Source organism: Bradyrhizobium nanningense (genome assembly GCF_004114535.1).
GTDB classification, from domain to species: Bacteria; Pseudomonadota; Alphaproteobacteria; order Rhizobiales; family Xanthobacteraceae; genus Bradyrhizobium; species Bradyrhizobium nanningense.
This window is the reverse complement of record NZ_LBJC01000026.1, coordinates 1-57,671: the sequence shown is the minus strand read 5'-3', so window position 1 is coordinate 57,671 and position 57,671 is coordinate 1. Positions and strand designations below refer to the sequence as shown.

The 57,671-nt window shown below is 61.6% G+C and carries 50 protein-coding genes and 2 pseudogenes (1 of these 52 running past the window's edge); 31 read left to right on the top strand and 21 right to left on the bottom strand.

The window, feature by feature from the left end:
* Together XH84_RS21870 and XH84_RS21865 are read right to left on the bottom strand one after the other, a co-directional pair.
* Positions 1-169 carry the 5' end (the start) of a carbohydrate ABC transporter permease gene (locus XH84_RS21870; RefSeq protein WP_128918119.1) on the bottom strand. Its footprint begins 767 nt before the window's first position, so only the first 169 of its 936 coding nucleotides appear in the window; it begins with the start codon at positions 167-169; its stop codon lies off the left edge, out of view.
* A 65-nt stretch (positions 170-234) separates the two neighbouring features.
* Positions 235-1,551, bottom strand: a complete 1,317-nt coding sequence (locus XH84_RS21865) for an ABC transporter substrate-binding protein (protein ID WP_128918118.1) — start codon at positions 1,549-1,551, stop codon at positions 235-237.
* Between the two features lie 1,028 nt (positions 1,552-2,579).
* Between XH84_RS21865 and XH84_RS21860 the strand changes: the two genes are divergently transcribed.
* Positions 2,580-3,767: a recombinase family protein gene (locus tag XH84_RS21860; RefSeq protein WP_128918117.1), complete on the top strand. Its 1,188-nt coding sequence runs from the start codon at positions 2,580-2,582 to the stop codon at positions 3,765-3,767.
* Here XH84_RS21860 and XH84_RS21855 read toward each other — a convergent pair.
* From XH84_RS21855 to XH84_RS21835, 4 genes are all read right to left on the bottom strand, one after another.
* On the bottom strand, positions 3,759-3,983 hold the full coding sequence (locus XH84_RS21855) for a hypothetical protein (protein ID WP_128918116.1): 225 nt from the start codon (positions 3,981-3,983) through the stop codon (positions 3,759-3,761). The genes XH84_RS21860 and XH84_RS21855 overlap by 9 nt on opposite strands.
* Before the next feature lie 528 nt (positions 3,984-4,511).
* Entirely contained in the window at positions 4,512-4,940 is a 429-nt protein-coding gene (locus XH84_RS21845; protein WP_128918115.1) for a GlcG/HbpS family heme-binding protein, read from the bottom strand.
* A complete protein-coding gene (locus XH84_RS21840; RefSeq protein ID WP_128918114.1) occupies positions 4,933-7,908 on the bottom strand; it encodes an FAD-binding and (Fe-S)-binding domain-containing protein in 2,976 nt (991 codons plus the stop codon). Before XH84_RS21840 ends, XH84_RS21845 begins: the two co-directional genes overlap by 8 nt.
* A 103-nt stretch (positions 7,909-8,011) precedes the next feature.
* Positions 8,012-8,749, bottom strand: a complete 738-nt coding sequence (locus XH84_RS21835; protein ID WP_164936082.1) for a GntR family transcriptional regulator — start codon at positions 8,747-8,749, stop codon at positions 8,012-8,014.
* 134 nt (positions 8,750-8,883) lie between these two features.
* On the opposite strand from XH84_RS21835, the gene XH84_RS21830 reads away from it, so the two are divergent.
* The 7 genes from XH84_RS21830 to XH84_RS21800 all read left to right on the top strand — a co-directional run bounded on the left by XH84_RS21830 (position 8,884) and on the right by XH84_RS21800 (position 16,590).
* Positions 8,884-10,086, top strand: a complete 1,203-nt coding sequence (locus tag XH84_RS21830) for a pyridoxal-phosphate-dependent aminotransferase family protein (RefSeq protein WP_206734106.1) — start codon at positions 8,884-8,886, stop codon at positions 10,084-10,086.
* Between the two features lie 139 nt (positions 10,087-10,225).
* On the top strand, positions 10,226-11,425 hold the full coding sequence (locus tag XH84_RS21825; protein WP_128918111.1) for a pyridoxal-phosphate-dependent aminotransferase family protein: 1,200 nt from the start codon (positions 10,226-10,228) through the stop codon (positions 11,423-11,425).
* Between the two features lie 24 nt (positions 11,426-11,449).
* On the top strand, positions 11,450-12,244 hold the full coding sequence (locus XH84_RS21820; protein WP_128918110.1) for an enoyl-CoA hydratase/isomerase family protein: 795 nt from the start codon (positions 11,450-11,452) through the stop codon (positions 12,242-12,244).
* A 143-nt stretch (positions 12,245-12,387) separates the two neighbouring features.
* Positions 12,388-13,374: a Bug family tripartite tricarboxylate transporter substrate binding protein gene (locus XH84_RS21815; protein WP_128918109.1), complete on the top strand. Its 987-nt coding sequence runs from the start codon at positions 12,388-12,390 to the stop codon at positions 13,372-13,374.
* Between the two features lie 174 nt (positions 13,375-13,548).
* Positions 13,549-14,091, top strand: a complete 543-nt coding sequence (locus tag XH84_RS21810; RefSeq protein ID WP_128918108.1) for a tripartite tricarboxylate transporter TctB family protein — start codon at positions 13,549-13,551, stop codon at positions 14,089-14,091.
* Between the two features lie 11 nt (positions 14,092-14,102).
* A complete protein-coding gene (locus XH84_RS21805) occupies positions 14,103-15,623 on the top strand; it encodes a tripartite tricarboxylate transporter permease (protein WP_128918107.1) in 1,521 nt (506 codons plus the stop codon).
* A 151-nt stretch (positions 15,624-15,774) separates the two neighbouring features.
* The gene (locus tag XH84_RS21800) at positions 15,775-16,590 is read left to right on the top strand and encodes an outer membrane protein (protein ID WP_128918106.1); all 816 of its coding nucleotides are present in this window, start codon (positions 15,775-15,777) and stop codon (positions 16,588-16,590) included.
* Positions 16,591-16,669: 79 nt separating this feature from the next.
* Here XH84_RS21800 and XH84_RS21795 read toward each other — a convergent pair.
* Positions 16,670-16,804 (bottom strand): annotated as a pseudogene (locus tag XH84_RS21795) (CoA transferase); the annotation flags it as partial.
* A gap of 17 nt (positions 16,805-16,821) precedes the next feature.
* Positions 16,822-20,250: an autotransporter outer membrane beta-barrel domain-containing protein gene (locus XH84_RS21790; RefSeq protein ID WP_128918105.1), complete on the bottom strand. Its 3,429-nt coding sequence runs from the start codon at positions 20,248-20,250 to the stop codon at positions 16,822-16,824.
* Positions 20,251-20,508: 258 nt separating this feature from the next.
* On the opposite strand from XH84_RS21790, the gene XH84_RS21785 reads away from it, so the two are divergent.
* Together XH84_RS21785 and XH84_RS21780 are read left to right on the top strand one after the other, a co-directional pair.
* Complete coding sequence (locus XH84_RS21785) at positions 20,509-20,913, top strand: Bug family tripartite tricarboxylate transporter substrate binding protein (protein WP_128948499.1); 405 nt, start codon at positions 20,509-20,511, stop codon at positions 20,911-20,913.
* A 2-nt stretch (positions 20,914-20,915) separates the two neighbouring features.
* Positions 20,916-21,583, top strand: a pseudogene (locus tag XH84_RS21780) (O-methyltransferase).
* A gap of 78 nt (positions 21,584-21,661) precedes the next feature.
* Here the strand turns inward: XH84_RS21780 and XH84_RS21775 are convergent.
* Positions 21,662-23,641 (bottom strand): alkaline phosphatase family protein, encoded by a 1,980-nt coding sequence (locus tag XH84_RS21775; protein WP_164936081.1) that lies wholly within the window; start codon positions 23,639-23,641, stop codon positions 21,662-21,664.
* Positions 23,642-23,991: 350 nt separating this feature from the next.
* Here XH84_RS21775 and XH84_RS21770 point away from each other — a divergent pair, with 350 nt between their 5' ends.
* A complete protein-coding gene (locus tag XH84_RS21770; protein ID WP_128918102.1) occupies positions 23,992-24,990 on the top strand; it encodes an IS110 family RNA-guided transposase in 999 nt (332 codons plus the stop codon).
* A 378-nt stretch (positions 24,991-25,368) separates the two neighbouring features.
* Here the strand turns inward: XH84_RS21770 and XH84_RS21765 are convergent, their stop codons facing one another.
* Complete coding sequence (locus tag XH84_RS21765) at positions 25,369-25,665, bottom strand: hypothetical protein (protein ID WP_128948498.1); 297 nt, start codon at positions 25,663-25,665, stop codon at positions 25,369-25,371.
* 927 nt (positions 25,666-26,592) lie between these two features.
* Complete coding sequence (locus tag XH84_RS21760; RefSeq protein WP_128948497.1) at positions 26,593-28,050, bottom strand: hypothetical protein; 1,458 nt, start codon at positions 28,048-28,050, stop codon at positions 26,593-26,595.
* A 519-nt stretch (positions 28,051-28,569) separates the two neighbouring features.
* Between XH84_RS21760 and XH84_RS21755 the strand changes: the two genes are divergently transcribed.
* Positions 28,570-29,637, top strand: coding sequence for a glycosyltransferase family 2 protein (locus tag XH84_RS21755; RefSeq protein WP_245471799.1), 1,068 nt, complete (start codon positions 28,570-28,572; stop codon positions 29,635-29,637).
* 13 nt (positions 29,638-29,650) lie between these two features.
* Here XH84_RS21755 and XH84_RS21750 read toward each other — a convergent pair whose 3' ends face one another.
* The 3 genes from XH84_RS21750 to XH84_RS21740 are packed head-to-tail and all read right to left on the bottom strand — an operon-like array spanning position 29,651 to position 32,284.
* Positions 29,651-30,574, bottom strand: coding sequence for a transketolase family protein (locus XH84_RS21750; protein WP_128917955.1), 924 nt, complete (start codon positions 30,572-30,574; stop codon positions 29,651-29,653).
* Positions 30,571-31,389 carry a transketolase gene (locus tag XH84_RS21745; RefSeq protein ID WP_128917956.1) on the bottom strand — a complete coding sequence of 273 codons (819 nt, stop codon included), beginning with the start codon at positions 31,387-31,389 and terminating at the stop codon, positions 30,571-30,573. Before XH84_RS21745 ends, XH84_RS21750 begins: the two co-directional genes overlap by 4 nt.
* Positions 31,367-32,284 carry an NAD-dependent epimerase/dehydratase family protein gene (locus tag XH84_RS21740; protein ID WP_128917957.1) on the bottom strand — a complete coding sequence of 306 codons (918 nt, stop codon included), beginning with the start codon at positions 32,282-32,284 and terminating at the stop codon, positions 31,367-31,369. Before XH84_RS21740 ends, XH84_RS21745 begins: the two co-directional genes overlap by 23 nt.
* A gap of 155 nt (positions 32,285-32,439) precedes the next feature.
* On the opposite strand from XH84_RS21740, the gene XH84_RS21735 reads away from it, so the two are divergent.
* Both XH84_RS21735 and XH84_RS21730 read left to right on the top strand, forming a co-directional pair.
* Positions 32,440-33,393 (top strand): sulfotransferase, encoded by a 954-nt coding sequence (locus tag XH84_RS21735; RefSeq protein WP_128917958.1) that lies wholly within the window; start codon positions 32,440-32,442, stop codon positions 33,391-33,393.
* Positions 33,383-34,273, top strand: coding sequence for an aminoglycoside phosphotransferase family protein (locus XH84_RS21730; protein WP_128917959.1), 891 nt, complete (start codon positions 33,383-33,385; stop codon positions 34,271-34,273). The genes XH84_RS21735 and XH84_RS21730 overlap by 11 nt, the downstream gene beginning before the upstream one ends.
* Here XH84_RS21730 and rfbG read toward each other — a convergent pair whose 3' ends face one another.
* The 4 genes from rfbG to XH84_RS21710 all read right to left on the bottom strand — a co-directional run bounded on the left by rfbG (position 34,274) and on the right by XH84_RS21710 (position 37,896).
* On the bottom strand, positions 34,274-35,338 hold the full coding sequence (gene rfbG / locus XH84_RS21725) for a CDP-glucose 4,6-dehydratase (RefSeq protein ID WP_128917960.1): 1,065 nt from the start codon (positions 35,336-35,338) through the stop codon (positions 34,274-34,276).
* The gene (gene rfbF / locus XH84_RS21720) at positions 35,335-36,105 is read right to left on the bottom strand and encodes a glucose-1-phosphate cytidylyltransferase (RefSeq protein ID WP_128917961.1); all 771 of its coding nucleotides are present in this window, start codon (positions 36,103-36,105) and stop codon (positions 35,335-35,337) included. Before rfbF ends, rfbG begins: the two co-directional genes overlap by 4 nt.
* A gap of 176 nt (positions 36,106-36,281) precedes the next feature.
* Positions 36,282-37,475, bottom strand: coding sequence for a CaiB/BaiF CoA transferase family protein (locus XH84_RS21715; protein WP_164936064.1), 1,194 nt, complete (start codon positions 37,473-37,475; stop codon positions 36,282-36,284).
* 118 nt (positions 37,476-37,593) lie between these two features.
* Positions 37,594-37,896 (bottom strand): hypothetical protein, encoded by a 303-nt coding sequence (locus tag XH84_RS21710; protein ID WP_128917963.1) that lies wholly within the window; start codon positions 37,894-37,896, stop codon positions 37,594-37,596.
* A gap of 199 nt (positions 37,897-38,095) precedes the next feature.
* Here XH84_RS21710 and XH84_RS21705 point away from each other — a divergent pair, with 199 nt between their 5' ends.
* Positions 38,096-40,465 carry an FG-GAP-like repeat-containing protein gene (locus tag XH84_RS21705; protein ID WP_128917964.1) on the top strand — a complete coding sequence of 790 codons (2,370 nt, stop codon included), beginning with the start codon at positions 38,096-38,098 and terminating at the stop codon, positions 40,463-40,465.
* Positions 40,466-40,691: 226 nt separating this feature from the next.
* A complete protein-coding gene (locus XH84_RS40870; protein WP_245471798.1) occupies positions 40,692-42,269 on the top strand; it encodes a lipopolysaccharide biosynthesis protein in 1,578 nt (525 codons plus the stop codon).
* A gap of 312 nt (positions 42,270-42,581) precedes the next feature.
* Here the strand turns inward: XH84_RS40870 and XH84_RS40865 are convergent, their stop codons facing one another.
* The 3 genes from XH84_RS40865 to XH84_RS21685 all read right to left on the bottom strand — a co-directional run bounded on the left by XH84_RS40865 (position 42,582) and on the right by XH84_RS21685 (position 43,952).
* The gene (locus XH84_RS40865) at positions 42,582-42,779 is read right to left on the bottom strand and encodes a hypothetical protein (protein ID WP_245471797.1); all 198 of its coding nucleotides are present in this window, start codon (positions 42,777-42,779) and stop codon (positions 42,582-42,584) included.
* Positions 42,780-42,817: 38 nt separating this feature from the next.
* Positions 42,818-43,477 (bottom strand): hypothetical protein, encoded by a 660-nt coding sequence (locus tag XH84_RS40860; protein ID WP_245471796.1) that lies wholly within the window; start codon positions 43,475-43,477, stop codon positions 42,818-42,820.
* A 142-nt stretch (positions 43,478-43,619) separates the two neighbouring features.
* The gene (locus XH84_RS21685) at positions 43,620-43,952 is read right to left on the bottom strand and encodes a hypothetical protein (protein WP_128917967.1); all 333 of its coding nucleotides are present in this window, start codon (positions 43,950-43,952) and stop codon (positions 43,620-43,622) included.
* A gap of 660 nt (positions 43,953-44,612) precedes the next feature.
* Here XH84_RS21685 and XH84_RS21680 point away from each other — a divergent pair.
* The 15 genes from XH84_RS21680 to XH84_RS21610 form a co-directional block, all read left to right on the top strand.
* A complete protein-coding gene (locus tag XH84_RS21680) occupies positions 44,613-45,023 on the top strand; it encodes a sugar 3,4-ketoisomerase (protein WP_128917968.1) in 411 nt (136 codons plus the stop codon).
* Positions 45,020-45,682, top strand: a complete 663-nt coding sequence (locus XH84_RS21675; protein ID WP_128917969.1) for an acetyltransferase — start codon at positions 45,020-45,022, stop codon at positions 45,680-45,682. The genes XH84_RS21680 and XH84_RS21675 overlap by 4 nt, the downstream gene beginning before the upstream one ends.
* Before the next feature lie 9 nt (positions 45,683-45,691).
* Positions 45,692-46,627 (top strand): glycoside hydrolase family protein, encoded by a 936-nt coding sequence (locus XH84_RS21670; RefSeq protein WP_128917970.1) that lies wholly within the window; start codon positions 45,692-45,694, stop codon positions 46,625-46,627.
* A 12-nt stretch (positions 46,628-46,639) separates the two neighbouring features.
* Entirely contained in the window at positions 46,640-47,575 is a 936-nt protein-coding gene (locus tag XH84_RS21665) for a GNAT family N-acetyltransferase (protein ID WP_128917971.1), read from the top strand.
* A gap of 41 nt (positions 47,576-47,616) precedes the next feature.
* The gene (locus XH84_RS21660; RefSeq protein ID WP_245471795.1) at positions 47,617-48,675 is read left to right on the top strand and encodes a DegT/DnrJ/EryC1/StrS family aminotransferase; all 1,059 of its coding nucleotides are present in this window, start codon (positions 47,617-47,619) and stop codon (positions 48,673-48,675) included.
* Between the two features lie 112 nt (positions 48,676-48,787).
* Positions 48,788-49,747, top strand: coding sequence for a glycosyltransferase family 2 protein (locus tag XH84_RS21655; RefSeq protein WP_245471794.1), 960 nt, complete (start codon positions 48,788-48,790; stop codon positions 49,745-49,747).
* Positions 49,744-50,880: a hypothetical protein gene (locus tag XH84_RS21650; RefSeq protein WP_128917973.1), complete on the top strand. Its 1,137-nt coding sequence runs from the start codon at positions 49,744-49,746 to the stop codon at positions 50,878-50,880. Before XH84_RS21655 ends, XH84_RS21650 begins: the two co-directional genes overlap by 4 nt.
* Complete coding sequence (locus tag XH84_RS21645; RefSeq protein ID WP_128917974.1) at positions 50,880-51,764, top strand: GumC domain-containing protein; 885 nt, start codon at positions 50,880-50,882, stop codon at positions 51,762-51,764. Before XH84_RS21650 ends, XH84_RS21645 begins: the two co-directional genes overlap by 1 nt.
* 172 nt (positions 51,765-51,936) lie before the next feature.
* Positions 51,937-52,857 carry a glycosyltransferase gene (locus XH84_RS21640; protein ID WP_245471793.1) on the top strand — a complete coding sequence of 307 codons (921 nt, stop codon included), beginning with the start codon at positions 51,937-51,939 and terminating at the stop codon, positions 52,855-52,857.
* A 48-nt stretch (positions 52,858-52,905) separates the two neighbouring features.
* Positions 52,906-53,460, top strand: coding sequence for a dTDP-4-dehydrorhamnose 3,5-epimerase (gene rfbC / locus XH84_RS21635; RefSeq protein WP_128917976.1), 555 nt, complete (start codon positions 52,906-52,908; stop codon positions 53,458-53,460).
* A 14-nt stretch (positions 53,461-53,474) separates the two neighbouring features.
* Positions 53,475-54,533 carry a dTDP-glucose 4,6-dehydratase gene (gene rfbB, locus XH84_RS21630; protein ID WP_128917981.1) on the top strand — a complete coding sequence of 353 codons (1,059 nt, stop codon included), beginning with the start codon at positions 53,475-53,477 and terminating at the stop codon, positions 54,531-54,533.
* Positions 54,530-55,432 (top strand): dTDP-4-dehydrorhamnose reductase, encoded by a 903-nt coding sequence (rfbD, locus tag XH84_RS21625; protein ID WP_128917977.1) that lies wholly within the window; start codon positions 54,530-54,532, stop codon positions 55,430-55,432. Before rfbB ends, rfbD begins: the two co-directional genes overlap by 4 nt.
* Complete coding sequence (rfbA, locus tag XH84_RS21620; RefSeq protein ID WP_128917978.1) at positions 55,429-56,295, top strand: glucose-1-phosphate thymidylyltransferase RfbA; 867 nt, start codon at positions 55,429-55,431, stop codon at positions 56,293-56,295. Before rfbD ends, rfbA begins: the two co-directional genes overlap by 4 nt.
* Before the next feature lie 633 nt (positions 56,296-56,928).
* Positions 56,929-57,204: a hypothetical protein gene (locus tag XH84_RS21615; protein ID WP_245471792.1), complete on the top strand. Its 276-nt coding sequence runs from the start codon at positions 56,929-56,931 to the stop codon at positions 57,202-57,204.
* A partial coding sequence (locus XH84_RS21610; protein ID WP_488226097.1) for an MraY family glycosyltransferase occupies positions 57,201-57,671 on the top strand: 471 nt, incomplete at its 3' end. The genes XH84_RS21615 and XH84_RS21610, both read left to right, overlap by 4 nt.

Here is a 57,671-nt window from a genome sequence, read left to right as displayed (position 1 = left end):
CCGACAGCAATATCCCTCGCATGAAGGGATAGGCGATGAACATGCCGAGCAGTACGATGGTCGGCACCAGCAGCACGAACGCCAGCCAGCGCTCGTCCTCGAGCAAACGCTGTCGCCGGGGAGGGGGCGCCTCGCGGAGCGTGGTGTCGGAAACCGCGCTTATCGCCATGTTCGATCCTCGTCGGCCGGAAGATTCCGCCGCCCCTCGAAAAATGGGAGGGGGGCGGCTTATCCTCAGACGTAGACCTTCTTGAGCTCAGCCTCTGCCCATTTCACGGCATCCTCGGGGGGCATGCCTTGGACAGCCTTTGCGTACATATCAACGATGACGTACTTGGTCACGACTTCGGCTGCCTTGCGCGTAGAGGGTCCCTCGTAGCCAGCGAAGCGCCCTGTGCGCGCGGCTTGCTTGTAGGGCAGCATGATCGGGTCGTCGCCCCACAGCTTGTGCTTTTCCCAATCCGTGGTCGGGCCGACCGAGAAGCCCTTCTGGGAGACGAACCACTTGTCGTAGACGTCCTTGGAGTGAATCCAGCCAAGGAATTTCTTCGCCGCATCCTGGTTCTTCGAATAACCCATCAGGAGGTTCGAGAACGGGACGTGATAGCTGAACTGTCCGCCGGGGCCCTTGGGCAGCGCGGCATGCAGGATGTCGTCCTTCAGCGGGCCGCCGGCCTCCGTCTTGTAGGTATCCGGCTTGCGCAGGGCCTCGATGTAGATCGAGGCGCCATTGAGCGTGGCGCTGCATGTCCCGGACAGAAAAGCGCGGTTGTTGTTGGAATCGTCCCACGCGAGTCCGCCTTCATCGTGGGCGTCCTTCCAGAAGGCCACCATGAATTTTACCGCCTCGACCGTTGCCGGGCTATTCAGCGCAACCGTCTTGCCGTCTGCCTCGACCTCCTTGCCGCCCCAGGACCACAGGTAGGGGTAAGCGAAGGCGGGCGCATCGCCGAAGGTGTGGCCCAGCGTTTGGCCGATGGGCCTTCCCTTTGCCTTCAGCTTCTTGCCGGCCTCGCGATACTCTTCCCACGTCTGGGGAAATTTTCCATCGGTGTAGCCGATCTCGGCAAACCAGGACTTTCGGTACGCGATCTGCAGGCCGACGATGCACCACGGCACTGCAATCCATTTCTTGCCGTCATTGGCGACAGCGCGGGACGTTTCGTAGAAGCCGCCCTGGCCCTTGCCGAGTTCCTCAGCGATGTTGCTGACGTCTATGACGCTCTCGCCGTAAAGTTGCCCCCAATTGTTGAGGACGCAGACGACGTCGGGGCCTGACCCCGACTGGATCGCCGAGGTGACGCGGGCCTGGATATCGTTGGCGTTGATGGTCTCGATATTGAGCTTTATGCCGAGCGCCTTCTCGCCCTCCTTGGCGATTTCGTTGCGCAGAAGCTGATCTGACGCCGGAACGAAGTCGGTCCAGCGCAGCCAGTGCACCGTCGTGCCCTGTGCAAAAGCGGGCGCGCGGCCGGTGGCCAGAATGCCGGCCATGCCGCCCGCGAGCGCGGCACCGCTCTTGAGGACGTTACGTCGGGTCACTGTTGTCATGGATTCCTCCCTCGGTGTGTCTGAGCTGATGCCCTTCGGCCAGTCTTACGCCGGCTCCGAGTCCCTTTCAGTCTATCGCGCCTCCGTGGTTCGACGCATGCGACGCGCCGTCGCCTGCGCAATACGTTGGCTCGACAATTATTTGTTGATGTTCCGCTTGCAGCGCCGTGGTGGCGAGTTCGCCGCGAAACTGGGGAATTCTTCGCAGGGCAGCGGCGCGATTACATCGTTGCCAATCGCAACGGAGATGCGACCGGCGGCCTGGATCGTGTCGCCGCCAGAGCCAGCGCTTGAACCCTACCGTCATAACGGTCCCTCCCGAGCAGCGACGGTATTGCCGTGGCCAAGCGGGTTTTCCCCGTCTTATATGAAGTTCGGTACCGGAAGCTAACGCGACGCCATTGTCACCCGTCGCAGTAGGAAATCAAGTGCTAGCTTTGACGCGGCGGCCATGGTCTCACCTCGTGAACTGGCTGGCCACCAAAAGTATCGAAGCTGTTACGTAAGACGCTTGATCTGAGGCGACTACAGAATTGCCCATAGGTCGCTTTGCGGGTTCGTGGCCAATGGACGAGCCTTCTCTTGGGCAATCGCGCGGGGTCGCCGGTGAGGCCTAACGGCTTCGCGCCGTTCATTTCTTTATTCTGGGGTTCTGGTCCTTCATCAAGAGCCGGCGGAAGGAGCCTGCTGGCGCAGCTGTCGCGCCGAAGGCAATCGAGACGATGGGGCCTCGAGCGGAGGCCACGACTTCCGATGCTCAAGGCCTGGGCCGACGGAGGACCGCCGAAGGCTACGCTATACCATTGCCCGAATCCGAATCCCTACAACCACCAGATCTTCTCGATCGCCGCGCAGCTGGTGCCGCCCAAGATAGCAGTGCAGATCGATTCCCAAGAGCCTCATAACCCAGATGACAGTCCCGTCTCGCCTGGGCTACCTGTGCCGAAAGATGATGCAAGCGCGCGGGAATAGCTGTCCATTACTGCGAGGAAGAGTTCAAAAACGACGGCAGCCTGGCTTCCGTGATCATGAAGAATCTGAGCCGAGCTGAAGCGGCCGATTTCAGCCGCAGGTTATCAAAAAGGGTTTTCATCGCTGCAAGCTACGGCGTGAGCTTGGGCTTTTGGCAGCGGTCGTCGGCAGGATACGGATTGCGACGATCAACCGTTGACGAGTACGGCAATCGACGCGTTGACCTTGGTCCGGGAGAGCAGAAGCACTACAAAACGGATCGCGTCATTCTCGTCCCCGGACCACAGTCGGAGCTCGACGTTGTCCGACGCATCTTTACCGAGTTCGCAACCAGGAAGAAGACCCGAACGGAAATTGCCAACGATCTCAACAGAGAGGGCATCTTCAACTCTCAAGGGAGACCTTGGCAAATGCAGACGGTCAACATCCTCTTGAAGAACGAGAAGTATCTCGGCCAGATCGTCTACAACCGCCGATCCTACAAGCTTCAAAAGCCGCCGATAGATAACCCACACGAAATGTGGATACGGCACGAGAATGCCTTCACCCCTCTCGTTTCACCAGAACTCTTCGCCAAGGCTCAGAAGGTCCTGAGCGAAGTAGAATGTGGACGCAGAAGATCCGACGAAGAGTTGCTTTCACAGCTCAAAGCCCTTTGGCGGAGGAAAGGGCATCTATCCCGGGACATTATCCAGGCCGACAAAAAGATGTTCAGCTGCACCGCGTACGCTCGACGCTTTGGCTCAATAATGAATGCGTACGATCGCATCGGCTTCGATCCTGGCCCTCGCTTTCACTTCTATGGTACCGGAGAAAAGGCAAATGCGGTCATACAATCAACGGCCAACGAGCTTATCGCCGAATTGCAGCGGTGGGGTGAAAAGGCGACATTTCTTCCGGAACTGAATCTTCTGACGATCGATGGAGCGCTTACGGTTGTGATCGCGACCGCATGGTCGGTAGCAGATGGTACGCTTGACGGCCGCCGTCACCGACGATGGCATGTTCGCAAGCTCAAGTTCCCTAGGGCGGACCAAGCTCTCATCATCCGAATGCAGGAAGCCAACGCAAGCATCATGGACTACTTCTTGCTAGGCACGAAGAATTTGCCCTTCACGAAAGACCGGAAGCTCCGAGTGTCAGAGCTCAAATTTGCTGACTACCGGCACGGCCGGCTCAGTTCTGTATTGCGTGCCATTTACGATAGGCTCCGGCAAAGTCGCGACATTCAGTCCTCACGTTGAGAATAACCAGAGCAGCAGCTGTTTCTGCAGCCAAGTCACTCCCGCCGCAACTCCCGCCGCAAGTAAACCGCCCCAAACCCATGAGCGGCCGCGTGCCGCGCTGATCGACCTCAGATAAAGGAACGCGCCCAATAGCGCACCGTAATTTCTCCTGAAGTCTCCATTGAGCTTTGCAATCTTTGACAGCTCCGAAGATGCCTCGATTTCCTCCGCCATTTGCGCTGATCCTCATCGTTGAGCCAGCGCCCTATGAACCCTTGTTTTGCCCGACGGAGCAAGTAGAATTTCGGTATTTCAAAAACATTTTCGAAGACTCAGCTGGTCCTTGACCAAGCTTTGGGCACGGTGCCGCGGGGCATCTCTAGGGCTAGCGGCTTGCCACCTTCCCCATTCGCCGGAATCTATCCGGTATGGGCACGAAGTCGCGAGAAGTCATCTGGGGCGGTCGGATCATGGGGCGAAGATCCGCGCTCAGGGAGCCCGCGAGCGTGCCGAGCAGGCCATTCGGGAGGCTGACCGGGCGGAGGCCGAAGCCTGGTCGGTCCGCATGGAGGGCTACGGCGGCCCTGCCCAGCCGTCCCCGACGATCGGCCAATGCCTCAACGGCGGGCTTGCTTGGCTGGAAGTCGAATGCCCTCGGTGTAAGACGCGCGCTAGCCTTCCGCTGGATGCAGTCCGCCGGAGTGAGACCGAGACTCGTACTCCAGAGCGCTGCGGCTCCTGTCGTCGACCGGCGAATCGGTCCTAGCCTGCATTCGCCTTCAGCCCCGCCGACTGGATGCCCGCCACCGCGCAGGCCTCGTCATTGTCGGAGGTGTCACCGGAAACGCCGACCGCACCGAGCAGGGTCGTGCCGTCCATGATCAGCACGCCGCCGGGCACCGGCACCAGCGCGCCCTTGGCAATCGTGTTCACGGCGTCGATGAAATAGGCCTGCTCCTGCGCCCGCTGGAATAGCGCGCGCGAGCCCATGCCCATGGCCAGCGCGCCATAGGCCTTGCCGTGCGCGATCTCGGCGCGCATCAGGCTGGTGCCGTCCTGCGCCGCGGCGACCTTGAGCACGCCGCGCGCGTCGAGGATGGTGACGACCAGCGGCTTCAGCTTCAACTCGGTAGATTTTGCGAAGGCGGCGTCGAGGATCTTGCGGGCAATGTCGAGCGTGAGATCAGCCATGGCTGGGTTCCTTTGCAGCAGTGGAAGTGGAATGGGTCTCAGTCCGATCGAGGCTCAGTGCCAGCACGCGTGCGACGTGAAGCGCCTCGCGCCCCGCGCCGTCGTGAATCTGGTGGCGGCAGGAAGTGCCGTCGGCGACGACCAACGTGGTCTGGTCGGCGCGCCGCACGGCTGGCAGCAGCGACAGCTCGGCCATCTCGATCGAGGCATCATAGGTATCCGCGCCATAGCCGAAGGCGCCCGCCATGCCGCAACAGCTCGATTCGATGGTCTCGACCTTGAGCCCGGGGACGAGGCGCAGCACCTGCTCGACCGGCTTGAAGGCGCCGAAGGATTTTTGATGGCAATGGCCATGCACCATTGCCTTGTCCGCGACGCTGCCGAGCGGCAGCTGCAGCCGGCCGGCCTCGGCCTCGCGCACCAGAAATTCTTCGAAGGTCAGGGCATGGGCGCCGACCGTTTTGGCGTCATCGTCCTTGCGCAGCGAAGCGAGCTCGTCGCGCAGCGTCAGCAGGCAGCTCGGCTCCAGGCCGACGATCGGCACGCCGCGCGCAGCGAAGGGCGCAAAGGCACTGACGAGACGATCGAGTTCGGTTCTGGCTTCATCGACGAGACCAGCGGACAAGAAGGTGCGGCCGCAGCATAACGGGCGGCTGCCGCTTGCAGGCTTCGGCAGATGCACGCGATAGCCGCCGGCTACGAGCACGCGCAGCGCGGCGTCGAGATTCTCGCGCTCATAGATGCGATTGAAGGTGTCGGCAAACAGTACGACCTCGCGGCCGCCCGCGGGTCCAACCGCTTCTGCCGGCGGCACGAACACGTCGCTGCGAAAGGCGGGGAGAGCGCGGCGCGCGCTGATGCCGGCAAAGCGCTCGAACAGCTTTCGCAGCAGCGGGCTGCGATTGCGCAAATTGGCCAGCGGCGCGAAGCGTGATGCGAGCCCGGCATAGCGCGGCAGATACCCGACCAGGCGGTCGCGCAGCGTCAGGCCGTGGTTCGCTGCACGTGCCGCCAGCACCTCGATCTTCATTTTGGCCATGTCGACACCAACAGGGCATTCATGGCGGCAGGCCTTGCAGGAGACGCAGAGTTTCAGCGTCTCCATCATCTCGTCGGAGCTGAGCGCATCAGCGCCGAGCTGACCGGAGATCGCGAGCCGCAGCGTGTTGGCGCGTCCGCGGGTGACGTCCTTTTCATTGCGCGTGGCGCGGTAGGACGGGCACATCACGCCGCCCTCGAGCTTGCGGCAGGCGCCGTTGTTGTTGCACATCTCGACCGCGCCCTGGAAGCCGCCGCCGGCGCCGGGATAAGCCGACCAGTCTAGCCTGGTCTTCAGCTCGCCGACGCGATAGTCGGGTTTGAAGCGAAACAGCGAGCGGTCGTCCATCTTGGGGGCATCGACGATCTTGCCGGGGTTGAGCACGCCGTCGGGATCGAAGCGTTGCTTCACCGCCCTGAAGTCGGCGACGAGACGTTCGCCGAACATGGTCTCGTGGAATTCCGAGCGCACCAGGCCGTCGCCATGCTCGCCGGAATGCGAGCCCTTGTACTCGCGCACCAGCGCGAAGGCCTCCTCGGCGATGGCGCGCATCGCCTTCACGTCCTTCTCCAGCTTCAAATTCAGGACCGGGCGCACATGCAGGCAGCCCTCGGAGGCGTGCGCATACATCGTGCCGCTGGTGCCGTGCTTGGCGAATACCTCGTTCAGCCGCTGGGTATAGTCGGCAAGGTGCGGCAGCGGCACCGCGCAATCCTCGACGAAGGAGACCGGCTTGCCTTCCTGCTTCATCGACATCATGACATTGAGGCCGGCGGCGCGGAAATCGGCGATGCCGCTCTGCAGGGCAGGCTCGGTGATCTCGACCACGCCGCCCCATTTGCGCGGTTCGTTGGTCCAGCCGAAGCCGAGGTCGCCCATCAGCTCGCCGAGCTGCTTCAGGCGTACAAGGTTATCGGCCTGGTCCTCCTCGGCGAACTCGACGACCAGCACGGCATCCGGATCGCCCTTGATGGCCGCGGAGATGATCGGCCTGAACATGGCGATGTCGCGGCCGAGCGCGATCATGGTGCGGTCGACCAGTTCGACCGCGATCGGCTTGAGCTTGACGAGATGCTGGGCCGCATTCATCGCCTCGTAGAAACTGCCGAAATGGCAGACGCCAAGCGCCTTGTTGCGGATCACCGGCCACAGTTTCAGCTCGACCTTGGTGGTGAAGGCCAGGGTGCCTTCCGAGCCGACCAGGAGGTGCGCCATGTTGTTCGGCGCGTTGCGGGGCACCAGCGCATCGAGATTGTAGCCGCCGACGCGGCGCTGCACCTTGGGAAACCGCGCCGCGATCTCCTCGGTTTCGCGCATCCCGAGGTCGAGCATGTCGCGGAACAGGGCGCGGGTGCTGTCGGGCACTTCGACGTCGGAGAGATCGCACGAGACCTCTCCGAAGCGGCTCAGTGTGCCGTCGGCGAGGGACGCCTCCATCGACAGCGTGTTGTCGCGCATCGTGCCGTAGCGCAGGCTGCGGCCGCCGCAGGAATTGTTGCCGGCCATGCCGCCGATGGTGGCGCGCGACGCCGTGGAGACATCGACCGGAAACCACAGGCCGTGCTTTTTCAGTTGCCGGTTGAGGTCGTCGAGCACGATGCCAGGCTCGACCACGCAGGTGCGGCCCTCGACGTCGAGCGACAGGATCCGGTTCAGGTGCTTGGAGAGATCGACCACGAGCCCGTCATTGACGGTCTGGCCGCATTGCGAGGTGCCGCCGCCGCGCGGGGTGACCTTCAGCCCTTCGTCGCGGGCAATCGCCAGCGCTCGCAAGGCCTCGTCCACGGTCCTGGGCACCACCACGCCAGCCGGCACGATCTGGTAAAACGAGGCGTCGGTGGCGTAACGGCCGCGGCTGAAGGGGTCGAACAGGACGTCGCCGGTCAGTTCCGACCGCAGGCGCCGTTCGAACGAGGAGGCGTTTGTCATCCCTGATCCCGGACTGATCCAGTAAGGCTCAGCCTTGCTGAGTTATTCATTATTCTTCCTGAGCGATTATATTATGAATTCAAAATGAGCAAGCAGGCTGCCCTCAGGGCGAGGCCAGCGAATCCTCTTGGGGTTCGGTCAGGTGCTCGATCGCGGCCGTCCGCTTGTTTCGCAGGTGCTGGAACAGGATGTCGCTGAGCTCGCTCGTAGCGCGGCGGCGCAGCGCATCGAGGATGGCCTCGTGCTCGCGCATCGCCTCCGCCCAGCGCTGTCGCTTGCGGGCGAAATTGGCGGAGTAGCGGACGCGGCGAATTCTCCCCGCGAAATTGGCGTAGGCGGTCTTCAGCGTCTCGTTGCGCGCGGCTGCGACAATGCTTTCGTGGATGCGCTGGTTGGTCTGGAAATAGCCGTGCATGTCGCGGTGCAGATAGTGGCCGTACATCTCGTAATGCAATTGCTCGATCGCGGCGATTTCCGCATCGGTAATGGCCTCACAAGCGAGTCGTCCGGCGAGGCTCTCCAGTCCTGCCATGACGTCGAACAGCTCCTCGAGGTCGCGCTGGCTGAGCTGGCGCACCCGTGCGCCGCGGTTGGGCAAGAGCTCGATCAGGCCCTCAGCGGCGAGCACTTTCAGGGCTTCGCGCAGCGGCGTGCGGGAGATGCCGAGCATCTCGCAGAGTTGCCGCTCGGGAACGCGGGCTCCGTCCGGGATGTTGCCCTCGACCACGTAGTCGCGCAGCCGCAGCAGGATCTCGCCGTGCAGCGAGGCCTCCTGGCGGTCGCCGCCATTGCCGGCGGGCGGGATGATCGGAACCCCCGTGTCGGGAATCGTGGATTTCATTTGCCGCACAGTAGTTTGCCCGTTCGATCGCGTCGATGTCCACAATCGCATACCAAAATTCGATTGAAGTGACAAAAAATGAATGCAAAATGGCCGGCAAGGTCTTACCAGGACCCGCCGCTACGGAGGTCTTTATGCATCAGGGACGTCATTTCCTCCAGATTCCGGGCCCGAGCCCGGTCCCCGAGCGCGTCCTGCGCGCCATGGACATGCCGGTCATCGACCACCGCAGCGCGGAGTTCGGCGAGCTCGGCCGCACCGTACTCGAAGGCAGCCAGCAGATTTTCAAGACCAAGGGTCCGGTCGTGATCTTCCCCTCCTCGGGGACGGGGGCCTGGGAGGCTGCGATCGTCAACACGCTGTCGCCGGGTGACAAGGTGCTGATGGTCGAGACCGGCCATTTCGCGACGCTGTGGCGTCAGATGGCGGGCCGCTTCGGCATCGAGGTCGACTTCGTTCCCGGCGACTGGCGCCGCGGTGCCGATCCGGCTGTGGTCGAGGCAAGACTTGCCGAAGACAAGGCGCACGCCATCAAGGCCGTCATGGTCGTGCACAACGAGACCTCGACCGGCGCGACCAGCCGCATCGCCGAGATCCGTGCCGCGATCGACCGCACAGGCCATCCGGCGCTGCTGATGGTCGACACCATCTCCTCGCTCGGCTCGGTCGATTATCGCCACGACGAGTGGAAGGTCGACGTTAGCGTCAGCTGCTCGCAGAAGGGTTTTATGCTGCCGCCCGGCCTCGGCTTCAATGCGATCTCGGAGAAGGCGCTTGCTGCGGCGAAGAGCAACAAGATGCCGCGCTCCTATTTCGACTGGGAGGAGATGCTCAAGCCGAACGCAAAAGGCTTCTTCCCGTACACGCCGGCGACCAATCTGCTCTACGGCCTGCGCGAGGCGATCGCGATGCTGCTCGAAGAGGGGCTCGACAACGTCTTCGCTAGGCATCAGCGGCTTGCCGGGGCAACGCGCGCCGCCGTCAATCATTGGGGCCTCGAGATCCTTTGCCAGGAGCCGGCCGAGTACTCGCCGGTGCTCACCGCGGTGCTGATGCCGCCGGGGCATGACGCCGACCAGTTCCGGAAAGTCGTGCTGGACAATTACAACATGTCGCTCGGCTCGGGCCTGTCGAAGGTCGCCGGAAAAGTCTTCCGCATCGGCCATCTCGGCGAATGCAACGCGCTGACGCTGCTCGGTGCGCTCACCGGCGTCGAAATGGGTCTCTCGGTCGCCGGCGTGCCGCACCGCGCCGGCGGCGTCGACGTCGCGATGAAGCTGCTGGAGCAGCGCCCGCAGGGCAATGCCTCGCCACATCTGAAGGTGGTTGGCACGTAGAGGCGGCGCGATGGAAGGGAAGGCAGGCCAGGGCGGTCCGGTCCGCCATGGACGGACAGACCCTTTCGAGAGAGGACAAGCCGGTCAAATGGTGCTATTCGGCGCCCACCAAATCAAGGCTAGACCGGGAAGGACGCCGATGACCGTGCATACTGGAAGGCATTTCCTACAGATTCCAGGACCGACCAACGTGCCCGACCGCGTGCTGCGGGCGATGGACATGCCGACGCTGGACCATCGCGGTCCGGAGTTCGCCGAGCACGGTTTCTCGGTTCTCGCCGCGATGCAGCGGGTGTTCCGCACCAAGCAGCCCGTGATCATCTTCCCCTCGTCCGGCACCGGCGCCTGGGAAGCGGCGATGGTCAACGTGTTCTCGCCCGGCGACAAGGTGCTGATGTGCGAGACCGGCCAGTTCGCCGTGCTGTGGCGCGGCATCGCCGACAAGTTCAAGCTCGACGTCGATTTCATTCCGAGCGACTGGCGCCATGGCGCCGATCTTGCCGAGATCGAGAAGCGCCTTGCCGCCGACACGCAGCATGCGATCAAGGCGGTCTGCGTCGTGCACAACGAGACCTCGACCGGCTGCGTTACACCGCCGCTGGAGGTGCGCAAGCTGCTCGATCGGGTCAAGCATTCGGCTCTCTTGATGGTCGACACCATCTCCGGCCTCGGCTCGATGGAATATGAGCACGATGCCTGGGGCATCGACGTCTCGGTCGCCGGCTCTCAGAAAGGCCTGATGCTGCCGCCCGGCCTCGGCTTCAACGCCGTCTCGGAAAAGGCGCTCGCTGTCGCCAAGGCCAATCCCGGCATGCGCTCTTACTGGGACTGGCAGGAAGTCATCAGCTTCAACAAGCTCGGCACCTTCCCCTATACGCCCGCCACCAATCTGCTCTACGGCCTGCGCGAAGCGGTCAAGATGCTGGAAGAGGAGGGGCTGGAGAACGTCTGGACCCGCCACAAGCGTCACAGCGCGGCCACGCGTGCCGCGGTCAAGGTCTGGGGCCTGGAGACGCAGTGCTCCGACCCGGCTGCGCACTCGCCGGCGCTGACCGGCGTGCGCGTGCCTGAGGGTCACGACGCCGATGCGTTCCGCAAGGTGGTGCTGGAAAACTTCGACATGTCGCTCGGCACCGGCCTGAACAAGGTCAAAGGCAAGGTGTTTCGCATCGGCCATATCGGCCATTTCAACGATCTGATGCTGATGGGCACGCTCGCCGGCGTCGAGATGGGCCTCGATCTTGCAAAGATTCCGCACCGGAGCGGCGGTGTGTTGGCGGCCATGGACGTCCTGAAGGGGCGCGACGCGGTGCAGATGGCCAGAGCTCAGGTGGCCTGAACTAACTTGGAAAGTGAAAGCGCGATGAACGCACCGACTGCTAACGAAGACCTGCTCTACTCCATCACGGACGGCATCGCGCGGATCACCTTCAACCGCCCCCAGGCGCGCAACGCAATGACCTTCGCCATGTATGACCGCATGGCGGAGATCTGCCTGGAGATCAACGCCGACCGTTCGATCAAGGCGTTGATTCTGACCGGCGCAGGCGACAAGGCGTTCGCCTCGGGCACCGACATTTCCCAGTTCCGTGCGTTCAAGACCGCGCAGGACGCACTCGACTACGAGGCGCGCATCGACCGCGTGCTCGGCACGCTCGAGCAGTGCCGCGTGCCCGTGATCGCGGCGATCGCGGGGGCCTGTACCGGCGGTGGCGCCGGCATTGCCGCCTGCTGCGATCTGCGCATCGGCACCGAGACCACGCGGATGGGCTTTCCGATCGCGCGCACGCTCGGCAACTGCCTGTCGATGTCCAACATCAGCCGCGTCGTCGCGCTGGTCGGACCCGCCCGCACCAAGGATTTGATCTTCAAGGCGCGCCTCGTCGAGGCGCAGGAAGCGCTGGCGCTGGGTCTGCTCAACGAAGTCGTGCCCGACGTCGAGACGCTGCAGCGTCGCGCCGACGAGACCGCAAAGCTCGTTGCCAGCCACGCGCCGCTGACGCTGGAGGCGACCAAGGAAGCCGTGCGCCGCATCCGTCGCACGCTGTCGCGCGAAGAGGGTGAGGACCTGATCCTGAAGGCCTATATGAGCGAAGATTTCCGCGAGGGCATGGATGCCTTCCTCAACAAGCGCTCGCCCGTCTGGAAGGGCAGGTAAGTTTCGAAAGTTTTCGGCTTCGTCAGTCGAAAGTCATATGCGCTGAACTGCCCCTCTTCTTGAACTCGTCAGTAATAGTCCGCACTATGCAGGGATAGAATTTTCCGCACTACACCTCAAAAAAACATCAGGGGACGAAACTCGTGCGAATTCCAGTGAAAGCCGTCGGCGCTGCGACGGCGCTGTTGTTGAGCACGCCGGCCTTCGCCGGCTGGGAGCCGGCCAAGCCGGTCGAGATCGTGGTGGCGGCAGGCGCGGGCGGTGCCTCCGACCAGATGGCGCGGATGATGCAGGCCGCGATCCAGAAGAACAATCTGATGAAGCAGCCGATCGTCGTCTCGCTGAAGGGCGGCGCCTCGGGCGCGGAAGCGCTGATGTACATGAAGTCCAGCGAGGGCGATCCGAACAAGGTGCTGATCGCCTATTCGCTGATCTATATGCTGCCGCTGTCGGCGAAGATCCCGTTCAACTGGCGTGAGCTGACCCCGGTTTCGGTGGTCGCGCTCGACCAGTTCGTGCTGTGGGACAACAGCGCGGGCCCCAAGACGGTGAAGGAGTTCGTCGCGGCCGCCAAGGCCGCGAGCGCGCCGTTCAAGATGGGCGGCACCGGCTCCAAGCGCGAGGACCACGTGCTGACCGTCTTCCTCGAGCAGAAGACCGGCGCGAAGTTCTCCTATCTGCCCTACAAGTCCGGCGGCGAGGCCGCGACCCAGTTGGTCGGCAACCACACCGAAGCCAACGTCAACAACCCATCCGAAAATCTCGAAGTCTGGCGTGCCGGCCAGGTGCGTCCGCTCTGCGTGTTCGACAAGGAGCGCATTTCCTACACCAGCAAGGTGACGGACACCCAGTCCTGGGCCGACATCCCCACCTGCAAGGAGGAGGGCGTCGACGTGCAATATCTGATGCTGCGCGCGATGTTCCTGCCCGGCAAGGTGACGGCCGAGCAGCAGGCGTTCTATGTCGATCTCTTCCACAAGGTGACGCAGACCGCCGAGTACAAGGATTACATGGAGAAGCAGGCCTTGAAGCCGATCTTCCTCACCGGCAAGGACATGGTGCAGTTCCTCGAGGAGGATGACGCGCTGAACAAGTCGCTGATGACCGAAGCCGGTTTCGTCGCGAAGTAGTCGTCTGCCTCTTCTCCCTCGCCCCGTTTTTGCGGGGAAAGGGTTGGGGTGAGGGCTCTCTTCCCGAAGATAGTGACAGATGGACTCGCGGAGAGTCCCCTCACCCGGCGCTTCGCGCCGGCCTCTCCCACAAGCGGGAGAGGTGATGTAACGCAGGCTTTCGCAAATCAGCTCATGTCGCAAACCGATCTCGAAATCGTCGTCGACGATCCGACCGCGCCCGAAGACGACTCGCCCTCCGTCGTGTCCTCCGGCACGATCGAGATATTCGTCTGCCTCCTGCTGCTCGCGCTCGCCGTCACGCTCGGCTACGACAATTGGCGTACCGGCGCGTCCTGGGACGCGACCGGGCCCGAGCCCGGCTATTTTCCGTTCTATCTCTCGGTCATCCTCGGCGGCGGCAGCCTCTATGGCTTGGTCGTGGCGCTGATCGCGCACCGCAAGGCGGCCGAGACCTTCGTCACGCACGCGCAGGCGCGCCGCGTGATGGCGGTGTTCGTGCCGACGCTGCTGTTCTGCCTGGTGACGCAGTTCCTCGGCCTCTATGTCGCGAGCTTCTTCCTGATCGCGGGCTTCATGCGCTTCGTCGGCAAGATCGCGCTGTGGAAGTCGCTGCTCACGGCCTTGCTGTTCACGACTGTCATGTTCGTCACCTTCGACATCGCCTTCGACGTCATCATGCCGAAAGGGCCGCTCGAAGCGGCCTTCGGCCACTAGGCGGGCCTGCAATGGAAGCTTTCGGTCTCCTGCTTCACGGCTTTGCCGTCCTGCTGACGTGGAAGACGCTCGTCCTGATGATGGTCGGGCTGGTGCTCGGTATCTTCGTCGGCGTGCTGCCGGGCCTCGGCGGTCCCAACGGCGTCGCGATCCTGTTGCCGCTCACCTTCACGATGGATCCGACCTCGGCGATCGTGATGCTGTCCTGCATCTATTGGGGCGCGCTGTTCGGCGGTGCGATCACCTCGATCCTGTTCAACATTCCCGGCGAAGCCTGGTCCGTCGCGACCACCTTCGACGGCTATCCGATGGCGCAGAAGGGCCGGGCGGCGGAGGCGCTGACCGCGGCGTTCACCTCCTCCTTCATCGGCTCGCTGGTCGCGGTGCTGCTGATCACCTTCCTTGCGCCGATGATCTCGTCCTTCGCGCTGAAATTTGGTCCGCCCGAGTTCTTCGCGGTGTATCTGCTCACCTTCTGCTCCTTCGTCGGATTGGGACGCGAGGCCAAGCACAAGACGGTGATCTCGATGTCGCTGGGGCTGCTGTTGGCCGGTATCGGCATGGATACCGTGTCGGGCAATTTGCGCATGACCTTCGGCTCGCCGGAGTTGCTGCGCGGCATCAACTTCCTGGTCGCCGTCATCGGCCTGTTCGGCATCAGCGAGATCCTGCTGACGATGGAGGAGCGGCTGGCGCTGCGGGGACATGCGGCGAGCATTTCGCTGCGCGTCGTGCTCAGCGTCTGGAAGGATCTGCCGAAATACTGGGTGACGCTGCTGCGCTCCTCCTTCATCGGCTGCTGGCTCGGCATCACCCCGGGCGGCGCGATCGCGGCCTCCTTCATGGGCTACAACCTTGCCAAGCGCTTCGCCAAGGAGCCTGAGAGTTTCGGCAAGGGCCGCATCGAGGGCGTGTTCGCGCCCGAGACGGCCGCGCATGCCTCCGGTACCTCGGCGCTGCTGCCGATGCTGGCGCTCGGCATTCCCGGCTCGGGCACCGCGGCGATCCTGCTTGGCGGCTTGATGGTGTGGGGGCTCAATCCGGGGCCGCTGCTGTTCGTCGAGCACAAGGACTTCGTCTGGGGCCTGATCGCCTCGATGTATCTCGGCAATGTCGTCGGCCTCGTGCTGGTGCTGACGACGGTGCCGATCTTCGCCTCGATCCTGCGTGTGCCGTTCGCTGCGGTGGCGCCGATGATCGTGGTGTCCTGCGCGATCGGCGCCTACGCGATCCAGAACGCGATGTTCGACATCTGGCTGATGCTCGGCTTTGGTGTCGTCGGCTACGTCTTCAAGAAGATCGGCATTCCCTTGGCCCCGTTTACCCTCGCGCTCGTGCTCGGCAACCGCGCCGAGGACGCCTTCCGCCTGTCGATGATCGGCTCCGGCGGCACCCTGAAGGTGTTCTGGTCGAACGGTTTGGTCGGCTCGATCACGACGCTGGCGATCGTGCTGCTGTTCTGGCCCGTGATCGACGGCTTGCTCGGCCGTGTCGGTTGGCGGCAGCGGGATAAACTGGCAATAAAAGATTGAGTTAGATCAAAGTCTTAATTCTATCATGTCGCCGTAGTCCGGTTGCTGGCGCCTAGCGGTTGTTTCCCGATGTTGCTGTGGCGCGACAGCCGGGGCCGGCCTTGGCGCTTATGCTCCCCGTAGATTTTCTTGTTTTTCACGGGGCATTGCAATGAAGCAGGTTGTGATGGGAATTGTGGCGGCATCGCTGGTCGCGACCAGCACACTGGCCGCTGATCTGGCATCGAAACCCTACGTGAAGGCCCCCGCCATGGTCGATCCGATCTGGAGCTGGACCGGCTTCTACGCCGGCGCCAATGGTGGCTATAGCTGGGGCCGGTCGAATGCCTCGGTCCTGCCGACCTCACCGCTTGGGGTGAACATCCGACAGAACGTTGATGGAGGACTTGGCGGCGTTCAGGTCGGCTACAACTGGCAGGTCGATCCAAAATGGGTTTTGGGTGTTGAGGCCGATATTCAGGGCACCGGCGAGCGTGGACGTTCGATTGATCCGCTTCTGGCGGTCAGGATCGGTTCGGTTGGATTTTCCGGCTCGACCAACAGCAGCACAGATTTCCCGTGGTTTGCGACCTTCCGCGGTCGAGCCGGACTTTTGGCTGATCCGAGCCTGCTGCTCTATGCGACGGGTGGTTTGGCTGTTGGTGAGGTCAAGTTCGGCACTCAGGCGACGCTGACCGCACAGCTATTCGATGGAAACAGCAACACGCCCATCGGTGCGCCCATCACGGTCGTCGGTCCGGCGGTTTCAGAGAGCAAGACTCGCTGGGGTTGGACCGCAGGGGCCGGTGTCGAGAAGAAGTTTAACCGCAACTGGTCAGCCAAGCTCGAATATCTCTACATAGACTTGGGATCGTCCACCTATTTTGGCGGGACCGTCAATTCGACCAGCGTCTCGTTCCACGATCATGTCTTGCGAGCTGGATTCAACTACGCTTTCAGCCCGACTCCGGTGGTCGCGAAGTACTGAAATCCAGAAGGCGTCAACAAGAAGCAAAGCCCGGCTCGCGCCGGGCTTTGTCGTCGGAGAGCGGGTGCGTGACGGTCACAGCATAGTCGGGATGGGCATAGAGCTCAGGTGCGCCGATCGCCTGCGCGCAGCGTTCCCAGATCCGCCCACCGGTCGTGGCGATGTTGATGTAGCCGTCCAAGGTCTTGAACACGCCGGTCGGGACCGCGCCCGGGCCGCGGCTGCGTCAGCTCACCAGGCGTACTTGAACACGCCCTTGCCGGAATAGCTGGTGACGTTGCCTGAGAACTCGCCGTCGAAGGTGGCGGCGATCGAGAAGCCGCTCAGCCATTTCATCTCGGCGCTGCCGCTCACGAGCGCGGACTCGGCATCGACCTTGGCGCTGTTGACGACGAAGCTGGTGCCCGGCAAAGTCTGGAACAGCGCGGTGACGGCGCGGCTCGGATTGTAGTCGTGCGCCCAGGCGGCGCGGCCACGCAGCGTCAGCACGCCGTTCTGCATGGCGTAGGACTTGTCGGTGCGCAGGCCGAGCTCGGAGCGAGCATTGGTCAGCGATTGTGAAGCGTAGTTCAGGGCGAACAGTCCGCCGCCGTTGAGGCTGACTTCGGAGTAATTGGGAAGATTGAAATTCGTCACCTGCGCCGCAGCGTAGGGCGTGATGCCGATCAGCGGCGTCGTGAAGCGATAGCCGCCCTCGAAGCGCGCCGAGAACGTGTCGGCCTTGAAACGGCCCTGGAGCTGGTCGAAGCCGCCGGGCGTCACGGTGCGGTTGGTCGTGACGTCGTGCCAGCCATAGGCGAGCGCAGCCGAGACGTAGGCCGGTCCGAAATTGTGTCGGCCATAGACACCGGCCTGGAACAGGTCGGCCGAGCCCGAACCCATCGCATTGGCGAGCGAGTAATTCAGTCCGCCGCCGCCGAGCGCAAAGCCGACCAGCGTGTCCACCGAGATCCTGTAGTCCGCGCCGGCCGCACCGCCCCAGGCCCGCGCCGTCAGATCCTGCGAGCCGACCAGTGCGTTGCCGCCGACCTCGGCCGAACCGCCATAGCCGGCTGCCCAGACGCTCCAGCGGCTGCTTGGCTGCGAGGAAAAAAGCGGCGCCTTGGTCGCCATCGCGTAAGCCTCGCGCTCGCGCGCGGTGGCCGGCCGCATCGCGGCGTAGGCGGCTGCCTCATCGCTTTCGGCGAACTGTGCGACGCTGCCCGCCTTGGCGAAGCCACCGCTGCGTCCGACGACGGTCGGGTCGAGCATCAGGTTGAGGAACTGGCCGTCGGCATTGATCGCCGACTGGATGATACCGGTGCCGAGCTCGCCCGAGGCGGTGGTCAGCCCCGCTGGCGACAGTGTCGCGAAGGCCGAGGGAATACCGCCGGTGGTGTTGAAGAAGTTGGTCAGTGTGTTCGCGACGTTCTGTTGGTTGATGTTGAGCCCGCCACCTTGCGCGAAATTGACGTTGACGTTGAGGAACACGTTATTGAGGTCGTAGCTCAGCGTCGCGTTGAGCGTCGGCGTGTTGGAGGCGACGTTCGGGTTGAAGGTGCTGCCGGCCAGGGTGCCGGCCGCGGTCAGGATCGTATACTGTTTTTTGATCGTACCCGATGTGAAGTTGACGCTCACCGCCGCGCCGCCGAGACCGGCTGCGCCCGTGACCCGAGTGAGGCTCGCATTGGTCGAGGAGATCTGCACCAGATAGGTCGAGGCGGCGGTAAAGGTCAGCGATCCGCCGATCGTCATCGGGCCGAACGGGTTCGTCGTGCTGCCGGGCGCCAGCGTACCGCCGTTGACCGCGACGCCCGCGATCGTGCCGCTGCCGGCGAGCGTGCCGCCGGCATTGACGGTGGTCGGGCTGTTCAGGATCGAGCCGTCCACCACCAGCGTGCCGCCATTCACATTGGTGGCGCCCGTATAGGTGTTGGCGCCCGTGAGCCTCTGCGTGCCGCCCGTCAGTGTAAGGCCGCCCCCCGCGCCGGCATCATCGATCACACCCGCGAAGGTGCCGTTGCCGTTCGTGATCGTCAGCGTGTTGGCGCCGAGATTGACGTTGCCCGAACCCGACAGCGATTTGATCGAGGTGCCAATGCTCAAGCCCGTGATGTCCAAGATGCCGTTGGCAATGACATTGCTCGAGGTCGCGATGCTGCCGTCGGTCCCGCCCGAGTTGACGAGGTCCAGCTCCCCAAGGGCTTGGATGGTGGTCGCTCCGGTATAGGTGTTGACGCCCCCGAGCGCCTGAACGGCACCGGCCGAGATGACAATGCCGCCGCCGCTACCACCGGCAATGCCGCCGTCCCGGATCACGCCGCCGAAGACGCTGCCGGACGTGATCGTCAGCGTCTTCGATCCCAGCGCGACGATGCCGCTGCCAGCGGGCGAACCAAGGCCGCGGACGGATGTGCCGGAGGTGGTCTGCGATACGTCGAGCGTGGCGTTCGCCGCGCTGAACGAGACGAACGCCGAATTCGCGATCGAGCCGGCGCCTTTCAGCGCCAAAGTGGCTCCGGCATCGATCTGCGTGGCATTCGAATAAGTATTCACGCCGGAGAGCGTCTGTGTGCCGCCGAACACCTCGATCCCGCCAGTGCCCTGGATCACGCTGGCAAACTCGGTCGAGCCATTGGTGATCACTAGCCCGTTGCCACCCATGTTGACGACGCCAGAAGCGCTGCCGGCCAGCGTCGTGATTGCGTTGAACGGAACGGCGGACGCCGAGATGTCGAACGTCGCGTCTACCGTGACGACGCTGGATGACGAAATACTGCCAAAGCCCGAGATTGCCAGTGTTCCGGCCGAGATCGTCGTCGCGCCCGTGTAGGTGTTGGTGCCGGCCAGCGTCAGCGTACCCGTGCCGACCTTGGTCAGGCCGCCGGTGCCGGAGATGATGCCGTCGACCTGGGTCGAGGTGTTGAGACTGCCGGTGCTGAGTGTGTTGGCGCCGAGAACATAATTGCCGGCGCCTTCGATCGATCCGGCCGTCATTCCGTCGATAGTCAGGCCTGAGATATCGACGGTGCCGCCGGCATTGGCGATGAATCTGGCGCTGCCGCCGGTGGCCGCGCCGGTGAAGTTCGTCGTTGCGCCGTTGTTGGTGGTGATCGTCGCGCTGCCGGCAGAGGCCGAATTCCCGAACGTGACGACGCCGTTGTTGATGAGCCTTGCCGTTCCGGCCGTGCCGGTCTGGATGAAATTGACGTTGCCGCCGACGTCGTTCGTGATGATCACGATTCCGGCGCCGCCGCTCGCGGTGCTGCTGTTCTGGAACACCAGATTGTTGCCGGAGGTGACCTCGAAGTTCTGGGTGTTGACCGTGTCGTTGTTGATGATGCCCGTTCCGTTGACGATGAACGGATTGCCGATCGTGAACGTATAGGCCTGCGAGGTGTTCGCGAACCGGATCGTGCCGATGCTGACGGCGCCGTTGTTGTTGTCGACCGCCGTGCTGCCGGCGTTGGCGAAGGTCGCGGTCCCGTTGGGCACGCTCGGGTTGGACGACCAGTTGGTCGGATTGGTCCAGTCCGAAGAGCCGCCGGTCCAGGTGCCGTCCACGGCATGCGCGGTGACAACGCCGAGCGCGGTGGTGGCGAGGAATGTCGCCAGGGAATGACGCACGATGGATCTCAGCCCGTACCCGATCCGCCCACCTGCCTTTGTCGGTCCGGCCATCTCAATCTTCTCAAATTAGCAAAGAAATCATCGCGAATATGCAACCGGGGCGCGTACTGTCGCCCCGACACCCACGCCATGTTCCCATGGCGCCGCAACGTCCTGCAATGAATGGCGATCCATCTGCGCCGGGTTCTCGCCTGTCCCGCCGTGCATTTTCAGCCATCGTGGCTATCCGGCAACATGTCCAATGGTTCGCTCGTCCCGCGTCCCACGTAGGCACGCAGTCCACGTCCCATATAAAGGCGAGTCACGGTCATGCAGGACGTGATCGGTGGCCACATCGCCGCCTGCATCAGCACCATCGGCACGTTGTTGCCCAGTATTCAAAGCAACGACCTGCGAGCGCTTGTCACCAGCGCCCCCAGCCGCAGCTCTGTGCTTCCTAATGTGCCTACGTTTAGGGAAGCCGGTTATCCCGCCCTGGAGAGTCTCGAACGATTTGGTCTCATCGTTCCGGCGGGCACCCCGGTCGATACAGTCGACCAGCTTTACAAGTCGGTTCGCGAAGCACTCGCAGCAGAATCCGTCAGAGTTGGGATGCTGGGGTTATGCCTTGAACCGGTGCAAGCCTCGCCAGCTGAGTTTTCTCGCCTGATTGCTTCCGAGACGCAGCACTGGGCTGAGGTCGTCAAAGCATCTGGCTTTCAGCCGATGGAGTAACGATGGCTGACAAATTCACCCATATGGACACCCGCCTTTACTGCTATCTGCTGGCCCATCAGCCGCCCGAGCACGACGAATTGAAAATGTTGCGGTTGCGGACACAGACCATGCCGGATGGCCGGATGCAGATTAGCCCCGAGCAAGGCCATTTGCTTGCATTGTTAGTGGCGGCAATGGCCGCTCGCCGCATCCTGGAGGTCGGCACGTTTACCGGCTACAGTACGCTCGCGATTGCCCAAGCGCTGCCGCCTGAAGGGCGCATCATCGCCTGTGACATCAACGACGAGTGGACGGCGATTGCGTGTGAACACTGGAAGAGGGCCGGCGTCGCGGACAGGATCGATGTTCGGATTGCTCCAGCCGTCGAGACGCTGGGGCTGCTGGAGGCTGAAGGCCGTACAAGCCATTTCGACCTTGCTTTCATCGACGCGGATAAAACTAGCTACGACACCTATTATGAGGGAGCGTTGCGGCTCGTTCGGCCGGGCGGGTTGATTATCCTGACAACATGCTTCGGCGCGGCCGCGTGGCCCATCCAAATGAAAACGATCCCGACACAGTCGCTTTACGAAAACTCAATTCGAAGATTGCAGCCGACGAGCGCGTTGATCGTGTCCTTCTGCCGATTGCCAGCGGTATGACTCTGGCAAGGCGCCGCGACCTGTAGGAAACGTCAGCTGTTGGCCCAAAGCGGCGGTCTCGGATTGTTCGCTCTCGCGCCGCTGTTAGGGGTGAAGCAGACATCCTACTCCCGGATCGATGTCGCGTAGTCGAAATAGGTATAGCTATTGCCGCCGCGGCTCAGCACCTTGGTGTGTAACTCGACCGCATATGTGCTGAGTCTCGGATCAATGCCGCGGCCGTCTAGATCGGTCGGCAGCTTTATGGTCAGGCCGGTCCGGGTCGAAGAGCGGTGTGTCTTGCGCAGCACGCTGAAATCGGTGACCGGTGGGCCGTCCTTCAGTGCCTCCTCGAGCACGCGACCCTGCAAGTCCGGCATGCTGAGCTTGAGGATGTGTGCAACGGTCGGGGCGATATCAACGTTGGCCGTGGGCAGCGTGTCGTAGAGGCCGACCTTGAAATTGGGACCGCGCGCCAGCAGCGAGATACGCGTGTCGGTCGGTGAGAAGCTACCGTGGTCGCCGCGGCGGTTGACCGAGCTTGCGTAGCTGATGCCCGGCTTGCCGGCCACTGCGATGGTCCCGTCATAATTGAAGCTGACGATGACGTCCGGCGCTCGTCCGGCCACTTTTGATTCCGTGTTGATGAGGCTCATCGGCAGCGTGCCCGCGATCTCGTCGTAGCGGTCGCTCACGAAGATTGCGCCGAATTGCTGCCGGCTCTGCAGGCTGGCGACAGCGGCCTTCACCACGCCGAGGTTACCGTCCGGAACGAACAGGTAGTCGCTGCCGGCGTTGGCGGCCACGACGACCGCGCCCGCCGGGACTGGCTTCGGAACAACAAAGGCCGCGGAGGTAAGCTTCTGGGGCTTGCCGCAAATGCTTCCGTCGTTGTCATCCCGCAGCGGCTGCAGGTGCGTGCCGTCGGGCAGGATGCCCGACAGGATCGGGATAGCGCGGCAGCCAACACCGTCGTAGGCCTTGAGCCCGTCGCGTGACAGTAGCTCGGCTGTGCGTACGAAGCCCGACACCGAGTAACCATGTGGATCGACGGCGCCGGCGCCGCCGTCGGCGATGTCGCGCAACGGGAAGTGCCCGACGTCGCCGGAAACCGTGCTGTGATTGTGGTCCTGGGTGATGATAATGTCGGTCGATTGCTCCCAGCCAAGCTCGTGAAGCTTGTCCATGACGCGGCCCAGAATCTCATCATTCATCCGGGTGGCGTCGATTGAATTGTAGGTCCCCGGTCCATAGGCGTGGTTGGTGGCGTCCGGCTCCTTTGACCAGAACACGGTCAGGTCCGGTTGCTTGACCGGTAAGATGTAGTTGACGAAAACATCGGTCAGGTACCGAAAGCCGCGCCGCGACAGCGCCCCCGTACGATCGAGTGGGTTGGCGGTCTGCCCGTCCTTCAGCCGCTGGATCGGGATCGGCGCAGTGGGATCGCCGTTGTCCTTGGCGAGATTCAATTCGCGAGCCGGATGGGCGTTAACGCTGTTGCGCGGCAGCGCGTAGCCCGCGTTCTGCAATTCCTTGGCGAAGGCGAGCGGTATCGCCGCGTCCTCGTCGAGAATGATGCCGCCCCGTAGATAGTCCTGAATGAAGGCGGCGCCGAACTTGCCCACGGCTGCGGTGGTCAGGCCGTTGGCCTGTGCTGCCTGCAGCAGTGTCGGAACCAGCGTCAACCTGCCCTGGTAGGCTTCGCGCACCGCCTCGACCACGCCGAAATCCTCGATGAAGGCCGGCGCCGAAAAGTCGATCTCGGCGCCTTTGGCGTTCTTTCCGCTCGCGCGCGGGGCGTACACCACGTTGCCGTAGAATCCATGCGTGCCCGGATAGGTGCCGGTCGCGATGGAGGCGGAGTTCATCATCGTAAACGTTGGATACACCGCGTGATGGTCGGCGAAGACGACACCAGTTCGCGCGAGCGCGAAGTAGTTCGGCGTGATTTCCGGTGTCAGGTCGTCAGCGCGCAGCCCGTCCCAGACGAAGACGATCGCCCGCCGCTTGGCGGACGCGTCCGCCAGTTGCGCGAACACGTCGCTGGCGAGCGGGGGCAGCATAATGAAGAGGGCACTGAGGAGAGCAAGCGATCTCGCTTTCATGATTCGCCTCCAGTTCCGGCACGGCTGTGACCATCTGGATCTGAGCAGCGGAGGACCGGCCGCCCGCATCCGCCGGGTGCGTCTCGCGAGAGGCTAGGACTAAAGCTGCGGGGCCGTCCAACACCTAATTGTAGTATTTTTATGCAATCTGGAGGCCGCGTCAATTAGCGGCGATGTCGCCTGTTGGCCCATCGCGACATATTGCTCCGCGCACGAACTTGGTCGCTACAGAGGCAAAGCAGACGTCACCTTCGTCGCGTCATCGGCCGGTTCATGATGGGGTGGACGCCCCGCCGACGGCATCGATGTGCCAAAGTGGAGGTGTTTAGCACCACTTAAGGGAGGCGTCCGTGTTGCACGTTAGCACAATCGGTCTGGATATCGCTAAGCATGTTTTCCACGTTCATGGAGCGGACGGGAAAGGACGGGCTGTATTCAGCAAACGGATCAGCCGAGGAAAGCGCTTGGATTTCTTCGCAGCCCAGCCGAGTTGCACGGTAGCTTTAGAGGCATGTGGCGGAGCCCATCACTGGGCCCGACAGCTCACGCAGCTTGGCCATGAGGTTCGGCTGATCCCGCCCGCTTATGTAAAGCCGTTCGTAAAGCGGCAAAAGAACGACGCGATCGATGCCGAGGCGATCTGCGAAGCTGCGCAGCGGCCGAGCATGCGGTTCGTTGCCGTGAAGAGTGAAGAGCAACAGGCTGCGGGTCTTGTGTTTCGAACCCGGGACCTGTTGGTGCGGCAGCGAACCCAGCTCATCAACGCGATCCGAGGACACCTCACGGAATATGGTTGGATAGCGCCCAAGGGGCCATCGCATGTGGCAACGCTTGCCGACCTGATCGAGGAAGAAGCGATGGCCAGCTCCCTTCCCGAAGCGGCCCGTCCCATGTTCCAAGTGATGCTAGACCTTCTCGCCGAGTTGAATGGCAAGATCGCGGATCTCGACAAGGAGATCGCGCGACGCGCTCGCGAGGACGAGGTATCGCGCAGGCTGATGACCATTCCTGGCATTGGCCCGATCTCCGCCACCGCGATCGCCGCCCTGGCACCGCCGATCGAGACTTTCACCAAGGGCCGCGACTTTGCCGCCTGGTTGGGCCTCACGCCTCTTCAAAAATCGACGGGTGGCAAACAGAAGCTGGGCGCGACGTCCAAGATGGGGGAGCGAACGCTCAGGCGCCTCCTCATCATCGGCAGCAGCGCTGTTGTGCAACAGGCAAGCAAACGCGGTGCGCCGAGGGGTTCTTGGCTCGAACAGATGCTGGCTCGCAAACCGCGCATGCTGGTAACGGTAGCGCTCGCCAACAAGATCGCGCGGATCGTCTGGGCGCTACTTGTTAAGTAGGAGAATTACAGGGCTCCGGTCGCAGCCAAGGCGTGATCCTGGCGGACCTGAGGTCGTCGGAGATGTAGTCGGTCGAAGGAGGGTATGGCTCAACAGTCGGCGAGACGAGGCCGGAAGAACCAGGCGTACTCATCGTGCCTAGAGCACGCATTTATGATTTGGTTCCGGTCTGCGAACTCCCATACGGGCCCGCAGCTTCATCGCTGCACCATCAGAGGCCGGACAGATGGCAGCATCCGACTAAGTGCCGATCTTCTTCAAAAATCGCTTGCATCTCACGGGGCGTCCACAGATGGGTACACGACCTGGTTTGGTATCGCAGAACCAAGATTGTGGGGCGCTTGGATTTATTCCTCGCGGCCGTAACCACCCGGCCGTCTACATCTCGCGAGTTTCTCGGTAACCTGTAGCTTCATCAACGAGGGACGTCGCGTCTGAGCGTTGGAGGCGCTCGGCGATAATTCCGGCGCGGTGAGCAATGTTACGCTGAGTGACCTTTAAGACTCCGGCCCGTTGGGCGCGCGCAAAGACGGCGCAAACCTCCGGGAGGAAATTCGCCGCGTAGCCGACCGCCTTCACGCCCTGATCGGTGCGGAATTCCATTTGATTAGCCAGCACGACCAAACCTTCATCGATAAAAGGCTCGAGATTTTGCATTGTCAAGAAAGGGGGCAAATTGCCGCTCTTGCGATACCGTCGCCCTTTGGGGGGGGCGAAAGCGACCCAGGCCCAACATGAAGCCATTCTGAGTAATCACACGCTGGCCGTTGTCGAGGACGGCCACCTCGATCTCGATGTCGCCAAGTCGAAGGACGCCTTGATGCGTCGCCTGCGGCAGGTGTCGCGCCCAGCGAGCCTTGGCGGCCTTCCGAGCAATCTCCCGTCGCTCGTCACCTGAGAGCGCAGCTGCCCTTGCGGCTCCTCCCGCGGCTCGGGCGGGAACTCCCCACTGCACTTTCCACCGCGTTCTCGGCCGCTGGTGGTCGTCTTTCTACGCGTATTCATACTTCAGGAATATGGCCGGGTCAGAAGAAAGCAAGTACGGCGTACAGGCGAAGACGGACTATGTTAAGCGATCGTCCGCGCCAATGTCACGCCGTCAGTAAAGCCGGATCATGCAAGACGGTCTTGACGCGTGCGGGTGAGGGGCAGTGCCAGACTGCAGTGCAGAAGGCTTTGAGCATCGCATCCCTACATCGAATTTGAGGAACCGGCCGAAAGGTTGCCAAAATCGCTTGAGCAACGCTGAGTGCCCGGTAGACATCCCGTTCCTGATAGAGCTTGGGACCAAACAGGCTTCCGAGCAATCCGCCCCAAAAGCTGTGCTTGTGAGAGCGTATTAAGACTCCCTTTTTGCCAACGGAGATCCAACACGCGTCTCCACTGTCCAGGATGATCGTCGCATCGTGGCCAAATTTCTCGTTGATGTAGAGGACGCGCGGCATCGATTTACAAATTGAGCAATTTTACTTCAGTCGAAATGCAGCATTAGAGGACTTTGGCTGATCAGCTATCGATAACTAGTCAACATCGTAGCCAAGATACTTCGTGAAAGAAAGATTACTCGCAGAAGTGACGCGATTTAATTGGACCTATATTGGTCTACGCGTCCTTGGTGTATATTGCAATCTTTAGTACGTAAGCGGCGCAGAGAACTATCGGAAGCTGCGCAAGGTAAGCCGGCCAGCCCATCCAGGGGCCGTAGTGAAGGAAGAACATCTGCTTCGGGAAGTCCGTGAGGTCGGCGTAGTCGTTGCCTTCCCACGGGGCGATATTGAACCTGAGCCAAAATTGAGAGTTCAGAATCGTCAGTGCGCCAAATAGATATCCGAAGAGCTTCGATGTGCCCGATCGGTCCAATGCGCGAGCCAGCCCCAAGACCAGGCAGGGCCACGCTCCGAGTATGAAGCGCGATTCAGTCACCAACACTAGGGGCACGGTCGCGGCGACGATACCGACCGGTCCGAGCCCGATCTTCCGCAACTCGGTGCTCACGTCGGTCCAACAGAGCATGATGAGCAAGACGGCCGGCCCCCAAAGCAGCGTCGCCGCGAGGAATGCCATCAGAAACTTCCCTTTGCCAGCCAAGGGAAAGACGATCCAGTTCAGCACATACAAGACGCCGCTCGGGTTTGGGACCTCCGGGTTCGACAAAGCGGTGAATGCAATTTGAGGGAGGAGCAGTGCTGTGCCCGCAAGAAGAAAGAAGCGCAAGGGCGCGGCCGTCAGAACGGCAAGTAGAGATCTGCTCAGCAGGATGGGGCCGATCAGAATCCAAAGGGCGAGGACAACGACCAGCAGGGACGGAGCCCCGGTAACAAAGATCGCAAGTTCTCGAACCAGCGAGCCATTCTTGATTGCTCCTGGAAGTTGCGACAGCACAAGGATTGAAATCGTCAGCGCCGCCGCTGCGGCAAAGAGCCGGAAGGCGCGCATTTGGCCATCATTTCGTTTCCAGTCGGAAGCAGCCGTAGGCAGTTGCACGCTTTCGGCGCCTGGAAGTTTCAGGTGTAGTGAGAGGAGCAATATGGCTCCGTAGAGGCCGGTCAGCTGCCATACGAAAGAGCCGGCTATCGTTGCGGCGGCGAGCGCAAGCGGCCGTCTTTCCAGAAAAAGCCATAGCAGGAGCAGGCTTACCAGCAGCGCGACACCATCGGTCGTGACCGGGGCATAGCTGAGATGCTTGGTTGCAAAGTAATTCAGGAAGAGGCTCGCAAATCCGATCCACACACCGCTCGACCCGAGCGAAAGCAGGTCCGCCATTCGTTTCCAAATGATGGTGCCCAAAACCAACGCTAAAAGATTGATGAGCTGGAAGCCACGAATGATGTTCTGGTCGGAAAGTTGGGCTCCGCAGACCGCTAGCATCGTCTTTACGATCAGCGAGGGAAGAAGCCGCTGTGAATAGTATCGGCTGAGCTGGCCGTCGGTGATCATAAAGCCAAGTCGGCGCACCATCTCGGCATAGGTGAGGCCGTCCCACCCTAATCCGCCGCCGGCAGGAACAATCTCGCCAAACACCAGATTGCAAGTGCCGAGGAGGAGAACGAGGGTGACCATGCAGAGCAGTGTCGTCGACGCGCGCGATTTCGGTAAGTACCTGTGCATTTCGCGTTCTTTCGGAGCTTTTCGGGCTATCGCTAATAGCGTTCGAAGGCCTTTCGGAGCGTTTCTCACATTCGTGAACCCGTCACAAGCACTCCTAAACAAGCGCAGGCAAATGAATCTCAGTATGGCAGACGACTTGGACCAGATTCTGCTGTCTTTCAGAGGCTGATTGCATTCTGGCTGCTTGAGATCTCATTCCAAAGTCATAAGCGTGGCGGTGCCGGGCCGCAGTCTGTGTACACGCAGGGCAATCGCGGCGGAACGCGTTCGGTATCGCGCTAGCCGTCACTCGTCAGTTTCGGCCAGAAGCTCGACTGGTTCACCTTCCACGGTCCGCTCGGCGTCGCCGTGACGCAAGGCGCTTGACCGATAGGAGTGGATCTCGGAACCAACAAGCGGTTTGGCAGCGCCGCAATCATCCGGGAAATGGTGCAGCTCGCTTGATTGATAGCAAAGCGCGGCAAGCGGCGCTTGCACAATGCCTTTCGGGGTGGTCTAGTCGATTCATATTCCATGCGTGGTCAAAGCCGTGGTTTGGCAGGACCGCGGCCTGACCCGCGGTCCAGGATCCGGGCAGTGAAAACAGTAAGCATCGTTACGCCGTGCTACAACGAGGACCTCAATATTCGAGATTGCTATGAGGCAATCCGCGGAATATTCGATGATCATCTGCCGGGCTATCGGCGCGAGCACCTCTTCTGCGACAATGCGTCCGACGACCGCACCATGGAGATTCTGCGCGAGATCGCCGCGCAAGACCCCGCGGTTAAGATTATCGTCAATGCGCGCAATTTCGGACCCCTTCGCAACACCTATAACGGGGTGATGGCAAGCAGCGGCGACGCTGTCCTGCTCTTTATGCCGGCCGACCTCCAGGACCCGCCGGAACTGCTTCCACAATTCGTCAAACTGTGGGAGGCCGGCTACGAGATCGTCTACGGTATCCGCGCGGTGCGCGAAGAAGGCAGACTGATGCGCGGCATCCGCAACGCTTATTACCGCCTGCTGACCCGGTTCTCCGAGGTGAACGTTCCGCCCGGCGTTGGCGACTTCCAACTCGTCGACCGGCGGGTGGTCGAGGCCATGAGACACGTCCGCGACACCTATCCGTTCATGCGGATGATGACGTTCGAATGCGGCGGCCGCGCCGTCGGCGTGCCCTATACCTGGCGCCAGCGCAAGAAGGGATTTTCCAAGAACCGCGCCGGCGCGCTGATCGACCAGGGTCTTAACGGGTTGGTGTCCTTCACCACGGCACCGGTCCGCTTCGGGCTGTTCGCTGGCTTCCTGATCTCGGCCGTGAGCATCGGCTACGCCCTGGTCAACTTGGTGATCGGCCTCGTCCTGTACCGGCAGCTCGCCGAACCTGGCATCATCACACTGATCGTCGCCATGTTCTTCTTCGGCGGCGTGCAGCTGTTCTTCATGGGCATGATCGGCGAGTATGTCCTCGCGATCTACGGACAGGTTCGCGATAAACCCGTGGTGTTCGAGCGCGAGCGCGTCAATTTTGATGCCGCTCCGCCGTCCGGCGTCTGATGCGCAAGCGGCGTTAGCGTCTTGCCAGCGATTGCTCGATCCGCGCGACGATCGCCTGAGCCGAGAGACCCGCAGCATCGAGCAGCGCGTCGCGCGATCCCGCCAGCGAGGTCTTTCCGCCCTGCTCAGGAATGCCAATGCCGGTAATCGGCGGCCGGACCGCGTCGCCGGCAAACGCCCCCGCCACCAGGCTGAACAGGCCGGCGCGCAGAATGTGCTCTTCGAGCGTCACGATGAGCGAGGCGTCGCGCACAACCCCGCGGATCGCCATCTCGTCGAGCGGCTTCAGACAGGAGACGCTGACCACACCGACGTCTCGCCCGCGCCCCGCGAGCTCGCCGGCGGCCTCTAGCGCGCGGGACGCGATCGGTCCACAAGCGAGGATGACGATCTCCCGCCCCTCACGCAGGATGCGCGGCTTGCGCAGATCGGTCGCGATCGTCGCGAGGTTCGGCTCGCCTGCCCGGCTGAGCCGCAGATAGGACGGTTTGCCGCTTGTTGCGATCAGACGCGTCGCGGCGCGCACTTCCATGGGATCGCAAGGCACGAACACCTCCATGCCCGGCAGCATCGACATGATTCCTGCGTCCTCCAAAGCATGGTGGGTGTAGCCCTGGCTGCCATAGGCGTAGCCGGCTCCCACGGCCACGACCTTGACGTCGGCACCGTGGTAGCAGACGTCATTGCGGAGTTGCTCGAGGCAACGCAACGTCGGGAAATTGCCGATCGAGTAAATGAAGACCGTTTTGCCCGACAGCGCGATGCCGGCGGCGACCCCGGCCATGTTCTGCTCGGCCACGCCGACATTGACATAGCGATCGGGAAACTTCGCCGCGAACGGCTCCAGCACGGAGTAGCCGAGATCGCCGCAGAGCAGCCAGATGTCGGGATTCTCGCTTGCGGCCTGCGACAGGCTCTCGATGAACGTCGTTCTCATGCGCCGATCTCGGTTAGCGCCTGCGCCAGCAATTCATCCGAAGGCGAGCGGTAGTGCCATTCGAGGTTGTTCTCCATAAAGCTCACGCCCTTGCCCTTCACCGTGTGGGCGATCACGACTGTCGGCCAGCCCGATGCTGCCGGCACGCCGCTTAGCGCGCGCTCGAGCGCAATGAGGTCGTGACCGTCGATCTCCTCCACCTGCCAGCCGAACGCTTTCCATTTTTCGGCGAACGGATCGAGGTTCAACACCTCGGCGACCGAGCCAAAACTCTGGATCTTGTTGAAGTCGACGATGACGCAGAGATTGCCCAGCTTGTGGTGAGGCGCGAACAGGATGCCCTCCCAGTTTGAGCCTTCGTCGCATTCGCCGTCGCTGAGCAGGCAGAACACCCGGCTGCCCGCGCCTTCCATCCGTGCGGCCAGCGCCATGCCGATGGCAATTGGCAGGCCATGGCCGAGCGAACCTGTCGAGACCTCGATGCCCGGCACGGCATGGCTGATATGTCCGGTGAAGATCGATCCGTCGCGACAATAGGTGTCGAGCTCAGCCGGGGAAAAGAAACCGCATTCGGCGAGCGTGGCGTACATGATCGCTGCGGCGTGGCCCTTGCTGAGCACGAAGCGATCGCGGCTTGCTGCTTGCGGATCGGCAGGATCGACACGCAGGATCCGCGCGTACAGCACCGCCAGGATGTCCGCCATTGAGAGACAACCACCGATATGGGAAGCATTCGCGGCGTGCACCATGCGCAAGGCGTGCGCACGAATCCGTCGCGCGAATTCTTTCGCTTCAGGAAGATTTGGTCGCGTCATGCCAGTCCACCGTCTCGCGTAGTCCCTCATCCAACTGCACTTCGGGCTTCCAGCCCAGGGCGAGCATGCGCGAAACGTCCGCAGCCAGCACCATAACCTGATCGGACCGATACGCCAACTCGCCGAAGCCGAGAGCGGCGTCGGGGCGAACGAGATCGCGCAAGCGCGTTACCGTCTCGCGCAGGGGCGGCGCGTCCGCACTGCCGACATTGAAGAGGCCGCTTGCCCCGTCATGCGTAATCGCGAGCCGGAAAGCGCTGGCAGCGTCGCGCGCGTGCAGAAATCCCCAACGCTGCTCGCACGCCGTTAGCGCCATGTGCTGTCCGGAGCGCAATTTCCGAATCATGCTGGGGATCAACCAGTGCTCGGCATCCTTTGGGCCGTAGGTCGAAAAGATCCTGAGCCACGCTGCACGCAGCCCGCGCTCCTCGCACAGGCTTATCGCCATCGATCCGGCCGCGAGCTTGGCCATGCCGTACAACGTCGTCGGCCGGGGCACGTCGTCCTCCCGGATCGCGCGATCATAGGGGCCGTACTCCGCCTGTGATCCGGCTCCGACGAAGATCCTGGCGCCGGCCTCGGCCGCGAGTTCGGCAAGGCCCACCGTGTCGACGACGTTGGCGGCTTGAACCGGGCTGTTACGGTCGTTGCCTGCGACCCCGCGCCAGGCCATGTGCACAACCGCGTCCGGCACGAATGCCTCGAGCGGCCCGCGCAGCCCGTCCGGCTGCTCCAGAGCGCCGGGAATGACGTGCAGACGATCATGCACCTCCCTGAGGCGCCACACGGCGCCTGCCGGCCGCAACAGGACAGCTACCTCGTGCCCCCGCGCCACGAGGTCCGTAACGAGATGGGAGCCCAGGAAACCGCTCGCGCCGGTCACGAAAATACGCATGCGCCCCGGGTAGATCAGCCGCCGGGGTCCGTCAATGTCGGGATGAGGGCTAGAATCCGGGCTCCGGGCCCATGGGAACGATCCGAACTTGATTATCCGGCCCACGCAGCTAAACGGAAGCCAGGACCGATGTTCGACGACAAAGGGGTAGATGCATGAGCGATTTCAGGCTGGCCATGGTTTCCGCGGGCTTTGAGCACGGCGGAAACGTTACTCATCGTCACTTCGACGGCCATCCTGATCTGCTCGTCTACCCCTTCGAGTCGCAGCTCGGCAACCGCAACTTCAATGACTTCCTGGCCTCGGTCGAGCGCGTTCAGTACCGCTACCCCGAATTCCCGGAGGGGCTGACGGCGACCGAGCTCTACGAGCAAATGATAGACGAGGAGTTGAAAACCTTCCTGCGCAAGCGCAACGGCTCGAAGTTCCGCGATGCGGACTGCGTGATGGACGAGAAGAAGCGAGTCGCCGAGTTTGCCCGAATCGTCGGCCAGCCACCGATCTTCCGCCGTCAGGTGATCGAGGCATTCTTCCGGGCGACTTTCGTCGCGTGGGAGAACTATTACACCAAGGCGCGGCCGGACATGGTCCATGTCGGCTACTCCCCCGCCATCGGAATCGATGCCGATCGCATGGTGCGTGACTTTCCCGAAATCCGTATGTTGCACATCGTGCGCAATCCGTTCTCGGCGTACCGCGACACCAAGCGCCGCCCGTTCCCGCAGCCGCTGACCAAATACCTGATCACCTGGAACATCTACCACTCGACGGTCGAAATGTTTGCCAGGATGTACCCGGAGAACGTGCGGATATTCCGCTACGAAGATCTCGTGGACGACAAGCGCAAGTTCATGACCGAGGCAGCCGAATTCATTGGTGTGCCCTTCGCCGAAACCATGCTCTATCCGAGCTGGAACGGCGTTGAGATCAAGGAATCCATCGCGCCCTGGGGAACCGTGCTCAAGAGCACAAAGGACTACAACCAGGCCGTGATCCAGGAACTCTCGGACGAAGAGCGCAGGCAGATCGCGCAAGGTACAGCGGCCCTCGCCCGTCATTTTGGCTATGATCGGATCGGCTATCTTAGCCCGCTCTATCGTGCTGAGTAAGATCACATTCTTCGAAACCGACGACCGCCCCGACATTGCTGCCGATCGGGCGCACCTCCTACGCGCGCTGCAGCAACAACTGCAATCCTTCGACTACAACGCGACAGTCACGCCGGCGCCGGGCGGCACGCTTGGTGCCTGCTACGATGCGAATGTTTCCGGCGAGAAGCGCTTTCTGAAGACACATCTGCCGGGCGTGAGCGCACGCGCCAGCCTTGCCAAAGAAGCCGACATCCTCGCGCAGCTCTACGGCAACAGGATCGTGCTCGACCGTTTCGACATCCCGCTCGGAGACGGAACGGCGCGGCTCTGCCTCATGATGCCGGTGCTCGTGCCGCTGACCGCCCCGATAGAGCCCGCTGCTGCTGCCGCATTGGCACACGCATGCAGTGAGCGGCTCAAGGGCTGGCGGCCGGAGGGACTTGCCTCGTTCGAACCCTATCTCGCGTCCGCCGCAAAGGCAGTGGATACGCTGTCCAACCGTAGTCTACTCGGCCAGACCAGTGCCGCCGAGGTGCGTAGGCTGATCGCGCTGCTCGCCGAACGTCTTCCGCATTTGCCAGAGGCGCTCTGTCACGGCGATTTCGGACCGAAGAACATCATGTTCCAGGGTAGCGCGCCGCGCGTCATCGACTGGGAAGACGCATTCCGCGGCGTCGCCGGCTATGACTATCTCTATTGGCTGACTTTCATGGAGAACCGGCCGTTCCTGCAAAGGGACGCCTTCGGCCGAACCGGCCTTCCGCAGGACGTCGAGCGCGCCATCCTCGCGCTCGTCGTGCTGCTCAAGTCCTATCTGGCGGTCTTATCGGGCGAACATCTGAAGCACGCGGTATCGGTCCGGGCCCGCATCGCCGGGATCCTCAATCTGCCGGGCTGATCAAGCCCGCACGGTGCCAACGACCTGGTCGAGCTGATCGAGCGAGAACCTGCGCAGGTCCCGGCCCTCACGGAGCGCCTTGTACCACTCAACGGTCAGGCGAAGGCCTTGCGCCAGATCGAGCCGCGGCGTCCAGCCGAGTTCGCTCCGCGCCTTCGTGCAATCGAGCCTCAGATAGACGGCTTCGTGCGGATGCAAACCGTCGTCGGCTGTCCACCGCGCCCGGTCCCCCCACAGCCCGATCAGACGATCGACCACAGTCCCGACCGGCACCTCGCTTGCGGTGTCTGGTCCGAAGTTCCAGGCGCCGACGAATCGTTCATCGCTCGCCAATCGCTCGACAAGCGCGAGATAACCAAGCACCGGATCGAGCGCATGCTGCCAGGGCCGCACCGAATTGGGATTGCGGATGCGGAGCGCCTCGCCTGCGAGGAACGCCTGCATCGCATCCGGCACTAGGCGGTCGCGCGCCCAGTCGCCGCCGCCGAACACGTTGCCGGCGCGCGCAGTCGCGACGCGCGCCGCGCCACTCGTATTGAAGAAGCTGTGGCGGTAAGAGTGCGTGACGAGTTCGGCGCAGGCTTTGCTGTTGCTGTAGGGATCGTCGCCGCCGAGCCGGTCGCCCTCGCCGAAGGGGCCGCTTATGCCTTTATTCTCGTAGCACTTGTCGCTGGTGACGTTCAGGATCACTCGCACCGAGCGCAGATGCCGTGCCGCCTCCAGCACGTGCACGGTACCCATCACGTTAGCTGCGAAGGTCTCGACCGGCTCTTCATAGGACGGGCGCACCAACGCTTGCGCCGCCATGTGGATGACGATGTCGGGCTTGGCCTCCGCCATTGCGGCGCGTAGGGTGGCAAGATCGCGGATGTCGGCCAGGCGGTGCTCGATGTCGTCGGCGACGCGCGCCGTGACGAACAGCGCGGATTGGTGTGTCGGCGGCAGCGCATAGCCGTAGACGTCAGCTCCGAGACGGCGCAGCAGCAGCGAGGCCCACGCGCCCTTGAAGCCGGTATGGCCGGTGAGAAAGACCTTCTTGCCGCGCCAGAATGCTGGATCCTTCACCAGATTCTCCACTTGGCACGGTTAACCGACCACTCACCCTCAAGGAAATTGCGGTCGCGCAGCGAATCCATCGGATGCCAGAAGCCGGGATGCACATAGGCGCGCAGATCGTCGCCGCGCGCGAGCTGCTCCATCGGCTCGCGCTCCCAGATCGTATGGTCGCCTGCGATTAGGTCGCCTACCGAGGGCGACAGCAGGAAGAAGCCGCCATTGATCCAGCCCCCATCGTCATTTGGCTTCTCCTCGAAATTAACGACCCGGTCGCCCTCGATCGCGACGGCACCGAAGCGCTTGGCCGGGCGCACCACCGAGACGGTGGCGCGGCGCCCATGCGCCCTGTGGAAGGCGATTTCCGCGGCGAGGTCGATGTCGGCGACGCCATCGCCATAGGTTAGCGCAAAAAACGGTTCATCCTTGACGTAAGGAAGCACGCGCTTCAGCCGGCCGCCGGTCTGGGTGTCCTCGCCGGTATCCACCAGCGTGACCCGCCATGGTTCGGCGGTTTCGCGATGTACTTCCATCCGGTTCTCGGCGAGATGAAAGGTCACGTCGGACATGTGTAGGAAGTAGTTCGCGAAATACTCCTTGATCATGTAACCCTTGTACCCGAGACAGATCACAAAGTCGTTGAAGCCGTAATGGCTGTAGATCTTCATGATGTGCCAAAGAATGGGGCGCCCGCCGATCTCCACCATCGGCTTCGGCCGCGTGCTGGTTTCCTCCGCGATTCGGGTGCCCAAGCCTCCCGCTAGAATTACGACCTTCATCGGAACGGTATGAGCCCTCCCTTGGATAACGGACAACTTCTATACGAAGCCTTGTGGCTGGGAAACCCTGCGGGGCGAAGCTGCGGCCAGCGTCACGTGCATATTCGTTCACCAACGCGGCGGAGGTTGCCTCTGTAGGGTGCAGTGAAGCCCGTCAAACAATAAGGCAGACGGCATCATACAACCTTTTCTTTCCGGAGCCTCGCAATCTCGTCCGCACTGAGGCCGAATTCCTTCAAGACCTCGTCGGTCTGTTCGCCGAATTCCGGTGGCCGCGCCACCATCCTGCTCGGCGTGCGTGACAGCGTCACGGGCTGGCCGACCAGGCGGATATGGCGGCCCTCCTCGTTCGGCACGTCCTGCGCGATGCCGAGATGCTTGACCTGGGCGTCCTCGAACATCTGGTCGATGGCATAGATCGGCCCGCAGGGCACGCCGGCCTCGTTGAGTTCGCGGACCCAGGTCTCGGTCGACTTCGTTACCGTGCGCTTCTCGATCTCAGCGTTGAGCGCGTCGCGGTTCTTGGAGCGGGCAGGGGCCGTCGCATAGTCGGGATGGGCATAGAGCTCAGGTGCGCCGATCGCCTGCGCGCAGCGTTCCCAGATCCGCCCACCGGTCGTGGCGATGTTGATGTAGCCGTCCGAGGTCTTGAACACGCCGGTCGGGATGCTGGTCGGATGGTTGTTGCCGGCCTGCTTGGCGACCTCCTTCTCCATCAGCCAGCGCGCGGCCTGGAAGTCGAGCATGAATATCTGTGCCTGGAGCAGCGACGTCTGCACCCACTGGCCCTTGCCCGACACCTCGCGCTCGAGCAGGGCGGTGAGGATGCCCATGGCGCAGAACAGGCCGGCCGTCAGGTCGGCGACGGGAATGCCGACCCGCATCGGGCCTTCGCCCGGCGCTCCGGTGATCGACATCAGCCCGCCCATGCCTTGCGCGATCTGATCGAAGCCGGGCCGCTTGTGATAGGGGCCATCCTGGCCGAAGCCGGAGATGCTGCCGTAGACGATGCGCGGATTGATCTTGGCGAGGCTGTCATAGTCGATGCCGAGCTTCTTCTTCACGTCGGGCCGGAAATTCTCGACCACGACGTCGGCCTTGGCGGCGAGGCGCTTGAACACGGCGAGCCCGCGCTCGTCCTTCAGGTTCAGCGTCATGGCCCGCTTGTTGCGGTGCAGATTCTGGAAGTCGGAACCTCGCCGGGGCCCACCCGGCTGCTCGCCGCCGGCGTCCTCGGTCAGTGCGTCGATCTTGACGACATTCGCTCCCCAGTCCGCCAGTTGCCGCACGCAGGTCGGCCCGGAGCGGACCCGGGTCAGATCGAGTACCGTGAAGCGCGACAGGGCTTCCGAGGCATGCGGAAAGGGCATCGTGAAAGGCTCCGGGACAGATTGCGAGCCTACCATAGGGCCGAAAGATCGCGCGACAAGCCGGCCCGACGCCGATCCCGCCTGCCGAAATGCCATGCCTGATGCGGTGCCTGCGAGATCAGCGCGACAGGCGCTTCAACTCGGCACGCGCCTGCTCGGCCAAGGGATCATCGCCGTGGCGCGCAATGAAGAGCTCAAGGGCCTCCCGCGTTCCCTTCCGGCGGGCGGCTTCGTATTCCTCCGCCACCGCAGCGGCAGGATCGCGGGCCATCGGCATGGAGGGCGCGCGCGGCGCCTTACCGCTGTCGTCGGCCTTGGCTTTCTCCACCATGACAGGCAGTCCTCCGAGGGGGTGATGGGGCAATCCGGCGAGAGCGATCAGGGCGCCAAACAGACCGACCGGAAGTGAACGTCGTTTCATGAAGCCCTGCAAATCACGGGTGTTCCGGGAACGAAACCCTTACTCGCGTCCCGTATGACTACGGAACTAATGGCTAACAGCGCATTATAGCTGGAGGCCTGGTGGTCTCGCCCCATTTAAACCAAACGTTCAGCTCTCAAGCTACAATCATGTGTTAACGCCTCGAATAAGACGGGGCTCGCTGATTCGGAGTTCCCCTTTGGCTACCGCTGTTAATGTCAGTGCCACCAACAACGCCGAGATCGACGGCCTGCTGTCCGGTTACAAATGGACCGGCGCGATCACCTATAGCTTTCCCGATGCATCCAGCGACTATTCCTATCCCTATTCCGGCGGCTACGGCGAGCCGACCACGTCGGGCTTCGCCTCGGCGCCGACCCAGATGCAGGCCGCGATCAACTACGCCATCGGTTTGATCGACGGTTACACCAACGCCAACATCCAGTACGCAGGCACGAACGGCGCCGACATCATGATCGCGCAGTCGCCGGCGGCCAACCCGACCTCCTACGCCTATTATCCCGGCAACTATGCGTCCGGCGGCGATATCTGGTTCGGGACTCAGTACAATTATTCGCAGGCCAAACTCGGCAATTATTACTTCGCGACTGCGCTGCACGAGCTTGGCCATGCCGTCGGCCTTAAGCACAGCCAGGAAACCGGTGGCCCGGCCAACGTCGCGGTGCCGACTGCGCACGACGACAGCGAATACACCGTCATGAGCTATCGCAGCTATGTCGGCGCTTCGACCACGTCCGGTTACACCAACGAAGCGTACGGATATCCGCAGACCTACATGGCCAACGATATCCTCGCGCTGCAGACGATGTACGGGGCGAACTTCAATACCCAGAGCGGCAGCACCGTCTATACCTGGAATCCGACCACCGGGCAGGAGTTCATCAACGGGGCCCCTCAACTCGCGCCGGGCGGCGGGGTCGGCGGCTCGGCCAACCGCATCTACGAGACGGTCTGGGATGGCGGTGGCGTTGATACCTATGATCTGTCGAACTACACGACCAACCTCAGCATCAACCTCAATCCCGGTGCCTCGTCGGTGTTCTCCTCGACGCAGCTGGCCTATCTCGGCGACGGCCATTACGCGTCGGGCAACATCTACAACGCCTATCTCTACAACGGCGATGCGCGCTCCTACATCGACAACGCCATCGGCGGATCCGGCAACGACACCATCGTCGGCAACGCCATCGCCAATTCGCTGAACGGCGGCGGCGGCAACGACACGATCACGGGCGGGGCGGGCAACGACACCATCATCGGCGGCACCGGCACCGATACGGCGGTATACTTGGGTGGTAGCGCTAGCTACGCGATCTCGTACGATTCTGCGACGCAGACCTTCACGATCGCCGATCAGCGTTCCGGCTCGCCAGATGGCACCGACACACTGACGGGAATTGAATACTTTCAGTTCACCGATGGCTTCATCGCAAGCTCTGCGTTTACGAACGGAGGCGTGGTCACACCTGCTGTCGGTCACGTCGCAACCGATTCTCCAGACTTCAACGGCGACGGCAATACCGACCTGCTGCTTCTGAATGATGGCATTTCGGGCGTAGCAGTCTGGGAGTTGAGCGGCACCCAAGTGCTGGCTAACCCGCAGGTCGGGACCATGGCTGCAGGATTTCATTTCGCCAAAGAGGGCGATTTCAACGGCGACGGCAAGACCGACCTGCTCATGCTCAACGACAGCACGCATGATGCCCAGGTCTGGCTCATGAACGGTACGCAGATCAGCGCGGCCGGAACGGTCGGCACGATCAGCGCCTTTGGGGGGTGGGGCTATGCCGACGTCGGCGATTTCAACGGCGATGGGAAGTCCGATCTGCTGCTCCTCAATAGTGTGAACAATGGGGTTGCAGTCTGGGAGCTCAACGGGACCAGTGTCCTTGCCAACCCGCAGGTCGGCACCATGGCCTCGGGATTTCATTTTGCCTCAACCGGCGATTTCAATGGCGACGGCAAGACCGATCTCCTAATGCTCAACGACACGACGCATGCTCTCCAGGTCTGGCTGATGGACGGCACCCAAGTCACCAGCGAGACAACGATTGGCACAATTAGCGCCTCCGCTGGCTGGCGCTTTTCCAACGTCGGCGACTTCAATGGCGATGGCAAGTCGGACCTGCTATTGCTCAACGATGCTACGCATGGCGTCGCGGTTTGGCTCATGGATGGCACGCAGGTGACCGCGAACCCGCAGATCGGCACGATTAGTGCCTTCGCCGGCTGGCGCTTTGCCGACACTGGCGACTTCAATGCAGATGGCAAGTCCGATCTGATGCTGTTCAATGACAACACTCACGGCGTCGCTGTCTGGGAATTGAACGGCACCCAGATCATCGCCGGTCCGCAAGTGGGGATTGCGGCTTCGGGTGACAGCTATGCCCGGCTGGAGGATATCAACGGCGACCATAAGTCGGACATCCTTTTTCAGAACAATACGACCCATGTCCTCACGGCCTGGGAAATGAACGGCACCCAGATCGCGCTGAGTGGACAAATTGGAGCCATCAACGCCAATGGCGGCTGGCATCTCGTCACCTAGGCGCCCCCTACAACGGAAGCATCTGATCAGCCCCTTCGAAGTTGAAGCCGGGCATTGCATCGGATACAAACCCCGATCTTGATCGCCGGAAAAGGCTCATTGCCGGAACAAGCGCAACGGGCTGATCGGACATTTGAGCTTACGGCGAACCCAGCATGACGTCGCGACAGCATCGACATTCGGCCCGCGGACTAGCTCATTCTGCGCGACCTCCAGAGGGCCGATCTTGAACGACGCGCCGTTCCGGCAGGAGACGATGGCGGACGCAGCTGTGCCGGACGGTCCGACTCGCTTGCGGCGGCTCATTCAGGGCTGGTCGGCAAATCTGGTACAGATCCTGCTCGGTCTAACTCAGCAGCTCGTCCTCATTCCGGCCTTCCTGCATATCTGGACGGCCGATGTCCTGGCGGCCTGGCTCGCCGTCTATGCGGCCGGAAGCCTTGTCGTCGTGGCCGACGCCGGACTGCAGTTGCGCGCCGTGAACCGCTTTCTTGCCTTCAAGACCTGCGCTGATTGCGATGGGCGTACGGCGCGCTTTTACGCCGACATGCTGAGAATCTACGTCTCTGTCGTTGTCGTGCTGGGGGTCTTGCTTGTTGGGGCCGCGCAGCTCTGGCGCCCCTCCGCGGTACTCGGATTTCACTCGACGGCCGACTTTGACGCCGCGATGCTCGTGATGATGCTGGGTATGCTTCTGACGATACCCGCCAACCTGAGCTCGGGCCTATATCGAGTGCGCGGTCACTATGGTCGCGTGGTCTGGTTACAGAACATGGCACTCTTGGTCAGCCAGGTCGCCCAAGTGGTTGCGCTTGTTGTGTTCAGCAATCTGCTCCCGGTGGCGGTCGCCTTTGTCTCTGCGCAGATTGTCTTCGCCGCTTTTCTTATCGCGTTCGATGCGCCGCGTCTGTTTCCGTTTCTGCGTCGCGGCGGCGCCACGCCGCGCCGGGGCCGGTCTTGGCGATGGGGCCTCGGTCAGCTCGGCCTCGCGCTGCCTTTCGCTGCCGGCAGCTTCACGGAACTGGCACTCGTCAATCTGCCCGTCCTGCTGGTGAGCGCGCTCGTCGTCGATCGCATCGCAGTCGCTCAATGGGGCCTGACGCGGGTGATTGCGACACTTCTGCGAGGACTCTGTCAACAGGTGAGCATGCCGCTCGCCTCAGAGCTGGGGCACGACTACGCTGTCGGGGACAGGGAGCGGCTGCGTCGGCTGTATGCACGGGGATCGGTCTTTGTGACGACGATCGCCAGCCTGATCGTCGGAGGTCTGCTGCCGTTCTGGGTGGACTTTTTCGCGCTATGGACGCACGGCACAATTCCTTATGACGGACCGCTCGCGATCACACTGCTGTTCGGATCCGTCGCGGTCGCGCCCTCGCTGCTCGCACTGGTGTTCGCCTATCACAGCAATCGTGGGCCGCTGCTGGCCCGTACCAAGCTGCTGCAGCTGGCCGCCTTCCTGGTGCTGTCGTTCGTGTTGATTCCGAAGCTCGGGCCGCTCGGCGCCGCTCTCGCCATTGTAATCAGTGATCTTGCCATTGCGCTCGGCCTGCTTGCGCGCGTTGTTGTCTGGCAGACCCTGCAACACCCGATGCGGCACGTGGTCTTTCTGGCCGCAATCGCAGTCGCCATCGTATCGACGGGATGGGGCATCGGCATCGTGGTCGCGTCCCAAGTTGGAGGAGCCGGCCTGGCACATTTCATCGCCGAATGCGTGATCTGGTTGATCGTCGTCGGCGTCCTTGCCAGTCCGCTTGCGATTAGGAAGGTGCGCTCCCGTCTGATGGACATCATACCGGCGTGATCGAGCGTCTATCACTGCAGCATGTGTGAGGCGGCTCTTGAGCTGGTCAATGCGCCGCGCGAACTGCTCCCGTCCAGCGGCGGTCTTCTCGGCAAATTGCGTCAGCCGCAGATGGCCGGCCGCACGCAACCGCTCGCGCATGCCGTCGGTGCGGAGAGCGACGATCGCGTCCGCCAGCGAGAGTGGATCGTCATTGTCGAACAGGATTGCCGCGGCGCCGGCTTGCGCCTTGAACGCTTCGGGATAGATCACGGGCATGCCGCCCAAGCTTCCAACGGCGGCAGGTTGGTTGGGCCGATATAGGTCGGCACATCAGCGCCGCAGCGCAGCGGTAAAGTGCGCCGAGTTCGGCGGATTCGACGAAGCCGGCGATGGAGATTGTTTGGACAGACCGAAGTTGCGGATCGCCGCTTTGATCTTGTCGCCGCCTCCGTGGTCGGAACCGCACAGCACCAGCCGTTCGGTGATCCCCTGCTCGCGCAAGCGCGCAAGCGCGGCGGGCAGCGTCATGTGGTTCTTGTGGCCAGAACTGCGCCGGATAGAATAGATTAGCCGGGCTCAAGTCGGTATTTCGCCAGCACCGCCGCGTCATCAGCTTCATCGGTCGTGGATTGGCTGGCATAGGCCGATGGCGAGAACGGATGCAGACCGCGTGCTCCCGTTCCATGGCGTAGCGACGACCGAGATCGTCGGATCAGTTCGGGCGCGTTGACGATCACGATCGCAGCCTTAGTGCTCTCGAATCCGAACAGGATCTCGCTGCGCTCGAACTCGCCAAAGGTCCGGACCTCCGGAAACTCCCGCGCGCCGCGATGGCAGCCGTCGAAGATCGTGATGATGAAGGGCAGCTCGTAGAGCAAGAGGTGCCGTTTCGAGGTCGAGGTGAAGTGCACCATATCGATGCCGTCGCGGATCAGTGTGCGTTCGAACCCCGACTTCAGCTTCAGTGTGATCTGGACGAGATCGAACGGCCCGCAATATTTCAGGAACAGGAAGATATGGCCGAGCGGGCCGAACTTGAGGAGGCGAGCCGCGACGCCGAACTCCTTCAGGTGTCTAACGGTTTCGGGTCGGGCGAGTACCCCACGATCTCGCTGTCCGACTTGGCCGCCCAGTCCCGCAGCCAGAGCAGGTCGTTGAGCGGCTGCTGGAAGCCGCCGCCGACTTCGAGCGCTTGTTCCAGCATCGGAGAGCCGCAGTGGTCTCACGGCGTGACATTCTTTTGGGCGACTGCATAGGCTGCACAGCTCTTCTAGTTCGGCGCGTCCTGCGTCAGCGATGCGGAGTGGGCTGTGGGCTGGAAGCCGCTCGGGGCAAGCGCGGCGTCGATCCGGAACGAAAACCACCAGCCTATGTGGTGCACTTCGTCGACCGCCGGATCTGGCGTGATCCCTGTCCTCGCAGCGTGTAGTTCACGGTGACAGCCGCGGCCTGTTCGCCCTGATCGGATTGCGAAATGCGGGTGAGGCGGAACGGCTTCGGCTCGATCACCTTGACACACCTCTCGACGCCCTGCGCCAGCTCCGCGCCGCCGTACCAATAATCGAATAAGAATACGCCGCGCGGCTTCGGCGCCGCATTGGGCTGTGCGGAACATGGCCGCACGTCGCGAGCTATTAGATCAGCCGTGATGCACTGGCGGAAAAGCGACACCACTGCGCTCGGAACCAACTGCCCGGCCATCTCCCTGTCGGAATGGAATCGATAGCCCAGTTTGCTCGACGCGAACGAAATTGCGGGAGTAGAAATCGGCGACGCCGAACAGGCTGGCGTTCCGCGCCAGCCATCTGCGGCGTAAGACTCGTTTGCAGGTCCTTGTGGGCGCCGGTAGAGCCAGGAGAGGAACGGAGGATGTGCGCATAACTCAGGTCATGAAGCTTGCAACAGTTTTGGGCAGTGTAGATAGGTACCGTTGACCTGAATGTCTTGCCAAGAATTTGCGACGGCCCTCTCACTGCCAGAAAGGCAGTGAGCTGCACCAAACAGGATGCGGGTCGGCTGCTTGTGAGTGTGGTGGCCGGATCGCCCAAAGGTAATAGGAAGTATCTGTTGCGGCGGCAAGTATGGCGGCGCGGTTGGCTGGACGAATTCCGATTAGACGAGTTAGACCAATCTCATCCTAAAATTGCGTTGCTTCGACCCGCCTTCTTCGAACATTCTGTATGCCTGCCGAGCCGTTACGGGCTAACGACCTTGTTCCGTTTCGACGCGGGCTTTGCTTCAAGAGGCTGTCATTCGGAGCCGTATTGCAACTTGTTCCAGCATCCGCCCAGCTACGTTGACCAGGGGGAGAAACTCTGTAAAGGTCGAATCTGTATGTACTTTCAGGAGAAGTTTGGGGGGATGAAAGTCACGTTCGTCGACTTCGGCCGACATGGGGATGAGCGCGGAATGTTGGTCGCTCTCGAAGAGGGGCGCAACATTCCCTTCACGATTCGTCGCGTGTACTACCTCTTCGATACCAGGCCCCACGTCCGCCGCGGCTATCATGCGCACCGCCAGTTGAAGCAGATCATGATTGCGGTTTCGGGAAGCGTAAAGGTCCATTTGGACGACGGGTGTGAGGTGACAGAGGTCACGCTCGACAGTCCCTATCGCGGCCTGCTGTTGGAAAGCATGGTCTGGCGCGAGATGTCCGAATTCAGCTCCGATTGCGTACTGATGGTGCTTGCAGACCAGCTCTATGATCCAGCTGATTATGTTCGTGACTATCAGGAGTTCTGCACGCTCGCCAAACAGGAGAGAAAATCATGAAGCGCCTCGTCATCGTCGGAGCAGGAGAGTTCGCTGAGATTGCGTTCCAGTACTTCTCCCACGATTCCGACTACGAAGTTGCGGCTTTCTCTGTGGACGCGGAGTTCATCAAGACTCCGGAGCTGGAGGGGCTTCCGATCGTTGCCTATGGCGAACTGATGGATCGCTATCCGCCCGCGGATTACGACATCTTCGTTGCGATTCCTTCCACGCAGCTGAACCGCTTGCGCACACGCTTCTACAACGATGCCAAGCAGAAGGGGTATCGGTTCGCAACCTATGTCAGCTCGCGGGCCTTCGTGTGGCGCAACGCCAAGATCGGGGAGAATACCTTCATCTTCGAGAATAACGTGATTCAGCCCTTCGTCACCGTCGGCAACAACTGCGTGCTCTGGAGCGGAAATCATGTTGGGCATCGCACGGTCATCAACGACAACGTGTTCGTCACCTCTCACGTCGTCATTTCCGGGTACTGCAATATCGGCGAGAGCTCGTTTCTTGGCGTCAATGCAACCATCAACGATCACATCACGATCGGACCGCGGTGCGTAATCGGGTCCGGTGCGCTGATCGCGAAGGACACTGACCCGGACAAAATCTATGCGACCATGCCGGCGCGCGCGGTCCCCGGCAAGTCGAGCCAGGACACCGAAACTTGAGCGGCCCGGATGCTTAAGTGGGAAAAAGAAGGGCTGATCTTTCGAGCATCCGACCATGGTGTCGGAAGCTGGGTGGCGAACTCTGCGCTGACGCCTACGCCGATGCGTCTGAATGACGACACCATTCGCGTTTATGCGGGCTTCAGGGATGGCGCAGGCGTAAGCCGCATCGGCTATGTGGATGTGCTTGCCGACGCGCCCGCCAGGATCGTCGGAATATCCCGCCGGCCGGTCCTTGATGTCGGTCGGGACGGCTGCTTCGACGACAACGGGGTCATCATGGGAGACGTCGTTCCGAGGCCGGACGGCATCTACATGTTCTATGTCGGATTCCAGCTGGTCGCCAAGGCGAAGTTCCTCGCTTTTACGGGCCTAGCAAAGTCGACCGACGGCGGGGAAAGCTTTGCCAGAGTGTCCGAGGCGCCGATCCTCGATCGCGGACCGGGGCAGACGACGATTGGTGCCGTGCATTCGGCGATGTTCGACCAGGGCCGGTGGAAGATCTGGTTTGCCTGCGGGGATGGATGGGAGTACATCGGCGGCAAGCCGTATCCTCAATATCACATTCGCTACGTCGAAAGTTCGGATCTACTGGAGCTGCCCCGGCTCGGGCGCGAATGCCTCCGGCCGACGGGCAGCGAGTACCGGATTGGGCGCCCGCGCGTCTACAGGATCGGTGGAAAGTATGTCATGTACTTCACCTATGGAACGACGTCAGGCGACTATCTGCCCGGCATGGCCTATTCGGTTGACGGAATTGAGTGGGTCCGCAAGGACGAGGACGTCGGAATCTCGCTGAGCCCTTTAGGCTGGGATTCCCGCACTCTGTGCTACCCGGCGCTGATTCAGCATCGTGATAGCATCCTGATGTTCTACAATGGCAACGACATGGGCGCCGACGGGTTTGGCCTCGCGCGCGCCAAAGGTACCCTCGGCCAGAGCTGATGGACAGGAAGAATGATCAGCGTTCGATCATACTCGGCTCAGGACGAGGCTGCCTGGAATGGAATCGTTCTGCAGTCCAGAACGGGTAATTTCCTGCACCTTCGTTCCTACATGGACTACCACTCGGATCGCTTCGTTGATCAGTCGCTGATCGTACTGCAGAATGGCGAGCCCTGCGCGGTGTTTCCGGCGAGCCTGCACGGCGACACGATCAGCAGTCACGGCGGGCTGACCTATGGCGGGCTCCTCGCGACGACGGACATGCGAGCCCAGTCGACGTTGGAAGCCTTTGAGAAGATCGCATCGCACTATGCGTCTGCTGGGCGGGACAAGATGATCTACAAAGCGGTGCCCCACGTCTTTCATCGCTATCCATCCGAGGAAGACCTTTACGCCCTGTTCCGGATGGGCGCGCGGTTGCAGCGCCGCGACATCTCGTCGGTCGTCGAGATCGGCAAGGCTCCAAAATACTCGAAGGGGCGGAAGTGGACGATCAACAAGGCCAGGAAGGCGAACCTCGTCGTTGCCGCGTCGGACCAGCTCGATGCCTTCCACGAGCTGCTATGCGAGCAGGCGAGCGATCGCGGCAGGCAGGTGGTCCACACGTTGCATGAACTACAGTTGCTGAAATCGCGGTTTCCGGATCAGATCGTCCTTTACGAGGCTAGGGCTGACGGGCAGCTCCAGGCAGGGGCGCTCATCTTCGATTTCGGCAGCTCGGTGCACACGCAATATTTGGGTTCGAGCGAGCTCGGGCGTGTCAACGGCGCGCTCGATCTCATCATCTCGGAGCTCGTCAACAACCAATATGCGGATCGGCGTTATTTCAGCTTCGGAATTTCGACCGAGCAGTCGGGGCGCTTTCTCAACGAGGGCCTGGTGGCACAGAAGGAAGGTTTCGGAGGGCGCGGTATCGTTCACGACTTTTATGAGGTGGATCTGAAATGACCGTGCCGTTTCTCAGTCTGCGAGAAGCCAATGCGCCGTATATGGACGAGCTCAAGGCTGCTGCGTCGCGCGTGATCGAGTCGGGGTGGTATATCCTCGGCGAGGAGCTGAACTCGTTCGAGCGCGAATTCGCAGATTACTGCGGGTCTCTCTTCTGCATAGGCGTGGGGAACGGCCTCGATGCGCTGATCCTGACATTGCGTGCCTACATCGCGCTTGGCAGGATGTCCGAGGGCGACGAGATCATCGTGCCCGCTAATACCTTCATCGCGACCATTCTGGCGATCACGCAGAACCGCCTGAAGCCCGTTCTCGTCGAGCCGGATCCGCGCACCTTCAACATCGATGCGGAACGCGTTTCGCGCGCGATAGGTCCGAAGACGCGCGCCATTATGGCCGTGCATCTCTACGGACAATTGGCCGCCATGCCGGAACTGGCTGCGATCGCGCGGGCGCGCGATATCCTGCTCATTGAAGATGCCGCACAGGCCCATGGTGCGATGCTCGGCGGCGTAAAGGCCGGCGCGTTCGGCGACGCGGCGGCTTTCAGCTTCTTCCCGACCAAGAACCTGGGCGCGCTGGGTGACGCCGGCGCGGTCCTGACGAATGATGACGGTTTGGCCGAGCGGCTCCGCGCGCTTCGCAACTATGGTTCGAAAGTCAAATATTACCACGAATGCGAGGGCATAAATTCCCGGCTGGACGAGATTCAGGCGGCCATGCTGCGCGTCAAGCTGAAATACATCGACGACGAAATCGCTTCACGCCGGCGAATTGCCGCCGCCTATCTGGATGGCATCAAGAATCCAAAGATCCGGCTTCCCTTCATCGCGGGAGACCCCGCCACCCACGTCTGGCATGTCTTCGTCGTGCAATGCGAGCAGCGCGAGGCGTTGCAGCGTCATCTCGCATCCCGAGACATCCAGACGCTGATTCACTATCCGGTTGCTCCGCACCTGCAGAAGGCCTATCCGGACCTCCACGATCTGACGCTTCCGGTCTCGGAGAGACTTCACCGCGAGGTTCTCAGCTTGCCTCTTGGGCCGACGCTGCAGCCCGAGCAGGTCGCAAAAGTCATAGCCGCATGTTGCGAGTTCTAAATTCAATTCAGGCGAGCAGTCACTGCTACGGCACCGGTGCCGCCGTCGGTTCGTTTCCGCGCCCGTTCATGTCGCGCCGGTTTCCTGCTACGCAAGGGAAAGGTGTGCAAGCGTGATAAGTGCCAGTCCGGAGCAAGCTTCATCGAATCCGCCGGCGGGTCGTCCGTTGGTCTCGTTTCTGATTCCGGCCTACAACCATGAGCACTTCATCGAGAAGTGCCTCGATAGCGTTCTGCTCGACAAATATGCCAACAAGCAACTCGTGATCGTCAATGACGGCTCGCGAGATCGGACGGCGGAGATCATCTCGGAGTGGATAGCCAAGCATAAATCATCACTGGACATCCGCTACGTGGATCGGGAGAACAAGGGGATCGCTGCGACGCTGAACGAACTGACAGCACTGGCCAGCGGAGACTATCTGCGGCTCGGCGCAAGCGATGATTATTTCCTCGCGGATGGGACCACCGCCCAGGTCGCCTACCTCGAAGCCAATCCGGCCAAGCTTGCGGTCGTCGGTGACTCGATCGTGGTCGATGACCAGGACAGGGTCGTCCACGACAGTGCGATGGTCGGTCTGTTCCATGTCGACAAGGCCCGCTACCTGACGGATGAGGGGATCCGGCGCGAAATCATCTGCCGGTGGGCGATCGGTGGTCCGGTGCCGCTGCTCCGAAAAAGAGGGCTTGATGCAGCCGAGGGCTGGAACGAGAACCTTCTCATTGACGATTGGGACTTCTTCTTGCGGCTTACCGCGCTGGACGCTGTCGGCTTCGTCGACGTCAAGGTCGGCGCCTACCGGGTTCATGGCACCAACACCAGCAAGACCAAGGACACCGCGAGGCGCATCGCCAATCTGCGCAACATGGCAGAGGCCGTCAGCCGGAATCTCGCCCTGTTCGAGGGCCGCCACAGGACAATGCTGAGGGCGCAGGGGAGGCTTATCGCCGCCAAGATCGCTTATCTCGAAGGGCGCCATGTCAAGTCGGTCTGGAATGTCGTGATGTTCGGCGGGCTGCGGGCCGTGGCGTTTGTCGGTTCGACGCCGGTGCGATCGAGAAGTCTGCGGTGAGCGAGGCATTGCGCTATCCATCGTTCTATCTGGCGCTGCCGATCCTGCTGGCGCTGTCCGTGATGACCGTCAGCTTTGAGTTTTCGCTAGTCATGCTCGGCGGCGTACTGTTCTTCGCGACGGTCGCCGTCGGCATCGTCGTGCTGGACTTCATGCTTGATATTCGTTTGCCGCCGCTGCGATCGTTTCAGGGTATGGATTTCACGGGAACGCCTCAGGGAGTGGTCGCCGCGGCCCTTTGCTGGCTGGTGGCCGGGTTCTGCGTCATCGACTTGACCGCTTTCCCCATCCCTCTCATCGTCGATCCTTCCTCATATGCCACCTTTGAGAATGGCCGCAATCACGTCCGCCACATCTCGAATTTGAGCTGGGTCTTGCCGCCCCTCGCACTGCTCTGTTTCAGGGGCGGTGCCGTGCGTATCGCGCTTCTGGCGATCGGCCTGATCTTCCCCATCCTCGTGATCGATCGGAATCGTCTGTTCGCGGCCATATTCTCGCTGGTGCTCACGTTCGTTCTGCTGCAGAAGAAGTTGACGCTGCTTTCCTGGAAAATCATCGTGCCTCTCCTGTTCGGAGGACTGGCTGCTTTTTCATTGTTGGGAGCAGTTCGCTCGGGGACCTTGAGCAATCTCAACCTGCCCTTGAGTGGTTTGTTCGAGATTTCCCCGGAAGGCGTGAAGTGGCTGCTGCTCTATGTGAGCGCCGGCGTCTACAATTTCTCTTCCATCCTCGCAAAGAACTATCACAATGCGAATTTTCTGCTCAGCCAGCTCATTCCCTTTAGCGGCTCGGTAGAGACGCTCGGGACGGACATCCCCTTGGATGCGCCGACGATCAACGTCGGCACGGAGTTCTTTCCATTCCTGATGGCTGCCGGATGGAGCGGCGCGCTCTTTAGCGTGTTCCTGCTCTATTGTATGCTGCTGTGGAGCATCGTGCTGCTACGAGGAAATGTCTCCGTGTGGCGCTTCCTGATATTCCTTCGTATTGCCTACGTGTCCGTCATGTCGCCGTTCGCTCCGCAGGCCTTTACCTGGACGAATTTCGGGTTCGTGGCGCTCTGTTTGATGATCCCCGTCGCCGGGCATTTTTTCCCTGGTGGTATGCGTGAAGGGTTGAAGGAAGCTGATTGATGACGGTTCACGAAGACGCATCGGTGCCCGCGAACGCTGTCGCCCGACCGGAGGGCATTAAACCGAACGAGATCCTGCAGCTATTCGTGCGCCAGTGGAGGTGGGCCGTCGCGGCCTTCGTGATCGTGGCGGGGATCGCGATTGTGCCTCTGAGCCGGATCAAGCCGCAGTGGGAGGCCCAGGCCACGATCCACATCGGTATGGTCTATGATGCATTGGCGGGCTCCCCGCGGCTCGTCGAGTCACTTCAGGAAGTGCAGGAGCGGATGCGGATAAAGTCGTTCCCGCAGGAGGCCTTGAAGCAATCCGGCCCCAGTTCGGATGCGGCTTCAGAGAGCGCGCCGCTTTCGGGCGTAAGGATCGATCCCGTGCCGTCGACGGGGCTGATCCGCATCACGGTGCGGGCCCCTGCCGCGGACGAGGCAACGCATGCCCTCACGGCGATCGTCGATGGGCTGAAATCCGTGCACGGAGAGCTGACGCAGGCGGCGCGCTCCGAAGTCGAACTCCTCGCACAGCAATATGCAACCGAGCTGGCGAGCCTGCGCGGAGTGCAATCGAACCTGCTGAAGGCGTTTTCGTCCGCGAGCAATTCGGGCGTAGAAGATGGATCGGCGGCTGTGGCATCGGCTGCATCGGCCATGGAAAGGAATGCCAGGGAAATAAGGGAGATCGATCACCAGAGATTTCTGCTGCTGCGACGCGACAAATATCAGTCATCTCCGACTGAAATGATAGGAAGGATTTCGTCGGTCAGGATCGGGGGAGCGAGCCGGGGCCTCATCATCTTCTTCGGCATCGTCATGGGTCTGGCTGCCGGACTGGTGTGCGCCCTGCTACGGGACTACGTCTCCAGGAGGCGATCGCAGCCGCTTTCCGGCTAGAGGGCGGCCGAGCTACTGCGTCGGGTCCGGCCGGATTGCTCGGGCCGGACGCCAACACGGGCGTGGAAAGCGCCGCCGCGATTTGGTACGCAGGCACGTCTGATTTCGGGCGGTCGGGCCAATCTTTGAGTGAATCCCAGGCAGCCTGCACGCGAGCGGAATTTCATTGTCCATGCATCCCAAAGTCACGATCCTGCTCGCGGCCCGAAACGGGGCCGAATTCATTCACCAGCAGCTCGAATCCTATCGCTCCCAGACCTATTCGAACTGGGAGCTCGTCGTATCGGACGACGGCTCGACCGACGGCACACTGGCGTTCGTCGATGAATTCGCAAAATCCGTATCACAACGGGTGGTTGTGCTGCGCGGCCCGCAACAGGGCTTCTGGCAGAACTTTGCCTCGATGGTCAGGAGCCCGGAGGTTTCGGGCGACCTATTCGGCTACAGCGACCAGGACGACGTCTGGTTCGATCACAAGCTGGCGGACGCCGTCTCTTGGTTCGAGCAGATTCCGCAGGGCGAGCCAGCGCTTTTCTGCACGCGTACGCAGCTCGTCACCTGGCAAGGAAAGCCAATGGGTTTTTCGCGAAAGTTCGCTCGCGCGCCCGGGTTCGCCAATGCGTTGGTTCAGAATCTGGGCGGTGGCAACACCATGATCTTCAACCAGGCAGCCCGATTGGCGCTGCAGAAGACGCCGCCGGAGGCGCCAATGGTTGCGCATGATTGGTGGACGTATCAGGTCATTACGGGGGTTGGAGGGCGCGTACACTTCGATCTGCGACCCAGCCTGGCCTATCGGCAGCATGGGGAGAACGTGTTCGGAAAAAACGTCGGCCTCCAGGCGCGCCTGACAAGAGCGCTCGGCCTGGCGTCCGGGCAGATGGTCCAATGGAACGAGATCAATGTGAAACTACTCAATCAGGTTCGTGATCAACTGCGTCCGGAGAACGTTGCGATTCTGGAACTGTTCGCCAGGGCCCGAACGGCTTGGCTCCCCATGCGATTATGGCTACTTTGGCAGTCGGGGGTCTATCGGCAGACGGCCATCGAAAATCTCGCACTCAATCTTGCGGCGATCTTTGGCCGGATTTGACGGCTGTTCCGGCAGCCGGAACTCGCTCAACCTAGGTGGACGGTATCTATGAAAATCGAACGTTTGAGTATTCCCGACGTGCTGCTGTTGACGCCGCTGCGGCATGCCGACGAACGTGGTTCGTTCTCGGAAACGTTTCGAGCGGATCTGCTGGCGGCCAATGGTGTCGGTGCGGCTTTCGTGCAGGACAATCACGTCGTCACAAACCGCAGGGGAGTCGTGCGTGGTCTGCACTATCAAATGGAGCCTCGGGCGCAGGGGAAGCTCGTGAGGTGCTCGAGAGGGGCGATCCTCGACGTCGCAGTGGACCTTCGCGAGACGTCCCCAACCTACGCGAAACATGTCGCCGTCGAACTGTCGGAGGCCAACTGGCAGCAGCTCTGGGTACCACCGGGTTTCGCGCACGGCTATATCACGCTGGACGATAATTGCGAGGTCATTTATAAGACGACGGACTATTATTCGCCGGGTCATGAACGGGGGATCGCTTGGGATGACCCCGCGCTCCAGATTGATTGGGGCATCTCTCCGACCAAAGCGACCCTATCGGACAAGGATCGTAATCTTCCGCGTCTGGGCGAACTGGCACGGCGCTCCAACTGAAGTTGTAGGTGATCATGCGGGTTCTTGTGACTGGCGGGGCTGGGTTTATCGGATCGGAAGTCTGCCGTCATTTCATCTCTAGTCTCGGGCTCGACGTGGTCGTGCTGGATACGCTGAGCTATGCAGGCAATCTGGCCTCGCTCGCTCCGGTCGCGGACAGCCCTCGATACGCCTTCGAAAAGGGCGATATCTGCGACCGGAATGTCGTTGAATCGGTTTTGCGAAAATATGAGCCGGGCGCAGTCGTTCACCTCGCCGCCGAAACCCATGTCGACCGCTCGATCGGGCATTCAGAGGTCTTCGTTCGGACGAACGTACTCGGGACATTTACCCTGCTGGACGTGTCGCGTCGCTATGTCGAGCGCACTCCGAGCGTTGCTCAGTCGTTTCGCTTCGTGCACGTGTCCACCGACGAGGTCTATGGATCCTTGGGCGCGGAGGGCGTCTTCACGGAGACGACACCCTATGACCCCAGCTCTCCCTATTCCGCCAGCAAGGCCGGCTCGGACCACCTGGCGAAGGCATGGCACCGCACCTACGGTCTGCCGGTGATCGTTTCGAATTGTTCCAATAACTATGGGCCGTACCAGTTTCCCGAGAAGCTTATCCCCCTGATGATCCTCAATGCGCTCGAGGGTAAGGCGCTGCCGGTCTACGGAAACGGCCTGAATGTTCGCGATTGGCTCTATGTCGAAGATCACGCGCGGGCGCTCGCGACAATTCTCGCCAAGGGTCGTCCGGGCGAGACCTACAATGTGGGCGGACGCAACGAAAGGACCAATCTGGACGTGGTGCGACAGATCTGCTCCTTGCTGGATCGGCTCCGGCCAGCCGGCACCTCGCACCATGATCGGATTTCGTTCGTCAAAGATCGTCCTGGGCATGATCTGCGTTATGCGATCGATGCAACGAAGCTCGAAAGCGAGCTCGGCTGGCGCGCCAACGAGACATTCGAAACGGGCATCGAGAAGACGGTGCGCTGGTACATGGATCGCGCCGATTGGTGGCGTCCGTTGCGGGATCGAGTCTACGGCGGCAAGCGGCTGGGTCTGATCGGAAAAGACGGCTCATGAGGCTCTTCGTCGTCGGTCGCGAAGGCCAGGTGGCCAGATCGTTGCGCGAAGCCGCTATGAAGGAGAATGATCTCGTTCTCCAGTCCGTCGGCCGTCCGGAGGTGGATCTGCTGCAGACAGGAGCGGTAGCGGCGGCAATTGCCAGGTTTCGCCCGGACGTCGTTGTCAACGCAGCCGCCTATACTGCGGTTGATAGGGCCGAAGACGAGCCGGGCGTGGCTTTTGCGATCAACCGTGACGGTGCAAGGGAGGTCGCCGCGGCTGCTGCGAGCGAGGACGTTCCCATCATCCACTTCTCGACCGATTACGTTTTCGATGGAAAGAAGCCGAGCCCCTACGAGGAGTACGACGCTCCCAATCCGCAGAGTGTCTACGGATGTTCGAAGTTAGAGGGAGAGCGAGCCGTGATGTCGGCGAACGTCCGGCATATCATCTTGCGGACGTCCTGGGTGTATGCGCCGTTTGGAAGCAATTTCGTGCGGACCATCTGGCGCCGGCTCGTCGAGGGGCAGCGCCTCAGGATCGTCAATGACCAGATGGGGTGTCCAACCTATGCGCCGGACCTCGCCGACGCGGCACTTGCGCTGGCGCGCCGGCTGATCCGGACAGGCTGGCAATCCGATTATGCAGGATTGACGCACGTCGTCGGTTCGGAGGCCGTCACCTGGTACGACTTTGCGCTCCTGATCGCGAAGAGGTATACGGCCGAAACGGCTGGATCGGCCGAGATCATTCCGGTCTCCTCGTCCGAATATGCGGCCCGCGCCCTTCGTCCGGCGAATTCACGGCTGTCAACCAAGCGGCTGCAATCCGTCTTCGATATCCGGCTGCCATCGCTGCAGACGTCACTTGAGGACTGCATTGATCGTATCTTGAAGGAGCAGGGAGGCCCATCTTGAGAGGAATTATTCTCGCCGGCGGCAGTGGCACGCGGCTGTATCCAATGACCATGGTGACCTCGAAGCAGTTGTTGCCGGTCTACGATAAGCCGATGATCTATTATCCGCTCACGACGCTGATGCTCGCCGGCATCCGCGATATTCTGATTATCTCGACACCGCACGATCTCCCTCACTTCCAGGCTCTGCTTGGTGATGGCAACCAGTGGGGCCTGTCGCTTTCGTATGCGCAGCAGCCGACGCCGGGTGGTCTTGCGCAGGCGTTCGTCATCGGTGCTGAATTTATCCAGGGTACCCGCTCGGCGCTTATTCTGGGCGACAACCTGTTTTTTGGTCAGGGGCTTCAGCAATTGCTGCTTAACGCTACTGGCCGGACAAACGGAGCAACCATCTTCGCCTATCAGGTGGCAGATCCGAACCGCTACGGCGTGGTAGAATTTAGTGGAAACGGCAAGGCTCGCTCCATTGAAGAGAAGCCGCTGAAGCCCAAATCGAATTTCGCCGTCACAGGTCTTTACTTCTACGACGAACAGGTTGCGGATTTGGCTTCGACTATCAAGCCTTCGGCCCGGGGGGAACTCGAAATCACTGATTTAAACAAGCTATACCTTGATCGTGACCAATTGCACGTGGAGCGGCTAGGACGCGGCTTTGCATGGCTCGACGCGGGCACACCCGAAAGCCTGCTCGATGCTGCCGAGTTTGTCGCTACGATCGAGAAGAGGCAGGGCTTCCGCATCGCCTGCCCGGAGGAGGTGGCATTCAATCAAGGTTATATCGATCGGAATCAGCTGGAGCGATTGGCATCTCAAATGGGCAAGGGTGAGTACGCCTCGTACCTGCGTAATCTCTTGGATATCTGACTGCGCAGCGATCCATACGCCAACGCTATTCCGTTACGAATCGCTGGTCCGAGAGGTCATTCCTGGACCCGCTAATTCAGGATCATTTCGCCGATCTAGCTTGCACCTTTTGTGCTAGATGAATCGATGAACGCCGAGTGCTTCTTCGCTTATGTCGAGCAAATCAGCGCCCCAGTACTGCGAAGACGGCGACACATTGATCCTCACGGCCTGTTGAGCCACAAGAATGAAAGCGGCTACTTGGCGCATCTTTGATGAAGCAAGCAATTAAGATATTGAGCGCATTTCGACGCTGGCAAATATCGCAAACTATCGCCTGCCCAATTTGGAAGTTATTTGAGGATCATCGTCATACGTCAGGACGGCACCTATAAACCACGCACAAATTAGGGCGATCGCAACGAAGACGTCTCGTAACTTCCGGCGGCACCTCGAGAACATAAGCTTTCCATAGCCGAAGAACTTGGGGCTGCAATACGGCCTTAGTGGCCTGCCGACGCTATCGTCGAGGGGGAACGAATGCAAGCCGTACAATGACACTCGCAGTTAGGCCAAGCTGGACCGAATTGTGCTGAGGTCCTGCTTCCTCGGGACTGCACTTAATGGTTTGAAGTACAGGGAAGGTGACTGCCGATGAATCCATTAAGACTGGTTATCAGCGCTGCGTTCCGCTTACCCAACGTTGGTTCCGTCTCGGTGATACCGATCTCAATCGACGGCTCGGGCGTACGTAAAGCCACGCTGAGCCTTGCCTTCGGCTTCGTCGGACTTGCTGCGAACGAAGGAGTCAACGTCCCGCTGCTGTTCGGTGCCGTGTTCTTCATCGTTGGCGCGGTAATCGGTCTGATCTGGATCCTCAACGCGGAGAAGACCGCCCAAGGATCGGCTCCGATCGGAGTGGCAGAGTGAGCCCGACCGCCGACGCCCGCGCCTTCCTGCTCTCGCTGCTTGCCGCCGGGATCGCGGCCCTGATATCGGCGCTCGTCACCTGGGCCGGACGCCCGCTGCTCCAGCGTTACGCGCTGGCGCGGCCGAACGCGCGGTCCTCGCACCGGATTCCGACGCCGCAGGGCGCCGGCATCGCGGTGATCGCCGCGACGCTCATCGTCGCCTCGCTGTGGGCGAAGGCCGCGAACGTGGCGATCCCGCCGTCGCTGGTCCCTGCCACGGTCGTGATCGCGCTGGTCGGGTTTGCCGACGACATCGTGTCGTTGCCTGTGTTGGTGCGGCTGGTGTTGCAGGCGGCTTGCGTCGGCGCCGTAGTGCTAACTTCGCCCGAGACGGCGCGCATCGTGCCGGCGCTGCCGTTCGCGCTGGAGCGCGGCCTCATCCTGCTCGCCGGAATCTGGTTCGTGAACCTCGTCAACTTCATGGAC

Excerpts from the sequence above, each read along its gene's own strand:
- XH84_RS21835 (WP_164936082.1), bottom strand. The coding sequence starts at position 8,749 with ATGAAATCCACGATTCCCGACACGGGGGTTCCGATCATCCCGCCCGCC.
- XH84_RS21640 (WP_245471793.1), top strand. The coding sequence starts at position 51,937 with ATGCATCCCAAAGTCACGATCCTGCTCGCGGCCCGAAACGGGGCCGAA.
- XH84_RS21735 (WP_128917958.1), top strand. The coding sequence starts at position 32,440 with ATGAGCGATTTCAGGCTGGCCATGGTTTCCGCGGGCTTTGAGCACGGC.
- XH84_RS21760 (WP_128948497.1), bottom strand. The coding sequence starts at position 28,050 with ATGGTCACCCTCGTTCTCCTCCTCGGCACTTGCAATCTGGTGTTTGGC.
- XH84_RS21845 (WP_128918115.1), bottom strand. The coding sequence starts at position 4,940 with ATGGCTGATCTCACGCTCGACATTGCCCGCAAGATCCTCGACGCCGCC.
- XH84_RS21790 (WP_128918105.1), bottom strand. The coding sequence starts at position 20,250 with ATGGCCGGACCGACAAAGGCAGGTGGGCGGATCGGGTACGGGCTGAGA.
- XH84_RS21860 (WP_128918117.1), top strand. The coding sequence starts at position 2,580 with ATGAAGAATCTGAGCCGAGCTGAAGCGGCCGATTTCAGCCGCAGGTTA.
- XH84_RS21820 (WP_128918110.1), top strand. The coding sequence starts at position 11,450 with ATGAACGCACCGACTGCTAACGAAGACCTGCTCTACTCCATCACGGAC.
- XH84_RS21840 (WP_128918114.1), bottom strand. The coding sequence starts at position 7,908 with ATGACAAACGCCTCCTCGTTCGAACGGCGCCTGCGGTCGGAACTGACC.
- XH84_RS21825 (WP_128918111.1), top strand. The coding sequence starts at position 10,226 with ATGACCGTGCATACTGGAAGGCATTTCCTACAGATTCCAGGACCGACC.
- XH84_RS21670 (WP_128917970.1), top strand. The coding sequence starts at position 45,692 with ATGCTTAAGTGGGAAAAAGAAGGGCTGATCTTTCGAGCATCCGACCAT.
- XH84_RS21675 (WP_128917969.1), top strand. The coding sequence starts at position 45,020 with ATGAAGCGCCTCGTCATCGTCGGAGCAGGAGAGTTCGCTGAGATTGCG.
- XH84_RS21680 (WP_128917968.1), top strand. The coding sequence starts at position 44,613 with ATGAAAGTCACGTTCGTCGACTTCGGCCGACATGGGGATGAGCGCGGA.
- XH84_RS21740 (WP_128917957.1), bottom strand. The coding sequence starts at position 32,284 with ATGCGTATTTTCGTGACCGGCGCGAGCGGTTTCCTGGGCTCCCATCTC.
- rfbB (WP_128917981.1), top strand. The coding sequence starts at position 53,475 with ATGCGGGTTCTTGTGACTGGCGGGGCTGGGTTTATCGGATCGGAAGTC.
- XH84_RS21665 (WP_128917971.1), top strand. The coding sequence starts at position 46,640 with ATGATCAGCGTTCGATCATACTCGGCTCAGGACGAGGCTGCCTGGAAT.
- XH84_RS21855 (WP_128918116.1), bottom strand. The coding sequence starts at position 3,983 with ATGGCGGAGGAAATCGAGGCATCTTCGGAGCTGTCAAAGATTGCAAAG.
- XH84_RS21615 (WP_245471792.1), top strand. The coding sequence starts at position 56,929 with ATGAATCCATTAAGACTGGTTATCAGCGCTGCGTTCCGCTTACCCAAC.
- XH84_RS21785 (WP_128948499.1), top strand. The coding sequence starts at position 20,509 with ATGCAGGACGTGATCGGTGGCCACATCGCCGCCTGCATCAGCACCATC.
- XH84_RS21775 (WP_164936081.1), bottom strand. The coding sequence starts at position 23,641 with ATGAAAGCGAGATCGCTTGCTCTCCTCAGTGCCCTCTTCATTATGCTG.
- XH84_RS21685 (WP_128917967.1), bottom strand. The coding sequence starts at position 43,952 with ATGGCCGGGCAGTTGGTTCCGAGCGCAGTGGTGTCGCTTTTCCGCCAG.
- XH84_RS21830 (WP_206734106.1), top strand. The coding sequence starts at position 8,884 with ATGCATCAGGGACGTCATTTCCTCCAGATTCCGGGCCCGAGCCCGGTC.
- XH84_RS21645 (WP_128917974.1), top strand. The coding sequence starts at position 50,880 with ATGACGGTTCACGAAGACGCATCGGTGCCCGCGAACGCTGTCGCCCGA.
- XH84_RS21750 (WP_128917955.1), bottom strand. The coding sequence starts at position 30,574 with ATGAGAACGACGTTCATCGAGAGCCTGTCGCAGGCCGCAAGCGAGAAT.
- XH84_RS21710 (WP_128917963.1), bottom strand. The coding sequence starts at position 37,896 with ATGAAACGACGTTCACTTCCGGTCGGTCTGTTTGGCGCCCTGATCGCT.
- rfbD (WP_128917977.1), top strand. The coding sequence starts at position 54,530 with ATGAGGCTCTTCGTCGTCGGTCGCGAAGGCCAGGTGGCCAGATCGTTG.
- XH84_RS21745 (WP_128917956.1), bottom strand. The coding sequence starts at position 31,389 with ATGACGCGACCAAATCTTCCTGAAGCGAAAGAATTCGCGCGACGGATT.
- rfbC (WP_128917976.1), top strand. The coding sequence starts at position 52,906 with ATGAAAATCGAACGTTTGAGTATTCCCGACGTGCTGCTGTTGACGCCG.
- XH84_RS21865 (WP_128918118.1), bottom strand. The coding sequence starts at position 1,551 with ATGACAACAGTGACCCGACGTAACGTCCTCAAGAGCGGTGCCGCGCTC.
- XH84_RS21660 (WP_245471795.1), top strand. The coding sequence starts at position 47,617 with ATGGACGAGCTCAAGGCTGCTGCGTCGCGCGTGATCGAGTCGGGGTGG.
- XH84_RS21805 (WP_128918107.1), top strand. The coding sequence starts at position 14,103 with ATGGAAGCTTTCGGTCTCCTGCTTCACGGCTTTGCCGTCCTGCTGACG.
- rfbF (WP_128917961.1), bottom strand. The coding sequence starts at position 36,105 with ATGAAGGTCGTAATTCTAGCGGGAGGCTTGGGCACCCGAATCGCGGAG.
- XH84_RS21715 (WP_164936064.1), bottom strand. The coding sequence starts at position 37,475 with ATGCCCTTTCCGCATGCCTCGGAAGCCCTGTCGCGCTTCACGGTACTC.
- XH84_RS40865 (WP_245471797.1), bottom strand. The coding sequence starts at position 42,779 with ATGACGCTGCCCGCCGCGCTTGCGCGCTTGCGCGAGCAGGGGATCACC.
- XH84_RS21810 (WP_128918108.1), top strand. The coding sequence starts at position 13,549 with ATGTCGCAAACCGATCTCGAAATCGTCGTCGACGATCCGACCGCGCCC.
- XH84_RS21800 (WP_128918106.1), top strand. The coding sequence starts at position 15,775 with ATGAAGCAGGTTGTGATGGGAATTGTGGCGGCATCGCTGGTCGCGACC.